45 protein-coding genes and 1 pseudogene (2 of these 46 only partly in view) are annotated in these 57,671 nt (G+C 67.9%); 33 read left to right on the top strand and 13 right to left on the bottom strand.

Annotated features, from left to right (window positions below):
* Both ACYVDK_RS17470 and ACYVDK_RS17465 read left to right on the top strand, forming a co-directional pair.
* Positions 1-431 carry the 3' end of a dicarboxylate/amino acid:cation symporter gene (locus ACYVDK_RS17470; RefSeq protein WP_460524126.1) on the top strand. Its footprint begins 1,018 nt before the window's first position, so 431 of the gene's 1,449 nt are visible here — the last part of the coding sequence; its start codon lies beyond the left edge, outside the window; the stop codon is at positions 429-431.
* A gap of 267 nt (positions 432-698) precedes the next feature.
* Positions 699-1,913: a glycoside hydrolase family 3 N-terminal domain-containing protein gene (locus ACYVDK_RS17465; RefSeq protein WP_460524124.1), complete on the top strand. Its 1,215-nt coding sequence runs from the start codon at positions 699-701 to the stop codon at positions 1,911-1,913.
* Between the two features lie 176 nt (positions 1,914-2,089).
* On the opposite strand, the gene ACYVDK_RS17460 is transcribed toward ACYVDK_RS17465, so the two are convergent.
* The 3 genes from ACYVDK_RS17460 to ACYVDK_RS17450 form a co-directional block, all read right to left on the bottom strand.
* Complete coding sequence (locus ACYVDK_RS17460; RefSeq protein ID WP_460524354.1) at positions 2,090-3,115, bottom strand: agmatine deiminase family protein; 1,026 nt, start codon at positions 3,113-3,115, stop codon at positions 2,090-2,092.
* Between the two features lie 386 nt (positions 3,116-3,501).
* Entirely contained in the window at positions 3,502-4,536 is a 1,035-nt protein-coding gene (locus ACYVDK_RS17455; protein WP_460524122.1) for a carbon-nitrogen hydrolase family protein, read from the bottom strand.
* A 277-nt stretch (positions 4,537-4,813) separates the two neighbouring features.
* Positions 4,814-6,082: a helix-turn-helix domain-containing protein gene (locus ACYVDK_RS17450; protein WP_460524120.1), complete on the bottom strand. Its 1,269-nt coding sequence runs from the start codon at positions 6,080-6,082 to the stop codon at positions 4,814-4,816.
* Positions 6,083-6,669: 587 nt separating this feature from the next.
* On the opposite strand from ACYVDK_RS17450, the gene gabT reads away from it, so the two are divergent.
* From gabT to ACYVDK_RS17435, 3 genes are all read left to right on the top strand, one after another.
* Entirely contained in the window at positions 6,670-8,040 is a 1,371-nt protein-coding gene (gene gabT, locus ACYVDK_RS17445; RefSeq protein WP_460524118.1) for an aspartate aminotransferase family protein, read from the top strand.
* Positions 8,034-9,548, top strand: coding sequence for an NAD-dependent succinate-semialdehyde dehydrogenase (locus ACYVDK_RS17440; RefSeq protein WP_460524116.1), 1,515 nt, complete (start codon positions 8,034-8,036; stop codon positions 9,546-9,548). The genes gabT and ACYVDK_RS17440 overlap by 7 nt, the downstream gene beginning before the upstream one ends.
* 312 nt (positions 9,549-9,860) lie before the next feature.
* Positions 9,861-11,213 carry a flavin monoamine oxidase family protein gene (locus ACYVDK_RS17435; RefSeq protein ID WP_460524114.1) on the top strand — a complete coding sequence of 451 codons (1,353 nt, stop codon included), beginning with the start codon at positions 9,861-9,863 and terminating at the stop codon, positions 11,211-11,213.
* 222 nt (positions 11,214-11,435) lie between these two features.
* On the opposite strand, the gene ACYVDK_RS17430 is transcribed toward ACYVDK_RS17435, so the two are convergent.
* On the bottom strand, positions 11,436-11,816 hold the full coding sequence (locus ACYVDK_RS17430) for a nuclear transport factor 2 family protein (RefSeq protein WP_460524112.1): 381 nt from the start codon (positions 11,814-11,816) through the stop codon (positions 11,436-11,438).
* A gap of 65 nt (positions 11,817-11,881) precedes the next feature.
* On the opposite strand from ACYVDK_RS17430, the gene ACYVDK_RS17425 reads away from it, so the two are divergent.
* From ACYVDK_RS17425 to ACYVDK_RS17415, 3 genes are all read left to right on the top strand, one after another.
* The gene (locus ACYVDK_RS17425; RefSeq protein ID WP_460524110.1) at positions 11,882-12,370 is read left to right on the top strand and encodes an ArsR/SmtB family transcription factor; all 489 of its coding nucleotides are present in this window, start codon (positions 11,882-11,884) and stop codon (positions 12,368-12,370) included.
* Positions 12,367-12,798 carry an SRPBCC family protein gene (locus tag ACYVDK_RS17420; RefSeq protein WP_460524108.1) on the top strand — a complete coding sequence of 144 codons (432 nt, stop codon included), beginning with the start codon at positions 12,367-12,369 and terminating at the stop codon, positions 12,796-12,798. The genes ACYVDK_RS17425 and ACYVDK_RS17420 overlap by 4 nt, the downstream gene beginning before the upstream one ends.
* A gap of 161 nt (positions 12,799-12,959) precedes the next feature.
* Positions 12,960-13,943, top strand: coding sequence for an alpha/beta hydrolase (locus ACYVDK_RS17415; protein ID WP_460524106.1), 984 nt, complete (start codon positions 12,960-12,962; stop codon positions 13,941-13,943).
* Positions 13,944-14,089: 146 nt separating this feature from the next.
* Here ACYVDK_RS17415 and ACYVDK_RS17410 read toward each other — a convergent pair whose 3' ends face one another.
* From ACYVDK_RS17410 to ACYVDK_RS17400, 3 genes are all read right to left on the bottom strand, one after another.
* Positions 14,090-15,559: an NAD(P)/FAD-dependent oxidoreductase gene (locus ACYVDK_RS17410; protein WP_460524104.1), complete on the bottom strand. Its 1,470-nt coding sequence runs from the start codon at positions 15,557-15,559 to the stop codon at positions 14,090-14,092.
* Positions 15,560-15,842: 283 nt separating this feature from the next.
* Positions 15,843-17,348 (bottom strand): MFS transporter, encoded by a 1,506-nt coding sequence (locus ACYVDK_RS17405; protein ID WP_460524102.1) that lies wholly within the window; start codon positions 17,346-17,348, stop codon positions 15,843-15,845.
* The gene (locus ACYVDK_RS17400) at positions 17,345-18,001 is read right to left on the bottom strand and encodes a TetR/AcrR family transcriptional regulator (RefSeq protein WP_460524100.1); all 657 of its coding nucleotides are present in this window, start codon (positions 17,999-18,001) and stop codon (positions 17,345-17,347) included. The genes ACYVDK_RS17405 and ACYVDK_RS17400 overlap by 4 nt, the downstream gene beginning before the upstream one ends.
* 110 nt (positions 18,002-18,111) lie before the next feature.
* On the opposite strand from ACYVDK_RS17400, the gene ACYVDK_RS17395 reads away from it, so the two are divergent.
* From ACYVDK_RS17395 to ACYVDK_RS17380, 4 genes are all read left to right on the top strand, one after another.
* Entirely contained in the window at positions 18,112-18,972 is an 861-nt protein-coding gene (locus ACYVDK_RS17395) for an isocitrate lyase/PEP mutase family protein (protein WP_460524098.1), read from the top strand.
* Between the two features lie 183 nt (positions 18,973-19,155).
* The gene (locus tag ACYVDK_RS17390) at positions 19,156-20,019 is read left to right on the top strand and encodes a MurR/RpiR family transcriptional regulator (RefSeq protein ID WP_460524096.1); all 864 of its coding nucleotides are present in this window, start codon (positions 19,156-19,158) and stop codon (positions 20,017-20,019) included.
* A gap of 36 nt (positions 20,020-20,055) precedes the next feature.
* Entirely contained in the window at positions 20,056-21,183 is a 1,128-nt protein-coding gene (locus ACYVDK_RS17385; RefSeq protein ID WP_460524094.1) for a serine hydrolase, read from the top strand.
* Positions 21,184-21,323: 140 nt separating this feature from the next.
* On the top strand, positions 21,324-24,038 hold the full coding sequence (locus ACYVDK_RS17380; protein WP_460524092.1) for a PKD domain-containing protein: 2,715 nt from the start codon (positions 21,324-21,326) through the stop codon (positions 24,036-24,038).
* Positions 24,039-24,137: 99 nt separating this feature from the next.
* Here the strand turns inward: ACYVDK_RS17380 and ACYVDK_RS17375 are convergent, their stop codons facing one another.
* Both ACYVDK_RS17375 and ACYVDK_RS17370 read right to left on the bottom strand, forming a co-directional pair.
* Complete coding sequence (locus ACYVDK_RS17375) at positions 24,138-24,572, bottom strand: hypothetical protein (RefSeq protein WP_460524090.1); 435 nt, start codon at positions 24,570-24,572, stop codon at positions 24,138-24,140.
* Positions 24,573-24,579: 7 nt separating this feature from the next.
* Positions 24,580-25,815, bottom strand: coding sequence for an NAD(P)/FAD-dependent oxidoreductase (locus ACYVDK_RS17370; protein ID WP_460524088.1), 1,236 nt, complete (start codon positions 25,813-25,815; stop codon positions 24,580-24,582).
* Between the two features lie 243 nt (positions 25,816-26,058).
* On the opposite strand from ACYVDK_RS17370, the gene sigJ reads away from it, so the two are divergent.
* A complete protein-coding gene (gene sigJ / locus ACYVDK_RS17365; protein WP_460524086.1) occupies positions 26,059-26,997 on the top strand; it encodes a sigma-70 family RNA polymerase sigma factor family protein in 939 nt (312 codons plus the stop codon).
* 36 nt (positions 26,998-27,033) lie between these two features.
* On the opposite strand, the gene ACYVDK_RS17360 is transcribed toward sigJ, so the two are convergent.
* Entirely contained in the window at positions 27,034-28,407 is a 1,374-nt protein-coding gene (locus ACYVDK_RS17360; protein WP_460524084.1) for an enolase C-terminal domain-like protein, read from the bottom strand.
* A gap of 527 nt (positions 28,408-28,934) precedes the next feature.
* Here ACYVDK_RS17360 and ACYVDK_RS17355 point away from each other — a divergent pair.
* Positions 28,935-30,740, top strand: a complete 1,806-nt coding sequence (locus ACYVDK_RS17355; RefSeq protein WP_460524082.1) for a molybdopterin-dependent oxidoreductase — start codon at positions 28,935-28,937, stop codon at positions 30,738-30,740.
* A gap of 133 nt (positions 30,741-30,873) precedes the next feature.
* Here ACYVDK_RS17355 and ACYVDK_RS17350 read toward each other — a convergent pair whose 3' ends face one another.
* The gene (locus ACYVDK_RS17350; RefSeq protein WP_460524080.1) at positions 30,874-31,518 is read right to left on the bottom strand and encodes a TetR family transcriptional regulator; all 645 of its coding nucleotides are present in this window, start codon (positions 31,516-31,518) and stop codon (positions 30,874-30,876) included.
* An 83-nt stretch (positions 31,519-31,601) separates the two neighbouring features.
* Here ACYVDK_RS17350 and ACYVDK_RS17345 point away from each other — a divergent pair, with 83 nt between their 5' ends.
* Together ACYVDK_RS17345 and ACYVDK_RS17340 are read left to right on the top strand one after the other, a co-directional pair.
* Positions 31,602-32,753, top strand: a complete 1,152-nt coding sequence (locus ACYVDK_RS17345) for a Rossmann-fold NAD(P)-binding domain-containing protein (protein ID WP_460524078.1) — start codon at positions 31,602-31,604, stop codon at positions 32,751-32,753.
* 132 nt (positions 32,754-32,885) lie between these two features.
* Complete coding sequence (locus ACYVDK_RS17340; RefSeq protein WP_460524076.1) at positions 32,886-34,298, top strand: aspartate aminotransferase family protein; 1,413 nt, start codon at positions 32,886-32,888, stop codon at positions 34,296-34,298.
* 282 nt (positions 34,299-34,580) lie between these two features.
* On the opposite strand, the gene ACYVDK_RS17335 is transcribed toward ACYVDK_RS17340, so the two are convergent.
* The gene (locus ACYVDK_RS17335) at positions 34,581-35,216 is read right to left on the bottom strand and encodes a TetR/AcrR family transcriptional regulator (protein WP_460524074.1); all 636 of its coding nucleotides are present in this window, start codon (positions 35,214-35,216) and stop codon (positions 34,581-34,583) included.
* Between the two features lie 163 nt (positions 35,217-35,379).
* On the opposite strand from ACYVDK_RS17335, the gene ACYVDK_RS17330 reads away from it, so the two are divergent.
* The 10 genes and pseudogenes from ACYVDK_RS17330 to ACYVDK_RS17285 all read left to right on the top strand — a co-directional run.
* Positions 35,380-36,912, top strand: a complete 1,533-nt coding sequence (locus ACYVDK_RS17330; RefSeq protein WP_460524071.1) for a periplasmic substrate-binding domain-containing protein — start codon at positions 35,380-35,382, stop codon at positions 36,910-36,912.
* Between the two features lie 68 nt (positions 36,913-36,980).
* Complete coding sequence (locus tag ACYVDK_RS17325) at positions 36,981-37,922, top strand: ABC transporter permease (protein WP_460524069.1); 942 nt, start codon at positions 36,981-36,983, stop codon at positions 37,920-37,922.
* Positions 37,919-39,766, top strand: coding sequence for a dipeptide/oligopeptide/nickel ABC transporter permease/ATP-binding protein (locus ACYVDK_RS17320; RefSeq protein WP_460524067.1), 1,848 nt, complete (start codon positions 37,919-37,921; stop codon positions 39,764-39,766). The genes ACYVDK_RS17325 and ACYVDK_RS17320 overlap by 4 nt, the downstream gene beginning before the upstream one ends.
* Complete coding sequence (locus ACYVDK_RS17315; RefSeq protein ID WP_460524065.1) at positions 39,763-40,623, top strand: ABC transporter ATP-binding protein; 861 nt, start codon at positions 39,763-39,765, stop codon at positions 40,621-40,623. Before ACYVDK_RS17320 ends, ACYVDK_RS17315 begins: the two co-directional genes overlap by 4 nt.
* A gap of 83 nt (positions 40,624-40,706) precedes the next feature.
* Positions 40,707-43,271 (top strand): beta-glucosidase family protein, encoded by a 2,565-nt coding sequence (locus ACYVDK_RS17310; RefSeq protein ID WP_460524063.1) that lies wholly within the window; start codon positions 40,707-40,709, stop codon positions 43,269-43,271.
* The gene (locus tag ACYVDK_RS17305; protein ID WP_460524061.1) at positions 43,268-45,769 is read left to right on the top strand and encodes a glycoside hydrolase family 3 protein; all 2,502 of its coding nucleotides are present in this window, start codon (positions 43,268-43,270) and stop codon (positions 45,767-45,769) included. The genes ACYVDK_RS17310 and ACYVDK_RS17305 overlap by 4 nt, the downstream gene beginning before the upstream one ends.
* Positions 45,766-47,271 (top strand): glycoside hydrolase family 43 protein, encoded by a 1,506-nt coding sequence (locus ACYVDK_RS17300; protein ID WP_460524059.1) that lies wholly within the window; start codon positions 45,766-45,768, stop codon positions 47,269-47,271. Before ACYVDK_RS17305 ends, ACYVDK_RS17300 begins: the two co-directional genes overlap by 4 nt.
* A gap of 72 nt (positions 47,272-47,343) precedes the next feature.
* The gene (locus tag ACYVDK_RS17295) at positions 47,344-49,092 is read left to right on the top strand and encodes a sulfatase (RefSeq protein WP_460524057.1); all 1,749 of its coding nucleotides are present in this window, start codon (positions 47,344-47,346) and stop codon (positions 49,090-49,092) included.
* 20 nt (positions 49,093-49,112) lie between these two features.
* Complete coding sequence (locus tag ACYVDK_RS17290; protein ID WP_460524352.1) at positions 49,113-50,093, top strand: formylglycine-generating enzyme family protein; 981 nt, start codon at positions 49,113-49,115, stop codon at positions 50,091-50,093.
* A 3-nt stretch (positions 50,094-50,096) separates the two neighbouring features.
* Positions 50,097-50,260: pseudogene (locus tag ACYVDK_RS17285) on the top strand (aspartate aminotransferase family protein); the annotation flags it as partial.
* Between the two features lie 3 nt (positions 50,261-50,263).
* Here ACYVDK_RS17285 and ACYVDK_RS17280 read toward each other — a convergent pair.
* A complete protein-coding gene (locus ACYVDK_RS17280) occupies positions 50,264-50,932 on the bottom strand; it encodes a transmembrane-type terpene cyclase (RefSeq protein ID WP_460524055.1) in 669 nt (222 codons plus the stop codon).
* Positions 50,933-51,030: 98 nt separating this feature from the next.
* Between ACYVDK_RS17280 and ACYVDK_RS17275 the strand changes: the two genes are divergently transcribed.
* From ACYVDK_RS17275 to ACYVDK_RS17245, 7 genes are all read left to right on the top strand, one after another.
* The gene (locus ACYVDK_RS17275; protein WP_460524053.1) at positions 51,031-52,023 is read left to right on the top strand and encodes a magnesium transporter CorA family protein; all 993 of its coding nucleotides are present in this window, start codon (positions 51,031-51,033) and stop codon (positions 52,021-52,023) included.
* A 64-nt stretch (positions 52,024-52,087) separates the two neighbouring features.
* Positions 52,088-52,483 carry a VOC family protein gene (locus tag ACYVDK_RS17270; protein ID WP_460524051.1) on the top strand — a complete coding sequence of 132 codons (396 nt, stop codon included), beginning with the start codon at positions 52,088-52,090 and terminating at the stop codon, positions 52,481-52,483.
* A gap of 181 nt (positions 52,484-52,664) precedes the next feature.
* Complete coding sequence (locus ACYVDK_RS17265) at positions 52,665-53,684, top strand: LacI family DNA-binding transcriptional regulator (protein ID WP_460524049.1); 1,020 nt, start codon at positions 52,665-52,667, stop codon at positions 53,682-53,684.
* A gap of 55 nt (positions 53,685-53,739) precedes the next feature.
* Complete coding sequence (locus ACYVDK_RS17260) at positions 53,740-55,065, top strand: ABC transporter substrate-binding protein (protein WP_460524047.1); 1,326 nt, start codon at positions 53,740-53,742, stop codon at positions 55,063-55,065.
* A 6-nt stretch (positions 55,066-55,071) separates the two neighbouring features.
* Positions 55,072-56,010, top strand: coding sequence for a carbohydrate ABC transporter permease (locus tag ACYVDK_RS17255; protein WP_460524045.1), 939 nt, complete (start codon positions 55,072-55,074; stop codon positions 56,008-56,010).
* Entirely contained in the window at positions 56,007-56,879 is an 873-nt protein-coding gene (locus ACYVDK_RS17250) for a carbohydrate ABC transporter permease (RefSeq protein WP_460524043.1), read from the top strand. Before ACYVDK_RS17255 ends, ACYVDK_RS17250 begins: the two co-directional genes overlap by 4 nt.
* A gap of 29 nt (positions 56,880-56,908) precedes the next feature.
* Positions 56,909-57,671, top strand: the 5' portion of a protein-coding gene (locus tag ACYVDK_RS17245) for an alkaline phosphatase family protein (protein WP_460524041.1). The gene runs 638 nt beyond the window's last position; 763 of the gene's 1,401 nt are visible here — the first part of the coding sequence; it begins with the start codon at positions 56,909-56,911; the stop codon falls past the right edge of the window.

The raw sequence follows: 57,671 nt of genomic DNA, 5'->3' as shown, positions 1-57,671 counted from the left end.
GTGCGACCACCAAGATGGATGGATGCGCCGCCCTCTACCCGGCGCTCGCCTCGATCTTCGTCGCGCAGTTCTACGGCATCCATCTCTCGCTGGGGCAGTACCTGCTGATCGTGGTCGTCGCCGTCATCGGATCCGCTGCGACGGCCGGCACCACCGGCGCGACAGTGATGCTCACGCTGACGCTCTCCACCCTGGGCCTGCCGCTCGCCGGTGTGGGCCTGCTGCTGGCGATCGACCCCATCATCGACATGGGCCGCACCGCGATCAACGTCGCCGGGCAGGCACTCGTGCCGACCATCGTCGCCAAGCGCAACGGCATCCTGGACCTCGGTCTCTACAACGCGCGCCGGAACGGCAGCGACCCGTTCAACGACGATGACGTGGATGGAAGCGACGCCGACGAGAAGGAGCTGGAGCCGGCCGCCGCCTGAACCGAGCGCCGATGCCGTCTCACTGACAGAAAATGCTCTTCGCCCGCCGGCGGAGAGCATTTTCTGCAGGTGAGACGGCATCGCGGCACCGCCGAGGGTGTGTCTCTCAATTCGGGATCGGGTGAGGATGTGCTCGGTGCGGTCGATCGCAAGGACGAGGAGGAGAGCGTCACTGGTGGTGACGCCGACGACGAGGACGCAGGGAGCGGCCGTACCGGGCGCACCGCAGCCCAGCCCGAATTGAGAGACACACCCTAGCCTTGTCAGGTGCGCAGGCCGACGACACGGATGCTCCGCGCGGCCGCCATGGTCGCGCTGGCCGGGCTGCTCGGGTCGGGTCTGCTGACCGGGTGCGCGGCATCCGCGCCGAAGCCGCACCGCACGGCATCCGTCTCGCCGAGCCGTCGACCGACGCCGACGCCCACCCCGACTCCGACGGATCCGATCGCCGGCATGACGCTTCAGCAGAAGGTCGGCCAGCTGTTCATGGTCGGCACGCAGGCGACCGCCGCGGATTCGACCACGCTCGACGCAGTGAAGTCCCTGCACGTCGGCAACGTATTCCTCGCCGGCCGGTCGCACGGCGGCGTGGCCGCGACGAAGGCCGTCGTGTCGCAGTTCACCTCGCTGGTCGGTGCCGACACGACCGCCGGACTGCCGCTCCTCGTCGCCACGGATCAGGAGGGCGGCGAGGTTCAGGTGCTGAACGGCCCCGGGTTCGACGCCATGCCCTCGGGGCTGCAGCAGGGCGCCATGGATCCGGCGCAACTGAAGGATGCCGCACAGGCGTGGGGTGGCGAGCTGAAGGCATCCGGTGTGAACATGAACCTCGCGCCGGTGGTCGACCTCATCGCGTCGCCGCAGGTCGCGGCGAACAACCCGCCGATCGGTGGATTCGACAGGCAGTACGGCTACGACCCGGCCACCATCACGACGCATGCGGATGCGTTCCGCGCCGGGATGGACGCCGCCGGCGTCGTTCCCGTGATCAAGCACTTCCCGGGACTGGGCGCGGTGACCGAGAACACCGACACCGACTCCGGTGTCACCGACAGCACCACGACCGCGACGAGCCCGAGCATCGGCGTGTTCGGCGCCGAGATTGAGCACGGAGCCCGGGTCGTGATGATGTCCACCGCGATCTACACCCAGCTCGATGCCGGAGGCCCTGCGGTGTTCTCGTCGGCCATCGTCACCGGCCTGCTGCGGCAGAAGCTCGGATTCGACGGTGTGATCATGAGCGACGACATGTCCGCGGCGAAACAGACCTCCGCCTGGGCACCCGGCGACCGGGCGGTGCTCGCACTCGAGGCGGGCGTCGACATCGTGCTCATCTCGGCGGAACCGTCGCTCGCGGCCCCCATGGTGACCGCAGTGGTCGCGAAGGCACAGGCAGACCCCGCGTTCGCGGAGGTGGTGGACGCGGCCGCCCGTCGCGTCGTGCAACTCAAGCGCGACCAGTTCGGCGGTCCCGCTGCTTGAGCTTCTCGTACTCCCGCTGGTTGGGCTCGTCGTGCTCCCGCTAGTACTTCCCGCTGGTTGGGTGTGCTCCACTCCCGCTGGTTGAGCTTGTCGAAACCAGACCCAACGGGTTTCGACAAGCTCAACCAGCGGGTGGGGGCCAACCCGTGGGTGGGGGCTCAATCCGCGGGTGGGGCTCAACCTGCGGTGGGGGCGGACGCGCGCGGCTGCTGCTGCGTGATGCAGTGGATGCCGCCGCCGCGCTCGAAGATGGCGCGGGCATCCACTCCGACGACCTCGCGACCGTCGTATGCCGCTGCGAGCATATTCAGCGCCTGCTCGTCGTTCGGATCGTCGAACGTGCACGCGATGACACCGCCGTTGACCACCAGATGGTTGATGTAGCTGTAGTCCACGAAATCCTCGTCGTCGCGCAGCACCTGCGGCGCAGGCACCTCGACGATGTCCCATTCCGCGCCGTCGGCGGTGCGTGAAGCACGAAGCGTGTCGAGGATGCCGTGGGTGATCGCGTGGTCTGGGTGCGAGGCATCCTGCTGGCTGTGCACGAGCATTCGTCCAGGCGACGGGATCGTGGCGACGATGTCCACATGGCCGCGCGTGCCGAAGCGCTTGGCGTCGCGGTACAGCCCGCGCTTCAGCCAGATCGGGTTCGTGGTGCCGATCGTGCGTGCGAGCTCGGCCTCGACGTTCTCTTTCGTGCGTTCCGGATTGCGGCCCGGGTCGAGTTGCACCGTCTCGGTGAGCAGCACAGTGCCGAGCCCGTCGACGTGGATGGCGCCGCCCTCGTTCACGAGGTCGCTCGGCACGCGCGTGACCCCGGCTCGGGCGGCCACGAGGGAACCGATCACGGAATCGCTGCCCCACCGCGCCCAGTCCTGTGCGCCCCAACCGTTGAACCGCCAGGTCACGGCGCCGAGGCGGCCGTTCTCGCCGAGCACGAATGTGGGGCCGATGTCGCGCATCCACGCGTCGTCGAGCGGTGCGATCACGAGCTCCACCTCACTCGAGAGGTATCGCCTGGCCGCTGCGAGATCGTGCGGGTCCACCACCATCGTCACCGGCTCGAACCGGAGGATGCTGTGGGCCACCTCGCGCCAGGCGGTGCGCGCCTCGTCGAGTTCGCCGGCCGTGTCGCCGAGGTAGCCGCCGTCGGGAGGGAACGCCATCCAGACGCGGTCCTGGCGTTCGGTCTCGGCGGGCATGCGCCAGGCCGTGCGCTCGTCGTGGTCGTCGGATGCTCCGCCCGCTTCGGCCGCCTCGCCCGGCTCGCTCACCTCGACGGTGGCGACGACGTCGACGGTCTCGACGGTCTCGACGGTCTCGACGACCCCGACGGTCTCGACCGTCTCGACGGTCGCGACGGTCTCGACGACCTCGCCGTCGGCGCTCGCGGAGAGGGTCTCGGTCTCGGTCTCGACCATCCTCACTTCGACGGCGTCGACGACCTCCCCCGAACGATCGACGGCGAAGAGCTCCGCTTCGACGCCCGAACCGTTGCCGTTCTCCGGTGTTCTCTTGCGGTCATCCTTGGTCATGGCATCCCCCTCGGCCCATCGTCCCATCCCGTGCGCCGGCGCGAACCGCCTGCTCAGGGAGTATCACTGCCACCCAATGGGTGGTCGGCATCCACCGGCCTGGTCAGCAGCCCATACGTGTCGGGGCGCCGCGTCGCCAGGAACGGGAACAGCGTGAGCCAGTGCGACCGCTGGTCGAGGTCGAGGTCGGTGACGAGCACGGCCTCCTCGTCGCGCGGTGCCTCCACGAGAACCCGGCCATAGGGGTCGGAGATGAACGACGACCCGTAGAACGTCAGCTCGCCCTCGTCGCCGGTGCGGTTCGGCACGATCATGAACGTGCCGGCGGTGATGCCGTTGCCGACGATGACGTGCCGCCACACCGGTGCGGTGTCGAACGCCGGATAGTCCGGCTCCGAGCCGATGGCCGTCGGGTACACGATGATCTCGGCCCCCGCCAGCGAGTAGAGGCGGGCCACCTCGGGGAACCACTCGTCCCAGCACGTGGGCATGCCCAGCGCCGCGCCGTGGAGTTCGGCCGGCCGGTGCACCGGGTACGGGTCAGCCGCCGGACCGGGCCTGAAGTACGTGTGCTCGTAGTATCCGGCGGTCACCGGGATGTGCAGCTTGTTCGTCGAGCCGACCAGCTCGCCGTCGCGTCCGACGAAGATCGCCGTGTTCAGGCCGAGCCCGTCGCTCGGCGCATCGCTGCGATCGTCGCGCTGGTAGAGGGATGCGTGCACTGCGACACTGTGCTTCCTGGCCGCTCGAGACGCGAAGGCGAGCGTCGGCCCGGTGAGCAGGTCCTCGGCGGAATCGGATGCCCGACTCCCGCCGCGCACATACGCCGGATACTTCGACAGCGTCAGCTCCGGCAGAAAGACCGCGGAGGCGCCGGATGCCGCCGCCTGGCCGATCGCGGCATCCAGCACGGATTCGAGTTCGTCACGATCCTCCCGCCAGCGGTGCTGCACCAGCGCGACGCGTACCGGAGCGCGGCGGGGCGAGGCATGCGACGCCGGGTTGCCCTCGTTCGTCAGGAGACCAGGGGCCAGGGACTCCGGTCCCGCGAGGGAGGGGAACGGACCATCGGCGGTGATCAGGCGCATCGTCGAGCCTTTCGTGAGTTGTGCGGGGAGCTGTGTCGGACTGCAGGGACCGGTGTCGGACTGCAGAGGGCGGTGTCGAACTGCAGAGAGCGGTGTCGGACTGCGGAGGGCGGGTGGTGCCGGAAAGCCTGTCGTATCAGACGAGCCAGTCGTATCAGACCAGGATGCGCCGACTCTGAACGAACACGTCCTGCTCGAAGCCACGTTGCGGCGTCGAGCCGCCCCGGCTCGATCGCTTAGTGGGCGCCGACCCGCCCTCGCGGTTCCTGGCACCCGGCTACAGTCCGTTCCGCGCTCTCAGCGCAGCCCACATCTCCGCCCGTTCGGCGAACGAGTCGAAGTCCCGTCCCAGTATCTGCTCGGCCGTGCGGATGCGAGCCGTCAGGGTGTGCCTGTGCACCCCGAGGGTGCGAGCGGCCGCGTCGTACACGCCGTTGTGCTCCAGCCACGTGAGCAGCGAGTCGGCGAGCACGCCGTCGCCATCGTGCGCGTGCAGCGGCGCGAGCATCGCGGATGCCCGAGCACGCGCATCAGGGCCGTCCAGCGCGACGAGCAGCTCGTTGCGGGCATCCGCCCGATCGTTGTCGGAGGCGGATGCCCGAGCAGCGGCCTCCGCCGACCCCGCAGCAGCCGACGAGCGCTGCTTGGCCTCGACACGCGACACGGAGCGCTCGAGCGCGGCCAGGTCGGCGCCGGCCAGCCCGCCCGGATCACCCAGTTCACGGCCGAGGGAGTGCGCATCCTCCAGCGCGCGCAGAAGCACGTCGCGCATCGCGGAGTGTGCCGCCTCGAGTGCACGACCTTGTTCGAGGGCGAGTCCGGCGAGTGCGACGACGCCGGTCACGACCTGCTGTGCGGCCTGGTCGACCTCGTCATCGCCGCCGTGTGCGAGCACGCCGAGCAGCCGGTCGCTGGCGCCGATCGTCTGCAGCGACACGACCGTCGCGGACTCGACGATCGTGGATGCCGCCCGCCGGCGGGCATGCAGCATCCGTGCCGCCTCGGTCTCGACATTCGCACGTGCGGATGCCGTCAGCGCCGCGGACGGGAACACGCGATCGACCGCTCCCGACGAATCCACGAGCGCAACCCAACGACCAAGCTGCCGGGAGAGCTCGGCGAGGGTTGCGGAGAGCCCGTCCGTTCGCAGGGCGGCAAGCGAGACGGCTCGCTGCGCCGAGAGTGCCCACGTGTTGCGCGCGTAAGCCTGTTCGGCGACGAGGTCGGCCGCGTACCGCGCCACGGCGATGAACGGCGTACGGTACGGAACCTCGAACAGCGGGAGTCCGACGCGAAGGCAGGAGTCGGCGAGGCCGTCCGGGGTCTCGCGCACGACATCCGTGCCGAACCCGAGCCCGGCCACACCCGCCGCCGCGAGCCGCTCGACGTAACCGTCGTAGTCAGAATCCGGACCCTCCGCGGTTGGGGCGGCGTCCCCCGTGGGTGGGGTGGCGTCTCCCGTGGGTGGGGTGGAGTCTCCCGTGGGTGGGGTGGCATCTCCCGTGGGTGGGGTGGAGTCTCCCGTGGGTGGGGCGACGTCTCCCATGGGCGGGGCGGCGTCTCCCGTGGGTGGGGTGGCGTCTCCCGTGGGTGGGGTCGCATCTCCCGTGGGTTGAGCTTGTCGAAACCCAGCCGAATCGGGTTTCGACAAGCTCAACCCACGGAGAGGGGGGCTCGACTCGCGGGAATGTGTGCTCAACCCACGGGAATGTGCGCTCAACCCACGGGAATGTGCGCTCAACCCACGGGAATGTGTGCTCGACCCACGGGAATGGGGACGCGCAGGGGTGCCGAACTGCGTCCCCGTCGTCAAGAGCACCTGGCCCGGGATGACGAACGGCGTCGGGTCCGTCAGGTCGGTGCTGTGCACCCAGGACACCTCGGCGTCCAGGGCGCCGGAGGGCAGGCCGTCTGCGGGAGTGAGGAGGCGCAGTCCCAGTTCGTGGTGGGCGAGCAGAACGCCGACCGTGGGTGAGGGCATCCAATCATTGTACAGAGTGGCCAGCTGGCGGCATCCAATTCGACAAGATGTACAGGTGTGCTCGATGCTCGTCGTCTTAGCCTGGGCGAGAGGCAGCCCACACCGATGCGTGGGCGTGCGCAGCAGCAACTTCGCAACGAATCGAGACAAAGATGACCATCGTCGACATGCAGCCAGGCGCTGCGCCCGTCGCACCGATCGGGGGCCCGGAGCTGCCGCAGGAGCGCCGCCTCGTCACCGAGATTCCGGGACCACAGTCCCGTCGACTGCTGGAACGCAAAGCCGAGGCTGTCGCCAAGGGCGTCGGCCACACGGTTCCCGTCGCAACCGTCGCCGCGGGCGGCGGTGTGCTGGTGGATGCCGACGGCAACTCGTTCATCGACCTCGGCAGCGGCATCGCCGTCACAGGCGTCGGCAACGCGGCGCCGCGGGTGGTCGAGGCCGTGCAGCGACAGGTCGCACAGTTCACGCACACCTGCTTCACGATCTCGCCGTACGACTCATATGTCGATGTCGCCGAGGCCCTGAACCGGCTCACGCCCGGCGACTTCCCGAAGCGCAGCGCCTTGTTCAACTCCGGTGCGGAGGCCGTCGAGAACGCGGTGAAGATCGCCAGGCACTACACGAAGAAGCAGGGCGTCGTCGTCTTCGACCACGCGTACCACGGGCGCACGAACCTCACCATGGCGCTGACCGCGAAGAGCATGCCTTACAAGAGCGGCTTCGGCCCGTTCGCCCCCGAGGTGTACCGCGTGCCGATGTCGTATCCCTACCGGGACGGCCTGAGCGGAGCGGATGCCGCCGCTCGCGCGATCGCGCAGATCGAGGTGCAGGTGCGCGCCGAGAACCTCGCGGCCATTCTGATCGAACCGATCCAGGGCGAGGGCGGTTTCGTCGTTCCGGCCGAGGGCTTCCTCCCGGCGCTGCAGAAGTGGGCGAACGACAACGACGTGGTGTTCATCGCCGACGAGGTGCAGACCGGGTTCGCCCGCACCGGCACCATGTTCGCCAGCGAGCAGTTCGGCATCGTGCCCGATCTCGTCACGACCGCGAAGGGCATCGCAGGGGGGCTCCCGCTCTCGGCCGTCACCGGACGCGCCGAGATCATGGACTCCTCGCAGGTCGGCGGACTGGGCGGCACGTACGGCGGCAACCCCATCGCCTGTGCTGCGGCGCTCGCCACCATCGAGACGTACGAGCAGGACGGCCTGGCCGCCCGCGCCCGCGCCCTGGGAGACATTCTGCAGCGCAGGCTGACGGAACTGAAGGCATCCGACCCGCGAATCGGAGACGTGCGCGGACGCGGCGCGATGATGGCGATCGAGCTCGTGAACCCCGAGACCGGGGCACCGGATGCCGCACTCACCTCGCGCGCGGCCGCCGCGGTGATCAAGCAGGGTGTTCTCGTGCTCACGTGCGGCACGTGGGGAAATGTGATCCGATTCCTGCCGCCGCTGGCGATCTCGGATGAGCTTGTGAACGAAGGACTGGACATCGTCGGAAAGGCGTTGAAGGAATGCTGAACACGAAGAATGCGCTCGCCGGAGTGCGTGGCGCTCTCGAGAAGGTCACCGAGAAGGCGGTTCTGGCCCTCGTGCCGGATGAGCTGTACATCGGCGGCGAGTGGGTGGCCGGCGAACGCCCGAGCGAGCTGAAGGTCTACGACCCCGCGACCGGCGCCGTGCTGAAGACCATCGCGGATGCTTCGCCTGCCGACGGCATCCGTGCGCTCGACGCCGCCGTGGCGGCGGCCGACGACTGGGCTGCGACACCGCCGCGCGTGCGGGGCGAGGTTCTTCGCCGGGCGTTCGACCTGCTTCAGGAGCGCGCCGACGAGTTCGCGTTGCTCATGACGCTCGAGATGGGCAAGCCCCTCGCCGAGGCACGCGGCGAGGTGACCTACGGTGGCGAGTTCCTGCGCTGGTTCAGCGAGGAGGCCGTGCGCATCACGGGCCGCTACGGCACGAACCCCGAGGGCACCGGACGCATGATCGTGTCGCAGCATCCGGTCGGCCCGTGCTTCTTGATCACCCCGTGGAACTTCCCGCTGGCGATGGCCACCCGCAAGATCGCTCCTGCGGTCGCCGCCGGCTGCACGGTGGTCGTCAAGCCGGCGGCGCTGACACCGCTCACGACCCTCTACTTCGCGAAGCTGATGGAAGACGCCGGCCTGCCGGCCGGTGTGCTGAACGTCGTGACCACGACGACGTCCGGTGCGGTGTCGTCGCCGATCATCGCCGACCCCCGGCTGCGCAAGCTGTCGTTCACCGGTTCGACGCCGGTGGGTGTCACGCTGCTGAAGGAGGCATCCGAGAATGTGCTGCGCACGTCGATGGAGCTCGGCGGCAACGCGCCGTTCGTGGTGTTCGAAGACGCCGACCTCGACAAGGCCGTCGACGGAGCCATGGCGGCCAAGTTCCGCAATATCGGAGAGGCGTGCACCGCGGCTAACCGGTTCATCGTGCACGAGTCCGTCGCCGAGGAGTTCGCCGTGAGGGTGACCGAACGGGTGCGGGCGCTGAAGATCGGCCGCGGAACCGACGACGGCGTCACCATCGGACCCCTCATCGACGGCAAGGGCGTGGCCAAGGCGACCGAGCTGGTGAAGGACGCGGTCGACCGCGGCGCCACGCTGCGCATCGGCGGCTCGGCGATCGAGGGCGACGGCACGTTCTTCGAGCCGACGGTCGTCACGGATGTCGTGGCGGGCAGCGACATTCTGCGCGAGGAGATCTTCGGCCCGGTGCTGGCGGTCGTGCCGTTCCATGACGAGGACGAGGCCGTGCGCATCGCGAACGACACGGAATACGGGCTGATCGGCTACGTCTTCACGAAGGATCTCGCGCGCGGGCAGCGGATGATCGAGCGCCTGCAGACCGGCATGATGGGCCTCAACCTGGGCGTCGTGTCGAACGCGGCAGCACCGTTCGGCGGTGTCAAGCAGTCCGGCCTCGGTCGCGAGGGCGGGTTCGAGGGCATCCACGAGTACTTGTCGACGAAGTACACGCTCACCCCCAACCCGTTCGCGTAGACCGGGCTCGGCCGGTCGGCGCGCGCGCCGCCGGTCCAGCTCCTTGACCGGCGACAAGCCCGGCAGCCGGAGCCGCTCGATGCTGCCGCGGCCAGACTACGGTTCCGCGGCCGAGACTACGGTCGTCGGCCGTAGTCTCGGCGTGAGGATCGTAGTCTCGGCGTGAGGATCGTAGTCTCGGCGTGAGGATCGTAGTCCGGGCGCGGCACCGTGGTTTCGGCCCGGGCTTGGCCCCTCCAGGCGGGTGGCTTCAGGACTCTTCGAACAGCAGCTTGAAAACGCTTGGACCAGTTGAACCAGAAGGACCACAAGATGAGCGCAATCGAGCGCGACGTCGTCGTCATCGGGGCCGGAGCATCCGGCCTGACCGCGGCGTACGAACTGCAGAAGGCCGGCCACAGCGTCGTCGTGCTGGAGGCGCGGGACCGGGTCGGTGGCCGACTGTGGACCGACGAGATCGACGGCGCCATGCTCGAGCTCGGCGGGCAGTGGGTGTCTCCTGAGCAGGATGCCCTGAAAGACACACTCGCCGAGCTCGGCCTCGAACGATACGAGCGCTACCGCGACGGAGACAGCGTCTACGTCGGACGCGACGGCGAGCTGAAACGCTTCCAGGGCGAGATCTTCCCGGTGGCGCCGCCGACCGAGCGCGAGCTGGTGCGGCTGATCGAGACGCTGGACGCGCTCGTCGCGCAGATGGACCCGGAGCGTCCCTGGGAGCATCCGGATGCCGTCGCCCTCGATCGCGTCTCGTTCGAACGCTGGCTGGAGAACCAGACCGACGACCAGGAGGCGCGCGACAACATCGCCCTCTTCATCGCCGGCGCGATGCTCACGAAGCCGGCGCACGCGTTCTCGGCGCTGCAGGCGTTGCTGATGGCGGCATCCGCCGGGAGCTTCTCGAACCTTGTGGATGCCGACATCATTCTGAACGAACGCGTCATCGGCGGCCTGCAACAGGTGCCGCTGCGCCTGGCCGAACGGCTCGGCGACGACGTGCTGCTGAACAACCCCGTGCGTACCCTGCGCTGGGGGCCGGACGGCGTGACCGCGATCGCCGACTCCGCAGAGGTGGATGCCCGCATCGCCGTGCTGGCCGTGCCGCCGCACCTGATCAGCCGGGTGAGCTTTCAGCCGCCGCTCCCGCGCAGGCAGCAGCAACTGCACCAGCACCTCTCGATGGGATTCGTCATCAAGGTGCATGCCGTGTACGAGAGGCCGTTCTGGCGCGAGCACGGTTTGAGCGGCACCGCCTTCAGCCCGTACGAGCTGGTGCACGAGGCGTACGACAACACGAACCACGGGGATGCCCGCGGCACGCTCGTCGGCTTCGTCTCGGACCTGGGCGCCGACGACGTGTTCCGGCTGAGCGCCGACGAGCGCAGGCGGCGCATCCTGGAGTCCCTGTCGCACTACTACGGCGACCAGGCGCTGTCGCCGGTCGTGTACTACGAAAGCGACTGGGGCAGCGAGGAGTGGACGCGCGGCGCCTACGCCGCCAGCTTCGACCTCGGCGGCCTACAGCGGTACGGAGCAGACCTGCGCGAACCGGTCGGCCCTATCTGGTTCTCGTGCAGCGACCTCGCCGGTGCCGGCTACCAGCACGTCGACGGCGCGATCCGCATGGGCCGCCGCACCGCGGCCGCGCTCGCCGAGCTGTTGTAGCGTCCCCGCCGCGGGTTCGCGGCCCTTGGTGCAGAGTCGCGGGCTCACGGCCCCTGGTGCACGGTCGCCCGGTTTACAGGGCCCCCCGGTTTGCATGGTCACCCTGTTCACGTAGCGAAGCCGGCCCCTTCCGGCGTCTCAAAGGGGCCGACTTCGCGACGGGAACCGGGGGAGAGGCCGGAGCGGAGGTCGGGGGAGGGACCGGGCAGCCGGGGCCGTTGGTCAGGCCAGGGCGCGGGCCCGGAGTGCCTCGTTCACGGGTGCGAAGGCGACCTTGTCGAAGACGAGCTCGATGTCGGTGATGCGTCCGTCGGCCACGTGCACGTTCTCGACGCATATCACTGCGCCGGCCGGGGTGTCGGTGACGAAGTCGTAGACGACGCAGGCGTGGTCGCCGTTCTCGTAGACGTCACGGATGTCGTTGCGCACGAGGGCGGGGAGCAGTCGCTCCAGCGCGGACATCCACTGCTGTTTGTCGGAGATCCCTGGTGCGACGCGGGCTTCGAGAGTGTCGGCCAGGAGGCCGTCGACGGTCTCGAGGTCGTGCGACCCCACCGCCTCGATGTAGGCGCGGGCCGTCCCCGCGGGAGTTGTCGTGTTCATATCCGCAGCTTAAACACAAAGCAACATGAGTACAAGAGCGCGTTGGTAGATGCTAGCCTCTTGCCATGGCACGTGAAGCGGCGGCGCGCAGCGACGACTCGGGTGAGACGGATGTTCCCCCTCGCGTGGCCGCCACACCGCAAGCCGCGCGTCGGAACCGGCTACGAGGGCCCGGCGAACCCGCCGCCGACATCGACCGCGGTCTGCGTGCGCTCGCCGACGGCAACCGTCGGGCGATCCTGGCGGCGGTGCGCGATCATCCGCAGTCCGTCGGCGACGTCGCCGCGCGGCTCGAGCTCTCACAGCAGATCACCTCGCATCACCTGCGCGTGCTGCGCGACGCCGGACTCGTCGAGGAGTCCCGCGACGGCACGCGGCACCTCTTCATCGTGCGAACCGACGGCCTCGCGGCCGTGCGCGACTACCTCGACGGCTTCTGGCCGGCTCAGCTCGCCCGGCTGAAGGCGGCGGTGGAGGGGCGTGTGGGCGACGAGGTCAGGGCCGACCGAGCAGAGAGCGCCGGAGTCCCCAGAGTCGCCGGAGCCGGCGGATGACCGTCTTCCGCACCTCGATCGACATCGCGGCCGAGCCCGAGGCGGTGTTCGAGTACCTCGTGACGAACGACGGCATGACCGCCTGGATGGGTCAGCACGCCTCGCTGGTCCCGCAGCCGGGCGGACGATTCGAGGTCGACGTCGCAGGCTATCCCGTGCGCGGCCGCTACCTCGAGGTCGATCCGCCCAAACGCGTCGTGGTGTCATGGGGCTTCGCGGGCAGCGACGACCTTCCGCCCGGCGCGTCGCGGGTGACGTTCGAGCTCACTCCGACGAGGGAGGGCACGCGGGTCGACCTGGAACACTCCGGGCTTCCGGATGCCCGCCTTGCCGGACATCGCGCCGGCTGGGCGCACTTTCTGCCGCGGCTTCGTGAAGCCGGCGCGGGGCATCCGCTCGGCACGGACGACTGGCGGCCGGCGATCTGAGTTCCCCGGCAGACGCGCTCTCCGCCGATAGTGTCGTGGGCGTGGGGGAGCGACAGTTCGACTCTGCAGTGCCGACCGACCGCCGAGACGGCGGTCGGCGCTGGCGTCGCGGCGGAGGCCGGAAATGGCCTCCGCTTTTAGCTCCAGCGCACGCACACGCCGTGGTCGCGTGGGGATCCGTCGTCATCGTGCTCGGCATCGGCACGGTGTTCGCTTTCGTCAATCCGTGGCCGACCGCGCTGCTGATCCGCACGGTCTTCGAGATCAACGCACACCAGACCGTGCAGACGATGCAGAAATATGCGCCGACGAGCGGGCTTCGCGAACGGATGAACGTGCCGTACGCATCCGGCGGATCGTCCGACACCACCTTCGACCTGTATGCACCTGCCGGGGCGGTGCAGCCGCGCACCACCGTGGTGTGGATCCACGGCGGCGCCTGGATCTCCGGCAGCAAGGAGAACGTCGATCCGTACGTCGAGATGATCGCCTCGCACGGCTACACCGGCATCAGCCTCAACTACACGGTGGCGCCGGAAGCGCAGTATCCGACCGCTCTCAAGCAGCTCAACTCGGCGCTCGCGTACATCGTCGAACACGCCTCGGAACTGGGCGTCGATCCGTCGCACATCGTGCTCGCCGGCGACTCGGCGGGCGCTCAGTACGCGGCACAGCTGGCGACGCTGGTGACGAACGAGGCGTATGCGAAGGGGTTGGGCATCCGTCCGGCGCTGGACTCCGATCAGCTGGCCGCCGTCATCCTGAACTGCGGCATCTACGACGTGCGCGGCATCCCGAAGGCGCCCGGCATCGGCGGGTGGGGGTTCCGGGTGGCGCTCTGGGCGTACCTGGGCACGAAGGACTGGCTGCACACGCCGGGCGGTGAGGCCATGACGACGATCGACCACGTCACGAAGGACTTTCCGCGCACGTGGATCTCCGGAGGCAACGCGGATCCGCTCACCGCGTCGCAGTCGAAGCCGATGGCGGCGAAGCTGGAGAGCCTGGGCGTGCCGGTGACGAGCGTCTTCTACCCGGCCGACGAGAATCCGCCGCTCGAACACGAGTACCAGTTCCATCTGAACCTCGCGGCGGCGCGGTCGGCGCTGGCATCCACACTGCAATTCCTGAGCACGATCGGCTGACGCGCGCGCTCGGCTGCGGCAGCCCGCGACCGCCGTGACCGGCGCGGCCGAGCGCCGTGGCCAATTGCGCCAGTTGTACGTGTCTGCGCCCGAATACCTGGCGCGGACACGTACAACTGGCGCGATTGCGTGCCGAGTCGCGCCGCTCAGGAGTCGAAGCCGAGCCCTACGGCATCCATCGTGCGAAGAAACAGGTTGCGACGGCCCTCGTTGTGGTCGGCGCGGTCGAGAGCCCACCTCATCAAGTTGACGCCGACGGATGCCACGGGCTCCGGCGGGAACGGAATCGGCTTCGAGCGCACCAGCTTCAGGCTCGTTCGCTCGGTCTCGGCGCCGGAGAGGAGGTCGAGCATGACCTCGGCGCCGAAATGCGTCGCGGCGACGCCGAGCCCCGTGAAGCCCGTCGCGTACGCGATGCGGCCGCCGCGCGCGGTGCCGAAGAACGCGCAGAACCGGCTGCAGGTGTCGATCGCACCCGCCCACTTGTGGGTGAATCGCAGCCCGTCGAGCTGCGGGAACGTCGTGAAGAAGTGCTCGGCGAGCTTTCGGTGCGTCGCCTCACGCTGCTCGTACGGCGCGCGTACGCGGCCGCCGAAATGGTAGACGGCGTCGTATCCGCCGAACAGGATGCGGTTGTCGGCGCTCAGGCGGTAGTAGTGGAACTGGTTCGCGCTGTCACCGAGACCCTGGCGGCCCTGCCAGCCGATCGCATCCAGCTGCTCGGTCGAGAGCGGTTCCGTCATCAGCACGTAGTCGTAGACCGGCACGGTGTACAGGCGGTTGCGCTTCAGCAGCGACGGGAACACGTTCGTGCCCAGGGCCACCTTCTTCGCACGCACGACGGCGGCCGAGGGGCGACCTGTCAGGTCGCGCGCCGCGGTATGCACGTCGACGCCCTCCGCCTTGCCGGGTGTGCTTGCCCGGCGGCCGGTGGTGACCAGCTCGGTGGCGGGCGTGTTCTCGAAGATCCGCACACCGGCATCCGCGCATGCCCGTGCGAGCGCTCTGGCGAGTTTCGCCGGATGCACGAGAGCGCTGTCGCGCTTGTGGAACAGGCCGGCCAGGTAGGTCGGCGAGTGCACGGATGCCTGCATCTCGGCCTCGTCGAGGAACACGTCGTCTGCACCGGTCGCGCCCTCGTGCAGCCACGGAACCTGGTGCGGCTCGATCGCGACGTCGATGGCGCCGTTGCGCTCCCAGTCCGCATCGAGGTTCAGCCCGCGGATGATCGCCTCGATCGCGTCGAGATTCTCGCGCCCCATGCGCGCCAGCTGGTCGTACTCGTCGGCGAACCGGGTTCGGCCGTTCTCTTCGCCGTGCGTGAGGCTCGACTCGGCGAAGCCGCCGTTGCGTCCGGATGCGGCCCAGCCGATCGTCTTGGCCTCCAGCAGCACGACCTCGATCGACGGGTCGCGCCGCTTGGCGCTGAGTGCGGTCCACAACCCGGAGTAGCCGCCGCCGACGACGACGAGGTCGGCCGTGGTGCTCGCTGTGAGCGACGGGTACGTGTCGCCAGGAGCATCCTCGAGCCAGAACACCGCCTGCCTGGTGCCGGTGAGGGCGTGGTCGACAGTGAGGGCGTTCGGGCGCCGGCGCTCGAACACTGTTGTGCCCATGGGGTGCCTCGCTTCTCGTGAGCTGCGGCGCGGATCGGCCGGGACCGGATGCCTGCAGCCCGCCTTCATCCTCGCAGGCGGCCGGCGTCGGAGGCGGGGTGGATTCAGTCGTGAATCGGCGCCGAACCGGGCGATTCGTCCGTCGCGCGCGGGCGTCGCGGACGCGGCGGCGTCATCACCCGCACGGAGCGGATGAGCCCGCACGGTGCGGACGAGCCCGCACGGAACGTACGCCCACTGCGTGGTGGCTCGTCCCTACCGTGCTCGCCCGTCCGCTCTGTGCTCACTCGTCGACATCGTGGTGGTGTGGCGCCACCGCGATCAGTGCGGTGCTGAGCACGAGCAACGGCAGTACGAAGAGGGCCGCGACCGAGTATCCCTGCTCTTTCGGCAGCAGTGCCCCTGCCGGGGTCGCGGTGGCGAGCAGCAGGCCGGCGACGGCGCTGCCGATGCTGAAGCCGACACTGCGCACGATCTGGTTGATCGAGAGAACGCTCGACGTCTCCCTCTGCGGCACGCCCTGCAGCACGAGTCTCGGCATGATGGCCGAGACCCCGCCGACTCCGAAGCCGAGCACGCCCATGGCCGCGAGCGTTGCGACGAGCGATCCGGGCGTGATCGCGAACACGACGGCGGCGACGATGACGAAGGTCGCGTAGATCACGAACGTCCAGCGCGCCGACACGTGCGCGGTGAACCACGGCGTGAGTCGGCCGGCGAGGAACCCGAGCACGGAGAACGGGATGAGCGCCGCTCCCGCCAGCACACCCGAGAGGCCGAACCCGTATCCCGCGCCGCTCGGTGTCTGAACGTAGCGGGTGAGAAGTGCGAACAGCAGATACATGCCGACGCCCGCGGTGAGCATCGCGGCGTTCGCGCGCAGCAGCCCGCCGCGGCTGAAGAGGCCGAGGTCGACCAGCGGCGCCGCCGTGCGACGTTCGACGGCGACCCAGCCGGCGAGAGCGATGGCCGCCGCAGCCAGGATGCATGCCCCGACCCACGGCACGCCCCACACGGAAGGCTGCGCGACCGCCAGCAGCACCCCCAGGGTTCCGATGCCGAGGAGTATCGCGCCGGGATAGTCGATTCTGCTGCCCCGGCGCGGGACGCCGATCGGGCGGGCAGCATCGCGCCGGAGCGGCGCATCCCTCGGGCGGGGCGCATCGCTTTCGCTCGGCGCATCCCTCGGGATCGTGTGCCACGCGATGAGAGCTGCCACGAGTGAGATCAGAAAGCCGGCGCCATAGGCGAAGCGCAACCCCACCAGCTGGTCGATGAGGCCCATCAGCGGATAGGCGACGCCGATGCCGACCGTGCCTGCAACGGAAATGGTCGCGATCGTGGAGTGCGCGCGCTCTGCGGGCAGGCGGTCGCGGGCGACACTCATCAGCAGGGCGATGAGGCCGAGGCCGAGGCCCTGGAGCGCGCGCCCGACCAGCAGTATCGCGAACGGCAGCACGCCAAGCGCCTTCGGGGAGAGGGCCAGTGCTCCCGACGAGAGTGGGAGTGCAGTGAGCAGTCCACCGAGGGCGACCAGGCAGCTGGTGACGAGGATGCCCGCACGCCGATGGGATCCGGCGCCGAGTCGGCCCAGAACGGGCGCCGTGATCGCCCCGGCGAACAGGGTCACCGTGAGCGTCCATTGCGCGGCATCCAGCGGCACGTCGAGCTGCAGCGCCACTGACGTGATCAGTGGCGCACCGACACCGCCGATGACGGCACCGAGGAACGCGATGCCGACCAGCGCCGCGCCGAGGTGTCTCGCTGTCGGACGGAGGACCGCGCTCACCGATTCGTCTCGGCGGTGATGTGCTCGAAGAGGCCCGGCTGTATGCGCGTTCGGATGCCGTCGGCCCAGGGTTCGTGCACCTCGTCGACGTCCATCGCGGCGCCGGCGTTCAGCAACATCCCGAACGCCAGGAACGACTTGACGGTCACGGCATCCAGCCCTGTCGTGTCGGCGACGACCTGCCACATGCGCCCGAGCCGTGCGCGGACCGCCGCCCGCACCTCGGGATCCCCGCAGGCGGCGAAGCCCTGCAACTGCAGCAGCAGCGACGTGCGGTTCTCGAGCTGGTCGTAGTACTGCGCGCCCATGCGGCTCAGCGCCTCGAGGCCGGTGGCGTGCGCGGTATCCACGGGCGCGCCGGCCTCCGCACCGCCCGTGGATGTGTCGGCGGTGTTCGAGTCCGGGCCCCAGACGGCCGTGCGAGCACTGGCCGCGAGCAACCCTTCGCTCAGCCCGTCGAACGCCGCTGTCACCAGCTCCAGGAACAGCGCCTTCTTCGTGCCGAACATGCGGAACACATACGCCTGGGTGATGCCCGCCTCGCGGGCGATCGCCTCGGTGGATGCCCCGTGCAGGCCGTGCTGCGCGAACTCCCGCGCCGCGATCTCCAGTACCTGTGCGCGCCGGTCGGCCCCGCGCATCCGTTCTGCCATGGGAATTATGTTACTGAATAGTAACTAGTAACTAAACGGCGAGTCGTAGTCGGGTCGCGATGAAGGCCTGCCCGCGATGACGGCCCGCCGGCCATGACGGCGTGCCCGTGATGTCGTTCGCACGAGCGCTGGCATCCGCCACCGGAGAGCGCGAGAATCGCCCCATGATCGCCGACACCCACGCGCAGCCCCCGAGCTTCGCCGACCTGCATGCCGGCCCGCAACCGTTGCTCTTGCCGAATGCGTGGGACGTCGCGTCGGCGCTCGGCTTCGTCGCGGCGGGTTTCGCCGCAGTCGGTACGACGAGCTTCGGCGTGAATGCCGCGCGGGGGACTCCGGATGGCGATGGGTCGGGTCGGGACGCGACGCAAGAGCTGGTGCACCGACTGCGTGCGCTTCCGGCATACATCTCCTCAGACATCGAGGACGGCTACAGCGACGATCCCGCCGAGGTCGCCGACTTCGTCGAGCAACTCGGCGTCGCGGGCGTCAACATCGAGGACTCGCAGCACAGCCGTCTCGTCGATCCGGCAGTGGTGGTCGGCAAGATCACGGCGATCAAACGCGCCGCGCCCGCCGTCTTCGTCAACGCCCGCGTCGACACGTACTGGTTGCACATCGATGACACACCGCAGACCACGATCGATCGCGCGAAAAGCTACCTCGATGCCGGGGCGGACGGCGTCTTCGTGCCGGGAGCAGCAGAACCGGTGCTGCTGGAAACTCTTGCCGCGGGCATCCCCGCACCGGTCAACGTTCTCGCCACGCCTCACCTGACGCTCACGCAGCTGGGCGACCTGGGCATCCGTCGTGTCAGTACCGGGTCGCTTCCGATCCGTGCCGCGATCGATGCCGCCGTGGCCGTCGCCGAGACCATTCGCGATGGCGGGCTCGCACCCGCTGCCACATCGTACGCGGAGGCGCAGCGCCGGCTCGAGGAATACGCGCGGCGCACCGCCCGATCGACGTGAGCGGAGCGGCCATCAGGGGAGACGGAAAGCGGGTGCGGACGGGAATCCGCTGAACCGCCTGCCCGACAGGGGTCGACTCGCGAGCCGCGGATGGATATCATCGCCATCGGTGAGCCCGAACATGAAAACCATTGACATACGCTGCGCGTGCCCGCGAAAGCCTGCTCTCAGGAGTGCGCGCCCGTGAGCATCCAGTCGAGTATTCAAGCCTTGACGGATGGCTACCCGCCGTCGATGAAGCGCATCGCCGAGGTGATCGTCGCTCGGCCGCAGGCCGTACTCGAGCTCACCATCACGGAGCTCGCCCGGCTCTGCGAGACGTCGGAGACCACGCTCGTGCGGTTCGCCAGGACGCTCGGATTCGCCGGATACGCCGCACTCAAGCTTCAGATGGCGGCCGAGCTCGCCGCCGAGACCGCACAGCTCGGGGCGGAAAGCAGCTACGGATCCGACATCGCACCCACCGACACCCTCGCCGAGACGGTGGCGAAGATCAGCGGGTCGGAGCTGTTCGGCATCCGCGAGACCGCAGCCGGCCTCGATCTCGACACACTGCAGAAGGTGATCGACGCGGTCGCCGCGGCGCAGCGCACCGTCGCGTTCGGCGTCGCCGCCAGCAACATGGGTGCCCGCGACCTCAAGGAGAAGCTGCTGCGCATCGGACGGGTGGCCCTCGGCTTCACGGATGCGCACGACGCGGTCAGCTCCGCATCGCTGCTCGGGCCGCGCGACGTCGTGATCGGCCTCTCGCACGGCGGCCAGACGCGCGAGGTGGGCGAACTGCTCCGCGTCGCGCACGCCGGCGGCGCGACGACGGTGGCGATCACCAACGTGCCGGGCTCGCCGGTCACGCGCGACGCCGACCTCGTGCTGCGAACGTCGGTACGCGAGACCACGTTCCGCTCTGGCGCCATGGCCAGCCGCATCGCGCAGCTGACCATCGTGGACTACATCTTCGTCGGCGTCGCCCGCACCACCTACGAGGCAAGCGTTCAGGCGCTCAAGACCAGCCGCGAGAGCCTTACGCGCCTGCGCGGAGAGCGGTAGGCGAGCGGTGCCAGAGGTATGCAGCCGGAGGATGTCGTGAGTCCCTACGCGACGCGGGCGAGCGACGGCACCGTGCTCGAGGGCGGCGCAGTCGTCGCGTACGCACTGCTCGACGAGCAGGGCCGGATGCTCGCATCCCGCAACCCGCACACCGTCTTCTATGCGGCATCCACCGTGAAGCTCGGGGTGATGCTCGCCGCGGTCATCGCGTCGGAGCGCGGCGAGCTGAGCCTGGATGACACGCTCGAGTGCCGCAGCGAGTTCGACTGCTCACCGCACGTTGCGCCAGTACCGCTGGTTCAGCCTGCTTCGCCGGATGGGCTGGTCCCGCTGGTTGGGCCCGTACCGCTGGTTGAGCCTGTCCCGCTGGTTGAGCCTGTCCCGCTGGTTGAGCCCGTACCGCTGGCTGGGCCTGTCCCGCTGGTTGAGCCCGTACCGCTGGCTGGGCCTGTCCCGCTGGTTGAGCCCGTACCGCTGGTTGAGCCTGTCCCGCTGGTTGAGCCTGTCGAAACCAGTACCGCGACCGGGTTTCGACAGGCTCAACCAGCGGTTGGTGGGTTTCGACAAGCTCAACCCGCGGTGCGTCAACCCGCGGCTGCTCAACCCGCGGTGGCGGAGAGCACCTTCCGCCTCGATCCGGAGGACCGCGACGCGGAGTTCCCTGCCGACGGCGAACGGGCAACCATCCGCGACCTGGTCGCGATGATGATCACCCGGTCGTCCAATGAGGCGACGAACGTGTTGTTCGACTGGCTCGGTCCTGCGTCGATCGCCGAGGCGTTCCGGCTCTGCCGCGCGACCGACACGCGCATGGAGCGCAGGATCGGCGATCCGTGCGCCATTCGCTCCGGTCTCACCAACGAGTCGACTCCGGCCGACCTCGCGGCCGTCATGCGCTGCATCGTCGGCAGTGGCCTGACCACCCGTACGAATGCGGACTGGATGCGCGGCGTGCTGGAGGCGCAGGAGCATGCGCGCATCGGATCCGTGGTTCCGAGCGGAACGCCGTGGGGTTCCAAATCGGGAAATGTGCCCGGCATCGAGCACGACGTCGCGTTCGTCGGACCGGCGGGATCCCGGCGTTTCATCGCGATCTGCACCAGCGGTTTCGAGCCGGAGCAGGGACGCGAAGTCATCAGAGCGGTCGCGGACGCGCTGCTCTAGTCGAAGGATTTCCGGCCCATCGGGAGGCCGGATTCGCCCAAAGGAGGGACCGAAAAGTGGCACACGCACCACGGAGAAGCGTCGAATCGGGATCGGATGGCGCACCACCGCCACGGCGGGTCGGCCGGCGAGGGAGATGGGTGGCGCTGGCGCTTCCCGCCGCACTGATCGCCACGTTCGCCCTTGCGCAGCCGGCGTTCGCCGACACAGCGGCGACGGGCACAGCCGCGACGGACACAGCGGCGACGGGCACCGCGGCTCCGGCACCATCGGCGGCGCCCGCGGCTCCGGCCACGGACCAGCCGACAGCGACGCCGACGACGACACCGAAGAGCGAGCCGGCTCCGAGCACGACACCGCAGAGCACGACACCGCAGAGCACGACACCACAGAGCACGGCGCCGCAGAACACCAAGCCGCAGAGCACGACGCCGCAGAGTGCGACAGCCGCGCCGCAGGCATCCGCCGACAACAGCGCCCTGCGCGCCAAGATCGCCAGCGTCGCGCTCAGCCAGGTCGGCAGGGGTGACAACCCGGTCGTGACCGGCTTCGGCGGCCTCAACTGCAATCCGTACACCACGATGGTCGGGGGCTTCTCGGCGAACTCCGACGACTGCGGCTACGACACGACGTTCAACGTGCGCAACTCCAACGAGAACTGGTGCTCCGACTTCGCCAAGTGGGTGTGGCAGCAGGCCGGTGTGACGCAGGACATGAACACGATCAACGCCGCGGCATCCAGCTTCTATCAGTGGGCGCTCGACGACGGGCAGAGCCCGAAGGCCGACACCGGCACACCCCAGGTGGGCGACGCCGTGGTGTTCTTCGGCGCGGGAGCGATCAGCGCATCCCGCTATGCCGACCACGTGGGCCTCGTCGTCGCCGTGAACGCCGACGGCACGGTCGACATGGTCAATGGAGACTTCGCCAGCTCGGTCAACGTCAAGGTCGAACACGACACGAACCTCACCCTGTCGACCTTCGCCCCGAACACCTGGGGCGCAGGCGAGCAGTGGGTGCTCGTCTCCCCGCCGACCGCGGCGCAGCACCCGGTGCCGAACGCGCGCATCGACGCCCCGAAGGTCGCGGTGACCGGAACGGATGCCACGTTCCACGCGCACGCCACGCAGCAGGGTGGCTCGGTCACCGGGTACTACTGGATGTTCGGCGACGGCCGCACCGAGAACGCGACGGGCGCCGACGTGACGCACGTCTTCTCCACCCCGGGCACGTACACCGTCTCGGTGACAGCCACGTCGAGCTTCGGAACCATCAGCACGGTCACCAAGAACGTGACGGTGCTGGCTGCCTCCGCCAGCGTGGCCCCGGTGGCGTCGAGCCAGGTCTGGTACTCCTCGTATCCGGTGTCGTACTACCGGTTCGTCCGCTCCGCCTCGGGTCTCGCGGCCGACATCTGGAGCGGCGCGAGCTGGCTGCAGGTGCCGACTTCAGGCACACCGTCGTCTTCCGGATCGATCGCAGCTCTCTCCTACCAGGACGCCGCCGCCGATTCCGCGATGACTCCGCACGCGTTCTACCGCGCAGCCGACGGTTCGCTGGCCGAGACATCCCTCATCTCGGGGGCGTGGACCAGCACGACACTGCCCGGAAGCCCCGCAGACGGAAGCGACGTCGTGGCAGCGGTGACGGCATCCGGTCCTGCGGTGTTCTGGGTGGATGCCAGCAGGCACCTGAACGAGACAACCCTCGACTCGGGCGCCTGGTCGACGCAGCAGCTGACCTCGTTCCCGGTCTCCGCGTCGCCTCTGGCGCTGGCCCAGACCACGAGCGGGCCGCGGATCATCGCGGAGGGCCCGGCCGGTCTGCTCACCGCGACGTCCGCGTTCGGCAGCCATTGGCTGACCCTCCCGCTGCCCGCCCGTGCCAAGCATGGCGCCACCATGACCGCGTACACCGCGCCTTCGGGTGAGGCGACCGTGGTCGTCAACGGGGCATCCGCGCTCGGTGCGCACGGCTCGTTCGTGAAGCTCACCGAGCGCGCCTGGGGCTGGTGGTCGGCGTCCGCGCTGACCGGGAGCCCGGCCAAGGGCAGCGCTGTGGCGGCGGCGAATTACATGCTGCCGTCCGCCGTGACCGGTGGGCTCGGCGCGTTCGTGCAACCGCCGGGAACGCTGACGCCGTCGAGCGCCAAGCAGCCGCTGGGCACCGCCGTGGCGTACCTGACAGCTGGGGGCAAGCCGGCCGTCACCTACGACGACGGCGACGGATGGCACACCGCAGCTCTGCCGGGAACCGCGACGTCTCTCGACGGGATCAGCGCGCATCCGATCGCACACCAGCCGATCCAGGTGTACCTGACCACGTCGCAAGGTCCGGTTGCGGACACCACGGGCGACACGGCCCCGCCGAGCGGTCCGTGGACCACTCAGGCGCTGCCGAGCGCGCCTGCGACGTTCGCCGACCGCGTTCTCGTGTACGGTGCGACGCCGGGCGACACGGCGGCGGCAGAGGCCGCAGCCGTCGCCGCCGGGCTCGCCGCATCGCAGGTCACGTCGTCGTTCGCGGTCGCATGGGCAGCCGTGCTCTCGGGGAACTACCTGGTGATCACGTCGGGAACGGCAGCGACCAGTGCGCTCGAGTTCAACGTGTGCGGCTGGGAGAACCCGTCGGCCGAGATCGCCGGAAGCACACCGTACGACTACGTCACGGCAGCCCGCACCACGCTGCCAGGGGCCGACCTGTTCCTGAACGGTTCCGCTGCGACCTCGGCCAGCGGTCCGCAGCGCGTAGCCGACCTGACGTACTTCGCCGCGCACGGCGTGCTGCCGCCGGGACAGACCTCGGTGCCGACGCCCGCCAGAGCGGTGTACGCCTGCGCCGGCTCGGCGAGCTGACGCTGCCTTAGCCATACCCGCCGGTTGAGTAGCCGACGAAGCCCGGCGTATCGAAACCAATCCTCTCGAGGCACTTGGTTTCGATACGCGCCTTCGGCGCTACTCAACCGGCGGCAACGGCGGCGGCGGTGCATTCCGCCTGGTGATCGGCAGCATCCAGGCTGCCACAACCTGCACCACCACTGCCGCCACGATGAACACCCCAAGCGGAATGTGCACCCAGATCGGGCCGTGCATCCCGACGTAGTACTGCAGAGTCTCCGAGACCGCGATCGCCACAGAGGTGGCCAGCGGCCACAGCACGCGCAACCGTCGCCACACCACGACGGCGACGATCACCTGCGCATAGCCGATGCCGGTCACGACGTCGGCGCCGATCCTGTGCAGCGACAGCGCTTCGTGGTCACCCGCCAGCAGCATCCCGGCGAACACCGGCTGCCCGATGATCGCCACCAGATGCAGACCGACGATCGCCCGCAGCACCCAGCCGGCCGGTCTTGTGCCTGGCACGAGTTCACGGGTCACTGTGCTCACTCCTCTTCTATTTCCATGGCCACGGATGTTCCATGGGCACGGATGCCGCAAGAGATGTCGCGGCACCCGTCACCAGTGCGGCAGTCGGCGATTCCGTCGGCCGTGGGGCGCCCTTCGGCCACGGCACGGAGCCCGGCTTGCGCGCTTCGCGGCGGATCTTCCACACCCCGAGCCGGCCGGTGAACTCCTTGTAAGCGGCGGTGAGCGGACCGGTCGTATAGAGATGCATCGGGCTGTCGTCCTTGTGGTCGAACTGCCGCACCGCCGCACAGCGGCCAAGGCTGATGCACGACCCGGTGAGCGCGAGGTCGATCGACTTCGGAGTCTCGCCTGCGATGCGGCTCAGCACCGTATCGGCGGCCTGCTGCCCGAGCGGCCCCGCGGCCTGGCAGCTCATGCGGTACGGCATGCCCGAGGGGGACGCCGCGTCGCCGGTCGCGATGATGCGCTGGTCGCCGACGCTTGTCAGTGTCTCGTCCGTGAGAATTCGGCCGAGAGCATCGGTGCTCAGACCACTGTTAGTCGCCAAGTGAGGGGCGGTGAACCCGGCCGCCCAGACGGTCACGGCGGCCGCGCGCACCGTGCCGTCCGAGTACGACACAGTGTCGGTGCTTACGGCGGTCACGTGCTGCTCTTGACGCACAGTGACACCGTGGCGGCGCAGCCACTTGGCGATGTAGCGGCGAGGTCCGTTGGCGAGCGCGGGCGCGAGTATCCCGCCGCAGGCCAGCGTGACCGTGTGGCCACCATCGGCGAGTTCGGCGGCTGTCTCGATGCCGGTGAGGCCCGCGCCGACGACGGTGATCGGGGCAGCTTGTGGCAGTCGGTCGATCCTCGCGCGCAGTGCTCGGGCGGAGTCGAAGTCGCCGATCGGCATGGCGAACTCTCGCGCGCCGGGAACGGATGACGGAATCGTCGTCAGACTCCCCACGGCGTAGATCGCGTAGTCGTAAGCGAGGTCGCGTCCCGAGGCGAGCCGAAGGGCGCGGGCGTCGGTGTCGATCCGCGTCACCGAGTCGACGATCAGGCGGATGCCGTGGGCCAGGAGCGTGGATAGCGGCAGCGTCGCATCCGCAGTGCCCGAGGCGAGCTGGTGCAGCCGAACGCGCTCGACGAAGTCGGCGCGCGGGTTGACGACGATGATGTCGACGTCGTCGCGAAGGCGGAGGTGGTTGGCGGCGACGGCGCCCGCGTAGCCGGCCCCGATGACGACGACCCTGGTGCGGGATGCCGGCGTGCTCATGGTGTTCCCTTTCTCGAAAGCGGGACACGGGCATCCGACCGATGCCTCATTCAGAGGAGTGCTGATGGTGTCTCACTAGAGCGACAGCGCGCGGCGCCGGAACGTCAGGCGGAGTAGCCGAGTCGCGCCATCCGACCCGAAATGACGGCCGCGCCTGACGTTCGCGCCAACTGGGTTGTCAGGTTTTCGAGGGGCCGGCCCGAGGAGTCTCCGGCAGAATGCGTTCGAGAAGGGGCCGAGATCATGAGCAACGAGTCAGGGCCCGATGCCGGCCGCGCTGACGCGACGGTCGAGGTCATCGAGCACTCGCGGCGGCGCTTGATCAACCTCGCGTACAGGATGCTCGGTTCGCGCTCCGACGCAGAAGACGTCGTGCAGGAGACCTACGTGCGCTGGTACACGATGTCGTACGCCGAGCAGCAGATGATCGAGACTCCGGATGCCTGGCTCACCACGGTCGCGAGTCGGCTCTGCTTGAACGTGCTCACGTCGGCACGTGTGCGACGCGAGACCTACGTGGGGGAGTGGATCCCAGAGCCCCTGCCGGACCCCGCGTTCTGGTCCGATTCGCACACGGACGGCATCGGCGCGGATCCCGCCGACAGGATCACCCTCGACGAGTCGATCAACATGGCCTTCCTCGTTGTGCTCGAGTCGATGACGCCCGCCGAAAGGGTGGCGTTCATTCTGCACGACGTGTTCTGCTACTCGTTCGCCGAGGTCGGTGAGATCGTGGGACGCAGCCCCGGTGCGTGTCGCCAGCTGGCCTGGTCGGCGCGGCGTCGCATCCGTGAATCGCGCACGAATGCTGCACCATCGGCCGAGCAGGCGATCGTCATCCGGAGATTCAAGCTGGCGTGGGAGGCCGGCGACATCGACTCGCTTGTCGGCCTGCTCGCGCCCGATGTGACGGCGACGAGCGACGGCGGCGGCCGAGTGAACACCGTGCTGCGCCCGATCGTGGGCGTGGACAAGATAGCGGATGCCTTCGTACGGCTGAAGAGCGTGTTCGGTGATCTGACGATACTGGAGCACACGGTCAACGGGCAGCCAGGGCTGATCGCCCTGCGTGACGGCGTGACCGTCTCGGTGTACGCCTTCGAGTTCGAGGGTGCGCTGATCAAACACATCTGGACGATCCGCAACCCGGAGAAGCTCCGCTCCTGGACCATCGCTCCCTGAGAGGAGCGCCGAGCGCGGCGTCGGAGGGTCAGTGCGTCAGTCGCGCAGCCCGCGGATGCCCAGCCCTGCGCGAAGGGACATCATCACGATCTCGCCGTCGTACTCGATGCCGCCGAGCACAGGCGCTTCACTCAGCCACAGGCCGGCGTCGAGGTCGTGCGCCGTCGCGGACCCCGACCGGGCGTCGATCGTCGCAGCCACGGCGCTCGCGGCCGCGATGCCGACGTGGCTCTCCATCATGCAGCCGACGATCGCCGACATCCCGGCACGCTCCGCGAGGTCGAGCACGGCCAGCGCCTCCCGGATGCCGCCGGTCTTGGCCAGCTTGATGTTCACCATGTCGGCGGCCCTCCGTGCGATCACCTCACGGGCGTCGCGCGTGGTCCACACGCTCTCGTCTGCAAGAACCGGTGTGTCGACGTGCGCGGTCACGAACGCGAGACCCTCAAGATCGTCCCGGTGTACGGGCTGTTCGACGAGCTCGACCGCGAGTCCCGCATCCTCCCACGCCTGGATCACGCTGACCGCTCGCTCGGGAGACCAGCCCTGGTTCGCGTCGGCGCGCAGCGTGACGTCGGGGCCCACGGCATCCCGTACCGCACGCATCGCCGCCACGTCGTCTGCGCCGGCGCCGACCTTGAGCTTGAGTGTTCCGAAGCCCGCGTCGCGATGCCGCAGCGCCGTCTCGGCCATCGAGCGGATGCCGTCGGCGTTCGATGCCGCCGAGAGCGTCATGTCCGTGCGCACGCTGGAGGCGGCGCGGCCCGGTGCGCTCGGTGCGGTGTGGCCCGGTGCGGTCGGCGTGGTGGGGCCGGGTGCGCTCGGCACGGTGCGACCCGGCGTAGCCGACGTGGTGTGGCCGGGAGCCGTCGAGGTGGTGTGGCCGGGAGCGGCCGAGGTGGTGGGGCCGGGTGCGGTCGACGCGGTGTGGCCGGGAGCCGTCGAGGTGGTGTGGCCGGGAGCGGCCGAGGTGGTGGGGCCGGGTGCGGTCGACGCGGTGCGGCCGGGTACGGCCGACGCGGATGCCGTCAGCAGCATGTGCAGCGGAAGCCCCGCAGCCTGCGCAGCCAAGTCGTAGATCGCGCAGTCCACGGCCATCCGGGCTGCAGAGTTGCGCACGACCGCCCTATCAAGGGCGAGGCTCGCGTCGGCGGCGGCAGCCGCACTGTCGGCGAGCATCCCGAGCACGGCATCGCGCAGCGGACCTTCGATCGCTGCCGTCACGCTCGCCGGACTCTCACCCGTCACGCGCCAACTCGTCGGGGCCTCGCCCCACCCGCTGCGTCCGTCGCTGTCGATGACCTCGACCAGCAGCGCCTCGATCTCGGTGGCGGTGCGCACGGCCGTCACGAAAGGACGGACCAGCGGGACGGTGGTGCGGTGCAGCCGGAGGTCGACGATGGATGTCACTCGTGAAACGATACGGCGGAGAATCGCACGATGCGGCCGATGTCGCACGATGCGCCGGGGAACGCACGCCACGCCGGATGTCGCGCGATGCGCCGGCGATCGCACCATGCGCCGGAGAACGCACGATGCGCCGGAGTTCGCACGATGCGCCGGCGATCGCACGATGCGCCGGACGAGAACGGCGGATTCAACCGGCGCATCGTGCGTTTGCCGGCCGATCGTGCGCAGGCAGTCGCTACCCGTGGCAGAACATGTGCGTGGCATGCCGTTCGGGCCTGGCGGGGGGCGGGGGAGTGCCACGCCGCCTTCCGCTCACTCGCGTACCGCGGCGCGAGCTGCTCCAGCTGGTCCATGACGAGTTTGATGGCGCCGGGCCACCACCTGCCCCCATTCTCAGACCTGCCGAACCGCACAGTGAATGAGCTTCGAGCCGGGCGCGTTCAGTTGACCGCTCACCGTTTAAAGGAAGATCATCGGTTTAACGGGATCACCTGACCCCGCGCCACTCGCACCTGGAGGCGCGATCGATGCCCACCCCCGACGGCCCCACACCCGCGGACCTGCCTGCACCCGCCACCGATGAGCTGCCCGTCTTCGACCGCAGCTTCCGTCACGAGCTCAGTCGCAAAGAGCACGACGTCATCGATGAGGAGTGGGCGGGCGGCATGCCCGACCAGTTCGGGGTCGTGCCGCGTGTGCGCATCGGCAAGGTCGGGCACAGCAAGTGGTTCAACCTGCTGTGGCTGCTGCCGATCGGGTTCGTTCTGCTGATCATCGCCGTTGCGGTCGCGAAGGGACTGCGCGAGATTCCGGCGGTGCAGGACTTCATGCACACCTACCCCGGCTTCTCCGCACTACCGGCCGGCGCCCCGGTCGGTTTTCCGGCGTGGCTGGGCTGGCAGCACTTTCTGAACGCGTTCCTGATGATCTTCATCATCCGATCGGGATGGCAGATTCTGGCCGACCACCCGCGCCTGTACTGGACGCGCCACTCCGGGCCGGGCCGCAACTGGTTCCGCATGAACCACAAGATGCCCGACGACCCGCTGTACACGGCCAAGGCCGACTCGATCTCACTGCCAGGAGGCGTCGGGCTTCCCGGCCGCCGGCACACGATCGGCCTGGCCAGGTGGTGGCACTTCGGCGTCGACATGATCTGGCTGGCCAATGGCATCGTCTTCTTCGTGCTGCTGTTCGTCACCGGGCAGTGGATGCGCGTGGTGCCGGTGCACTGGGACGTCATCCCGAACGCCATCTCCGTGGCGATCCAGTACGCGTCGCTGAACTGGCCGCTGGAGATGGGTTGGACCAACTACAACGCGCTGCAGCTGATCGCCTACTTCCTCACGGTGTTCGTCGCGGCGCCGCTCGCACTGATCACCGGGCTCGGGATGTCACCGGCCCTGTCGACGAAGTTCCACTGGATCAGCAAGTACTTCAGCATCCAGGTCGCCAGGTCGTTGCACTTTCTGGTGATGGTGTACTTCGTGGTCTTCATCGTCATCCACGTCACCCTCGTCATGACGACCGGGGCGCTGCAGAACCTGAACCACATGTTCGCCATCCCGCAGAACGACGGAGAGGGATGGGGCGGGTTCTGGATGTTCGTGCTGGCCCTGGCGGTGTGGACCGCCGGCTGGGTGGCCGCGACGCCGGTGACCTACAAGTACCCGCGTGTCATCCAGCGCGTCAGCTATGCGCTGATCGGTCCGTTCCAGCGCTTTCTCGAGCACATCGACTCGCACCCGACGTACTACACGGAGAAGGACATCTCGCCGTACTTCTGGCACAACGGCCGCCTGCCGGAGAGCGAGACGTACATGGCGATGCGCGACGGCAACTTCGCCGACTACCGGCTGCGCATCAACGGGCTCGTGGAGAACCCGGTCGAGCTCGACCTGCTCCAGTTGCGCGCCATGGAGCATCACGAGCAGATCACCCAGCACTACTGCATTCAGGGCTGGTCGGGGGTGGCCAAATGGGGCGGGGTGTCGATGCAGACGATCCTCGACCTGGTGAAGCCGACGTCGGAAGCCAAGTGGGTCATCTTCTACTCGTTCGGCGAGGGATCCGACGGCGGTACGTATTACGACGCTCAGCCGATCGAGCAGATGAGCTACGACACCACCATGCTGGCCTTCGACATGAACGGGCAGGCGCTCTCGTTCGGTCACGGGGCCCCGCTGCGGCTGCGCAACGAGGTGCAGCTGGGATTCAAGATGGTCAAGTGGATCAAGGGCATCGAGTTCGTCCACCACTTCTCCGAGGTCGGTGGCGGCGAGGGCGGCTACAACAACGACCACGAGTTCTTCGGCTACAGCCAGTCGATCTGACGACCCTCGCGCGTTTCAGCCACGCTCGACCCGGCGACCCGGCGACCCGGCGACCCGCGACGCGGCGACCCGGCGACCCGGCGACCCGGCGACGCGGCGACGCGGCGACCCGTCGGGTGAGACGGTAGCCCCGTCAGTCGTCGATTCCGAGACCGGCCGCGACGGCGGAGCGGATGCGTCGCCCGAGTTGCATGGGTGAGGCGGAACCCGGATTCTGCAGCACCGCTTGGATGACGGCCGCGCTCGCCCCGACGAACGCACCGGCGATGCCGGCGGCCTTCGCGGCTCCCAGCTTCGGGAACCTCTCCGTGAGTGCCTCCGAAATGAGCCGGATGGCGTTCAATTGCTCGGCGGCGGCGCGTGCCCGCACCGCGGGCACCGATTCCACCAGCCGGAGCCGGAGCAGCGCCGCCTCGTCGAGGAAGTCGTCGCGGGTGGCGTCGGCGGCGGCATCCAGAGCGCGCAGCAGCACTCGGGCAGGATCGTCGTCGGAAGCGGCGGAGGCGATGGTGGCGACGGCGATGCCCGTGCGGTCGCCGCCCGCACCGAAGAGCAGAGCTTCCTTACTGGGGAAATAGCCGAAGAACGTGCGGGTGCCGATGTCGGCCGCGACGGCGATCTCCGCGACAGTGGTGTCGTCGTAGCCCTTGCTCGCGAACAACTCGATGCCGGCATCGATGATGCGCTGTCGTGTCGTTGCACGCTTGCGCTCGCGCAATGTCAGCGGTGCCGGCAGCAAGGCCGGTGCTGCCGCAGATCGAGACTGTTCCGCACTCACAGTTGCCATTCTAGCAGTAAGTGCTAAATTGCACTCGATGCGAAACCGCAGTGAGTGCAAGAATAGGGAAGGCGAGTGTAGTGATGGCGAAGATGGTTCGAGCACTGGTGTCCGGGGCGGGCATCGCCGGAGCCGCACTCGCCTGGCACCTCGCCGAACGCGGAGCAGACGTGACAGTGGTGGAGAAGTCTGCGGGGCAGCGATCCAGCGGCAACCCGGTCGACGTACGCGGTGACGCCCTCGACATCGTCGAGCGGATGGGCGGTGGCGACCGTCTGAGGGCGGCAGCGACGCAGGTGCGAACGCTCGTGGCGGTGAATCGGCACGGAAGGCCGATAGCGCGAATTCCGGCATCCACTGCAGCCGGTGGCGTGGCCGGCGTCGAGGTGCCGCGGGCGGCTTTGGTGGACATTCTCGTCGGGGCCGCGGCGCGTCGAGCGCGGATCGTCATGAACGAGTCGATCGCAGGCATCCGCGAGCATGAAGCCGGTGTCGAGGTCGCCTTCGAATCGGGTGCGTCGGACGAGTTCGACCTCGTGATCGGCGCCGATGGTCAGCACTCCAGGGTGCGCTCGCTCGTCTTCGGTCCGGAGCGGAGATTCGCCAGCAGGCTCGGTCTGTTCGTGGCCACCGTCGAGGCGACCGGTGAGCAACTGAACCCGCACGAGGTCGAGATGTTGAACGTTCCTGGGCGCTCCTTCACCCTCCATCCCTCCAACGGCACGCCGGTAGGAGCCTTCATCTTCCGTAGCGTGGCGGCGAACGAACTGGATCGCCGTGAATGGGACCGCTCGGTCGTCGCCGACGCGTACGCCGGAGTCGGGTGGCGCATCCCCGAGTTCCTCGACCGCTTCCTGGCGGCCCCCGACGTGTACTTCGACGCCGTGACGCGCCTCTCGCTCGACTCGTGGTCGAGCGGCCGGGTCGTGCTTCTCGGCGACGCTGCGTCGTCGGTGTCGCTCTTCGGTGACGGATCGACGCTCGCGCTCGTCGGCGCACGCACGCTTGCGGATGCCGTGGCCGAGCATCCGGGCGACCCGCGCATCGCCTTCGCGCAGTACGAGGCACGACATCGCGCCCTGGTCATGCCGAAGCAGCGGGCCGTGCGGGCAACGGCAGGCCTGCTCGTGCCGCGCACCGCGTTCGGGCTCGGGGTGAGGAACCTCGCCCTGCGAGCCATCTCCGGGTACTCGATGCTGCGCCGGCGCACCCGTGAACGCGTCGCAAAACCGTGACGAATCGGGCGATTCGTCCGCTCCGAGTGCGCTCGGACATCCATCGTGAACAGAATGGGGAGACGCATCGCCGCCTCTCATGCCTCCGACAACGCAGGTAACCCGCGGCGCGTGGCGGAAAGGCAGAGCACGATGACCAGCACCGAGACACTCACGGTCGGAACGCAATACGACGAGGCGAGCCTGCAGGCGAAGGCCCGCGATCACCTCTGGATGCACTTCGCCAGGCAGTCCGTCATGGAAGACGGCCCGGGAGCGCCGATCATCGTGCGCGGCGAGGGCCACACGGTGTGGGACATCCACGGCAAGGAATACATCGACGGCCTGGCCGGACTGTTCACGGTGAACGCCGGTCATGGCCGCAAGCGTCTCGCGGATGTCGCGGCCAGGCAGGCGGAGCAGCTCGCGTTCTTTCCGATCTGGTCGTACGCGCATCCGTCGGCCATCGAGCTCGCCGACCGCCTGGCCGGCTACGCACCGGGCGACCTCAACCGGGTGTTCTTCACCACGGGTGGCGGCGAAGCGGTGGAGACCGCGTTCAAGCTCGCGAAGTACTACTGGAAGCTGCGCGGCAAGCCCACCAAGCACAAGGTGATCTCGCGTTCGATCGCCTACCACGGCACGACGCAGGGAGCGCTTGCGCTGACCGGCATACCGGAGATGAAGGCGATGTTCGAGCCGCTGACGCCCGGCGGGTTCCGCGTGCCCAACACCAACTTCTACCGCGCAGCAGAGCACGGCGGTCCCGCCGACGACGTCGAGGCGTTCGGCCAGTGGGCGGCGAACCGCATCGCCGAGATGATCGAGTTCGAGGGACCGGACACCGTCGCCGCCGTGTTCCTGGAGCCGGTGCAGAACGCCGGCGGATGCTTCCCGCCGCCCCCCGGATACTTCCAGCGCGTGCGCGAGATCTGCGACGAGTACGACGTGCTGCTGGTCAGCGACGAGGTGATCTGTGCCTTCGGTCGCATCGGTCAGTGGTTCGCGTGCGACGAGTACGGCTTCGTACCCGACATGATCACGTGCGCCAAGGCCATGACCAGTGGATACTCGCCGATCGGCGCCTGCATCGTCAGCGACAAGGTGTACGAGCCGTTCAAGCACGGCGAGGCATCCTTCCCGCACGGGTACACGTTCGGCGGGCATCCGGTCTCGGCAGCCGTGGCGCTGGAGAACCTCGACATCTTCGAGGAGGAGAAGCTCAACGAGCACGTTCGCGAGAACTCACCGTTGTTCCGCGCCGAACTGGAGACTCTGCTCGACCTTCCGATCGTGGGCGACGTGCGCGGCGCCGGCTACTTCTTCGGCATCGAACTCGTCAAAGACAAGGCGACGAAAGAGACGTTCGACGACGAGGAGTCGGAGCGGCTGCTGCGCGGCTTCCTCTCCAAGGCGTTGTTCGATGCCGGACTGTACTGCCGGGCGGATGACCGTGGAGACCCGGTCATCCAGCTGTCCCCGCCGCTGACGATCGGGCCGAGCGAGTTCGCGCAGATCCGCGACATCCTGCGCGGGGTGCTGACGGAGGCCTCAGCGCGGATGTAGGCGCGTGGAGGTAGCGCGGCCGCGGAAGCATGTGGCCTCGGGCGTGTCGTCGCGCGTCGCAAACGACGACGACACGATGTGAGGCGCGGCGACGGGGGGAGTGGCGGCTTCGTTCGACGCGTCGCCATCGAGCGTCAGGGTCAGGCCGGCAGTCGCACGCGCCAGCGTGGTGCACTGCCCGCGACTTCGGCAGGTGGCGCGTCGTCGACACTCACTTGGCGGCACCGGCGGTGAACGCGGGGCGGGGAATGACGTTCGTCGTCGCGGCCGGTTCGCTCGTCGTCACACGTCGAATGTGACGATTCCGGCGAGGTAGGCGCGAATCTGCTGCACCATGTCGATCGATTGACGGTTGAGCAGCCATTGGATCTGCAGGCCGTCCATCAGTGCAAGCACGTTGTTGGCAGCGATTTCAGGCTGTACTCCCTCTCGCAACTCACCTGTTGCGTGCAGGTCGGTGAAGGCGGCCGTGATCGCGGCGCGGCTCCACTCGTAGCGATGCAGAAAGTATGCGTGCGCAGGATGATCGGTGCTCGTCGCCTCGGCCGCGATCGTCGCGTAGAGCTCGACGACGCCCGGACGCGCGGCGTTGTACTCAACGATCGCGATCAGGTTCTCGATGGTGTGCCTGGCGTCGCCGGGCGTGATGATGCGTTCCTCCCCGACGGACTGCGCATCGCGCCGTTCGAGCACGGCGGCCAGCAGTGCCCGCTTCGACGGGAAGTGGTGCAGCATTCCCGCCTCGCTCATGCCGACGCGGTCGGCGATCTCGCGGATCGATCCCGCGCGGTAGCCGGATTCGGCGAAGACCTCGAGGGCGGCATCCAGAATCGCGTTGCGCTTGGCCTCGGTCTTCGCGTATGACCCGCGTGGGCCTCGTGCCCGTTGCGTCGGCGGGGGTGCGTCGAGTGTCGTCATGGTCGCTCTCTGATTTCGGCTGCGTGGGCTGCGCCACGTCGTGATGACGATAGCCGAGTAAGGGCATAATTGAAAGACGAGTGATCACTCGGTTTTTGTGTTAGTGTTCCCCGCAGCGAGCGACTCAAGAGGCGAGCCGCTCACCAAGCGAAAGGGACCAAAGATGTTCCGATGGAAGGGTGCGGCAGCGGTTCTCGCCATCTCCGCGCTTGCACTGACCGGATGCTCCGCAGCCAACAGCGGGGCGTCGGAACACAGTGCAGACACGGGGGGAACGCTCGTTCTCGGCGACGTCGCGGCGCCGACCACGTTCGACGCGCAGGGAGCCGGGTGGGGCAACTACTCGATCTACTACCAAGCGGTCTACGACACCCTGTTGCTCGAGACCTCGGACGGCGCGATCAAGCCTTTCCTCGCCACCAAGTACTCCTACAACGCCGACCGCACGCAACTGACTCTGAGCCTGCGCACGGGTGTGAAGTTCAGCGACGGATCCACGCTGAACGCCGAGGCGGTCAAGGCGAACCTCGACCGCTACATCTCCGGCGACGCCGCCACCGTCAAGTCCAACGACCTCTCGACGGTGAAGTCGGTCACGACGTCGGGGACGTCCACCGTCGTACTGCACCTGGATGCCACCGACCCCGGGCTGCTCCGCGCCCTGACAGAGGTGGCCGGACTCGTGCAGAGCCCGAAGTCCTTCGACAACAAGGACCTGGCGACGAACCCCGACGGAACCGGGCCCTACGTGCTCGACACGAAGGACACCGTCACCGGCACCAGCTACGTGTTCACCAAGAACAAGAACTACTGGAACCCGTCGGTGCAGCACTACTCGAAGCTGACGATCAACGTGCTCTCGGATGCCACCGCGAACCTGAACGCGATCAAGGCAGGGGAGCTGAACGGAACGACCCTCGCGAACAACACGCTGATCGCCCCCACGAAGGCGGCCGGCTGGACCGTGGAGACGAACTCGCTCGACTTCCAGGGACTGCTCCTGTTCGACCGTTCGGGCTCGATGAGCCCCGCGCTCGGCAACGTCAAGGTTCGCCAGGCGATCAACTGCGCGTTCGACCGCAAGGCGCTGCTGAAGGCGGTGCAGCAGGGCGCGGGTGAGGCGACTGATCAGGTCTTCCCCGCGAGCTCCCACGGTTACGACAAGTCGCTCGAGTCGAAGTATCCGTACGACGTCAAGAAGGCGAAGTCGCTTCTCGCCGAGGCCGGGTACGCCAACGGATTCACGATCGAGATGCCCAACTCGGCCGCGCTCGGCTCGGTTTACACGATCGTGCAGCAGCAGTTGTCGGCGATCGGCATCACCGTCAAGCCGGTCGACACGGGCAACAACTTCATCGCCGACATGCTCGCGCCGAAGTATCCGGCCACCTTCATGTCGCTGGGTCAGGTCAACGACTGGAACGTCATCCAGTCGATGATCGCGCCGAAGGCCACCTTCAACCCGTTCCACTCCACCGACCCGACGGTTGCGAAGCTGATCGGCGACTTCCAGAACGGAGACGAGGCGGCGCAGGCGAAGGCGGCACGTTCGCTGAACGCCTACATCGTCGACCAGGCGTGGTTCGCCCCGTGGTACCGCGTTCAGGGCAACTACGCGACGGATGCGCACACCTCCGTCACGATGATGTCCACGAACGCCTACCCCAACCTCTACGACTTCACTCCCAAGTCGTGACCGTGGGGGGACCGCGTCTCACCCGGCGCGGTCCCCCACCCCGTCCCCATCGCTTTCAAGGAACGATCGTGCTCGGTTATGTCGTAAGGCGCCTGGTCTCGGGCGTCGTCCTGCTCTTCGTCGTCACATCGGTGTCGTTCGTACTGCTCTATCTCGGCGGCGGCGACATCGCCAGGAGAATCCTCGGTCAAGACGCATCGCCGGAGGCCGTGCACCTGAAGGCCGAACAGCTCGGGCTCACCTCCCCGCCGCTGACCCAGTACCTCGACTGGTTCACGGGAGCGCTCACCGGCAACCTCGGCCGCTCGTGGTTCACCGGTCAGCTCGTGTCGGTGAGCATCAGCGAACGGTTGACCGTGACCCTCACGATCGTGACGGGCGCCACGATCCTCTCGGCGATCCTCGCCATCGTGCTGGGAGTGTTCGCCGCCGTGCGCGGCGGATGGACCGACCGGCTCGTCCAGTTCCTCTCCATCCTCGGGTTCGCGATCCCCGGGTTCCTGATCGCTGTCGGTCTCGTGCTCGCGTTCGCCGTGGGTCTGCACTGGTTCAAGGCGACCGGCTACATACCGATCACGACCTCGGTCGCCGGATGGCTGGCATCCGTCACACTGCCCGTGATCGCGCTGTCGATCGGCGCCATCGCCTCCGTCGCCCAGCAGGTACGGGGTTCGGTCATCGACGCGCTCGGCCGGGACTACGTGCGCACGCTGCGCAGTCGTGGGCTTCCCTTCAACAGGGTCGTCTACAAGCACGTGCTGAGGAACGCCGGCGGCCCGGCACTTGCCGTTCTCGCACTGCAGTTCATCGGTCTGCTCGGTGGTGCCGTCATCGTCGAGCAGGTGTTCGCGCTTCCCGGCATCGGCCAGCTCGCCGTGCAGTCGACGACGCAGGGAGACATCCCCGTCGTGATGGGCGTGGTCACCGTGACCGCCATCATCGTGGTCGTCGTGAATCTGGTCATCGACCTCGCCCAGGCGGCGCTCAACCCGAAAGCGAGGCTCTCATGAGCAGCTCGACCCCCTCGCTGGCGCGGCGCGTCTTCAGGTCGCCGACCGGCGCCGTCTCCGCCGCGATCCTCATCGTCGTGGCCTTCGTCGCGATCTTCGGCCGCCTGCTGGCGCCGCACGATCCGAACGCCGCCTCGCTGAACACCATCTTCGCGCCGCCGTCGTCGCAGTTCCTGCTCGGCGGCGACAGCGCCGGCCGCGACATCTTCTCCCGGCTCCTGGCCGCTACGCAGACCAGTATCGCGGCAGCCCTCCTCGGTGTGGTGATCGCACTCGTCGTCGGCGTCGTCACCGGCCTGATCGCCGGCTACTACGGCCGCTGGTTCGACGGGGTGGCGTCGTGGGTGACCAGCCTGGTGATGGCGCTGCCCGGCATCATCGTGCTGCTCGCGGCGCGCGCGGTGCTCGGGCCGTCGGTGTGGTCGTCCATGGCCATCCTGGGGCTGCTGATCGCGCCCGCGTACTTCAGGTTGGTGTACGCGTCGGTGCGCGCGGTGCGTGACGAGTTGTATGTGGATGCCGCGCGCGTCTCGGGGCTCGGCGACACCCGGATCATCGGGCGGCACATCCTGTCAGTGGTGAAGGCGCCCGTCATCATCCAGACGGCCATGATCGTCGGCATCGCGATCGGCATCCAGTCGGGCCTCGAGTTCCTCGGCCTGGGCGACATCACCACCGTCACCTGGGGATCCATGCTCAACGAGGGCTTCACGAACATGTATCGCGCGCCCATGATGATCCTCTGGCCGGCGCTGGCGATCGGCATCACGAGCCTGAGCCTTATTCTGCTGGCCAACGTGATCCGCGACGAGACCGCAGGCAATGCCGGGGGAACGACCCGCCGGCCGCGCCGGTCGAAGGGCAGGCCGCGCTCCATGAAACCGGTCGGTGGCGCCTCGACCGCCGGGGTCGGCGAGGCCGCCACAGAGACGGCAGCGGTGGGCGCGTCGGTTTCGACAACGACAATGGTTGCGCCCGTGCTCGCGCACACGTCTTCGGCGAACGGACCCGCGCCGCTCCTTCGCGTCGCGGGTCTTCGCATCGGATACGACCAGGCCGACGGCTCGGTGATCGAGGTGGTGCACGGCGTGGACCTCGCCGTGCGACCGGGGGAGGTGCACGGTCTGATCGGCGAATCCGGATCCGGCAAGACGCAGACCGCGTTCGCCGTGCTCGGGCTGCTGCCCAAGGGCGGGCGGGTGCTCGGCGGCTCACTGCAGTTCGAAGAGGCAGATCTTCGCGCCCTCAACGACCGGCAGCTGGATGCGGTGCGCGGCACGCGGATCGCCTACATTCCGCAGGAACCCCAGCCGAACCTCGACCCGTCGTTCACCATCGGGAGCCAGCTCATGGAGCCGCTGCGCGTCACGGTCGGGCTGAGTCGGGCCGCCGCGAAGGAACGTGCGCTCGGGCTGCTGGAGCGGGTGGGAATCCCCGATCCCAAGCGCACCTTCCAGTCGTATCCGCACGAGATCTCCGGCGGCATGGCGCAGCGGGTGCTGATCGCAGGGGCCATCTCCACCGACCCTCAGCTGGTGATCGCCGACGAGCCGACGACCGCACTCGATGTGACGGTGCAGGCCGAGGTGCTTGATCTGCTGCGCGAGCTGCAAGCCGAGCGCGGCATGGCGATGCTGCTCGTGACGCACAACTTCGGCGTCGTCGCCGACCTGTGCGACCGGGTTTCCGTCATGCAGTCCGGGGTCATCGTGGAGAGCGGCTCGGTCAGGCGCATCCTCGGCGCACCCGAGCACCCGTACACGCAGTCCCTGCTCTCGGCCATCCTCGACGGCGGACCGAGCAGAGGCGAACTCGTCGCTTCAGGCCTGGAGGAGGTCCGATGACCGAGAAGCTGCTCGACATCGTCGACGTCGACGTCACGTATCCGCGCGCCGGATTCCGCGCCGAGCCCTTCAAAGCGCTCGACTCCGTCACGCTCGACGTGCGCGCGGGGGAGACTATGGGGCTCGTCGGCGAGTCGGGATCGGGCAAGACCACTCTCGGTCGAGCCGTGCTCGGCCTGGCCAAGATCACCAGCGGGCGCGTCGAGTTCGACGGCCGAGACATCACGCATCTCGGTCGTCGCGAGCGCCGCGCGCTCGCGGCCGATATCCAAGTGGTGTTCCAAGATCCGTACTCGTCACTGAATCCGGCGATGACCGTCGCGCAGATCCTCACCGAACCGCTCCGGGCGCGCGGGATGTCGCGTGCAGCGGCGCGCGCGAAGGTCGCCGACCTGCTCGACCGCGTCGCGCTCCCCACCGGAGCCGCCGACCGTACGCCGCGCGAGTTCTCCGGAGGACAGCGGCAGCGGATCGCCATCGCTCGCGCGCTCGCCCTCGACCCGCGCCTGATCGTATGCGACGAGCCGGTCTCGGCACTCGACCTGTCGACCCAGGCCAAGGTGCTCGACCTTTTCATCGAGATCCAGGAGCGCACCGGCGTCGCCTATCTGTTCATCTCGCACGACCTGGCCGTGGTGCGGCACATCTCGCACCGGGTGGCCGTGATGTATCGCGGAGGTCTCGTCGAGACCGGCGACGGCGACCAGGTCACTGCCAGGCCGGAGCATCCGTACACCAGGCGGCTCTTCATGGCGGCACCCGTTCCCGACCCCGACCGTCAGGCGGAGCGCCGGGCGGCGCGGCGCGCGCTCCTCGACGTGACATCGACCGACGAACCTGCACTAAGCCTGAACTGAGCTGCCGCCTGCCCGTCACTGCCGCACCCATTGCGCACCGGTAAGCCCGTCGACCTATCGCACGCACCGAACCGAGAGTAGTCATGACCGTTCCTCATCGCACACTGCAGAGCCTGCTCGCTGAGCTCACGCTCGAAGAGAAGGTGGGACTCCTCACCGGACGGGACTTCTGGTCGACGGTGCCGATCGAACGGATCGGACTGCGCTCGATGGTGTTCTCCGACGGGCCGGCCGGTGTGCGCGGGCCGGTGTGGGACGAAAGGGACCCGTCGCTCAGCCTGCCGTCCGCGACCGCGCTGGCCGCATCGTGGGACCCGGAGCTCGCTGAGCGCTATGGCCAGGCAGTGGCGACCGAGGCCGTGCGCAAAGGAGTCGACGTCGTGCTCGGCCCGACCGTCAACCTGCACCGCACGCCGATAGGCGGGCGCACGTTCGAGGCGTTCAGCGAGGACCCGCTTCTGACCGGTGTGCTGGGCGCAGCGTATGTGAGAGGTCTGCAGAGGAACGGGGTCGCCGCGAGCCCCAAGCACTACGTCGCCAACGACTCCGAGACGGAGCGCTTCACTGTCGACGTGAGAGTCGACGAGCGGGCGCTGCGCGAGCTCTATCTGGCTCCGTTCGAGCGCATCGTTGCCGAGGCCGGCGCGTGGACGGTGATGAGCGCCTACAACGGCGTCAACGGCGCGACGATGACCGAGAACGAGTTGCTGGAGAACCCGCTGAAAAGCGAGTGGGGGTTCGACGGTGTCGTGGTCAGCGACTGGACAGGGGTTCGTTCTCTGGATGCCGCGGCCGCGGGGCAAGACCTCGCCATGCCTGGGCCGCGCGGTCCGTGGGGGGCAGCCCTCGTCGAAGCGGTTCGCGACGGGCGCATCGCGGCGCAGGCGATCGACGACAAGGTGTTGCGGATGCTCGCGCTTGCGCAGCGGGTCGGTGCGCTCGCGCCTTCCACGGCATCCGGCATCAAGACGCGGACGACCGCGACGGTCCGTTCGGCCGATGCGGATCGCGCAGACCTCGAGAGCGCAGCCTCCGACAGTGCAGCCTTCGACGGTGCAGTGGTCGACGGTGCGGCCTTCGCTGGTGCAGCATTCGCTCGCGAGGCAGCCGCCGCCGGAATCGTGCTGCTGCGCAACGAGGGCGAGCTGCCGTGGACGCCCGAGCGGGGCATCCGCAGCATCGCCGTGATCGGGCAGAACGCCCGAGACGCGCGCATCCAGGGCGGCGGAAGCACGACAGTGCTGCCCGAGCGGGTCGTCTCGCCGCTCGAGGCGGTCGAGCGGGCGTTCCCCGCCGCGCGCGTCGACTACGCACCGGGGGCCCTCATCAACGAGGGCATCCAACCGCTGCCGCTGGCCGAGATGACCGACCCGGTGACAGGGGAGCCCGGCGTCGTCGTCGAGTTCCTCGACGCGGCCGGCGAGATCACGTACACGGAACACCGCCGCTCGACCGCGCTCGTCTACTTCGGCGGCGCGGCGCCGATCGCGTCGTCGGCCGGGCTGCGGCTGCGGCTGACCTACACGCCACCGACCACCGGATGCCTGCGCTTCGGCTACGCGAGCTCGCGCCCGACCACGATCCGTGTGGCCGGCGAGCTGATCGTCGACGACGTGCCGCCGGTGGTGCCATTCGGCGACCTCGGCGCCTCGTTCGCGGTCTCGGACAGCGCGGTCGGCTCGGTGGCCGTCGTCGCCGGCCGGCCTGTCGAGATCGTCGTCGAGTACGACCTCGCGGCAGGCGGCGGCGTTCCCGGCAACGCCTTGCAGGCGACCTTCGGCCTTGCTCCCATGGCCGACGACCCCGAGCGGTTGATCGCCGAGGCCGTCGAGGCGGCTGCTGCCGCCGACGTCGTGCTCGTGGTGGCCGGAACCAATTCGCGGGTCGAGTCCGAGGGCTTCGACCGCACCGGTCTCGCGCTGCCGGGTCGACAGGACGAGGTCGTCGCGGCGGTGGCCGCCGTCAACCCGCACACCGTCGTCGTGGTCAACTCGGGTGCGCCGGTGGCCATGCCGTGGCGATCGCGCGTCGCGGCGATCGTGCACGGCCACTTCGGCGGGCAGGAGTTCGGTGCGGCAGTCTCCGACGTGCTCTGCGGCGCCGTCGAGCCCGGCGGCAGGCTCGCCACCACCTGGCCCGCACAGCTCGAGGATGCCCCCGTGAGCCACGTGACGCCCGAGGCCGGTCTGCTCGACTACGCCGAAGGCATCGCGATCGGTTACCGGGCGTGGCTCGGGCACGACACCGAGCCGGCGTATCCGTTCGGGCACGGCCTCGGCTACACCACCTGGTCGCTGGATGCCGTCACCACCGCGACCCGTGAGGCGGAGGCATCCGTCGCCGTTCGCCTCACCAACACGGGCGAACGCTCCGGAAAGCAGGTCGTGCAGGTCTACGCGAGCCGCCGAGACTCGGCCGTCGTGCGGCCGGAGCGCTGGCTCGTCGGGTTCGCGACGGTGCACGCGCAGCCGGGCGCCTCCGAAACGGCAGACGTCGTGGTGCGCAAGCGGGATCTGGCGTACTGGTCCGGCGACGGCGGATGGGCATACGAGCCCGGAGCCTACGAGCTCTCGGTCGGAACGTCGGTGATCGAGCTGCCGCTGCGCGCTGCGTTGTACCTCGCGGACGACGGAGAGTTCGCGGCATGAACACCGTCATCGCGGGCGGCGTCGGCGGCGCCGATGACGGAACCAGAGCGGCGACGCATCCCGGGAGTGAAGACATGATCTGGACCGACAAGACACGCTCCGTCGCGGAGCGGGTCGAAGCGCTCCTGGCCGACCTGAGCCTTCACGAGAAGGTCGCTCAGCTGGGCTCCGTCTGGCCCAAGGGACCCAAGCAGACGATCGCGGGCGAGCGTATCGACTACCAGCCCGCACCCGGACTGGAGACCGACCTGGCCAACCGTGCCACCCTTCAGGAGCGCATCGCCCTGGGGGTCGGGCACGTCGCCCGCGGCTACGGCGGCTGGCCGCAGACTGCGGCAGACGGATGCGCGAACACCCGCAACTGGCAGCACCGGGTCAGGGAGAACTCACCCCACGACATCCCCGCGCTCGTGCACGAGGAAGCGCAGACCGGATTCCTCACCTGGGGAGCCACCGCCTACCCGACCTCGCTGGCATGGGGTGCGACCTTCGACCCCGAGCTGGCGGAACAAGTAGCGAGCGCGATCGGCGACGACCTCGCGCGGGCCGGCGTCGACCAGGTGCTCGCACCCGTCATCGATGTGATCGCCGACTACCGCTGGGGCCGTTGCGAGGAGTGCTACGGCGAAGACCCGTACCTGGTCTCCACGATGGGCGCGGCCTACGTGCGCGGCGTGCAGTCGGGGGGAGTGCTGGCGACCCTGAAGCATTTCGCCGGTCATGCCGCATCCCTGAGCGGACGCAACCATGCGTCGGTGTCGATCGGGCGCCGCGAGCTCGAAGACGTGCACATGCCGCCGTTCGAGATGGCGATCCGCGAGGCCGGTGCGGCATCCGTGATGAACTCCTACGCGGCTCTCGACGGCGAGATGCCCGCCGCCTCGAAATGGCTCCTCACCGATGTGCTGCGCGGGCGCTGGGGCTTCGAGGGCACAGTCAGCGCGGACTACAACGCCGTCGCCAACCTCGTCTTCGACAACTTCATCGCCGCGGACGCCGACGAGGCGGGGATGCTCGCACTCGCCGCGGGCATGGACGTCGAACTCCCCGACACCTCCTGCTATTACGGCCTCGCCGAGCTGGTCGCTGACGGACGTCTCGACGAGGCGCTCGTCGACCGTGCCGTGCGCCGGGTGCTCACCCACAAGGTGCAGCGCGGTCTGCTCGACGCGGACTACGACCCGGATGCCACAGGCGACCCGACCCTCGACGTCGACAGCCCCCGCAACCGCGACCTCGCCCGGCGTCTCGCCGAGGAGTCCATCGTGCTGCTGTCGAACCCGGTATCGGATGCCGCGGCTCCCCTTCTCCCGTTGGCGCCGGGCATCCGCGTCGCGGTCATCGGACCCACCGCCGACTTCGGCCGTGCTCATCTGGGCTGCTACGCCTTCCCCAACCACGCCGGCCCCGGCTTTCGCGGTGACGGCGATCGGGTCGGAATGCCGATCACCACGATCCGCGAAGCGCTCGCCGCGGTCTTCGACGTCAGCTACGCTCCCGGCGTGCCCTTCGAAGCGCTCCGTCCGCCGCAGCCCCTGGCACTGCGCCCGCACGAGATCGTCGACCCGGGAGCCGAGGGGATTGTGCAAGCAGCGGCTGCGGCATCCGACGCCGACGTCGCCGTGGTGTGCGTCGGCGACATCGCCGGCATGTTCGGCGGCGGCACCTCCGGAGAGGGTTGCGATGTGGAGTCGTTGCGGCTTCCCGGCCGCCAGCATGCGCTGCTGGAGGCGGTGCTCGCCACGGGCACCCCGGTGGTCGTGATCGTCGTCTCCGGTCGCCCGTATGCATTGGGCGAATACGCTGAGCGCGCCGGCGCGATGATCCAGGCGTTCTTCCCCGGCGTCGAGGGCGGCCCGGCGCTTGCCCGCGTGCTCACCGGTGAGGTGAACCCGTCGGGGCACCTGCCCGTGCAGATTCCGCGCACGCAGCACCAGACCCGCACGTACCTGGGCGGGCGAATGGAGAAGCGGCACTTCGTCTCGACGGCCAACCCGACCCCGCTGTACCCGTTCGGCCACGGCCTGTCGTACACCGGCTTCGAGGTCGGAGAACTCGTTCTCAGTGCCGATGAGGTGCCGACAGACGGCTCGATCACCGCGTCGGTGCGCGTCTCCAACACGGGCGACCGTGCCGGCGCCACCGTCGTGCAGCTCTATCTCACGGATGCCGCGGCCCAGGTGCAGCAGCCGACGCACCGCCTGGTCGGATACGCCCGTGTCGCGCTCGGGGCGGGCGAATCCCGGCAGGTCGCGTTCGAGTTGCACACCGACCGCCTGTCGTTCACCGGCGTCGACTACACCCGCATCGTAGAGCCGGGCCGCATGACGCTCTCGGCCGGACTCAGCGCCGGCGAGCTCGCGTCGACAGCGTCGTTCATGCTCACCGGCGCTGTGCGCGTCGTGCCGGAGGGCCGCGTGCTCGGCACACCCGTTTCCCTCTCGCAGCCCCCCCCCGTTTCCCTCTCGCAGATCAAGGACGAAGAAACCCTCGCATGAACCTTCCCAACCCGCTGATCCCCGGCTTCAACCCCGACCCGAGCGTCGTGAAGGTCGGCGATGACTACTACCTGGCCACCTCCACGTTCGAATACCTGCCGGGCATGCCGATCTACCACTCGCGCGATTTCATCACGTGGACGCAGATCGGCAACGTCGCCGCTCGCCCCGGCCAGGTCGACGTCGAGAACAGCCCGACCGTCACCGGCGTCTACGCGCCGACACTGCGTCACCACGACGGCGAGTTCCACCTCATCGTGACCGACGTGATGGGTCGCGGCATGGTGCACTACACGGCGCAGGATGCTGCCGGTCCGTGGAGCGACGGGGATGTCGTTCTCGACGTCGACGGCATCCCCGTCAACGGCATCGACCCCGACATCGCCTGGGATGAGGCGGGCACCTGCTACATCACCTATTCCGGTCTGCTGACCGACACGACAGGCATGACCGGTCACCAGGGCATCGCACAGTTCCGGGTCGACCTGGCCACCCACCGGGCGGCGGAGCCGGTGCGCTCGATGTGGTCGGGCACCGGCGGCAAGTTCCCCGAGGCGCCGCATCTCTACCAGCACGACGGGCACTGGTACCTGTTGATCGCCGAGGGCGGCACTGAACGCGGGCACTCCGTGAGCATCGCCCGCGGTGACTCGCCGATGGGCCCGTTCGCCTCGGCGCCCGGCAACCCGTTGCTCACGGCTCGCGGAACCGACCTGCCGGTGCAGAACACCGGGCACGGCGACCTCGTCGTGGGCCCCGACGGTCAGTGGCTGATCGTGCTGCTCGGCGTGCGCGCCCGCGGCGCGAGCCAGATGTTCGGTGCGCTGGGGCGTGAGACGTTCGTCACGACGGTGCGGTGGGAGAATGGCTGGCCCGTTTTCGACAAGGTCGAGCTGAACCCGCGCCCCGCCTTCGGGTTCCGCGACGAGTTCGACGCGGCATCCTTCGACGACGCCTGGATCGGGGTGCGACGCTTTACGGGCGACATCGCCTCGCTCTCCGAGCGGGCGGGCTGGGCTGTACTACGAGCCGGCGAGGAGGGCGGCATGTATCGCACGCGGCCCGACTTCATCGGTCGCCGCCAGCTGCACCACACGATGACCACGATGGCGAAGCTCGATGTCTCCGAGGGCGTCGGCGGCTTGGTCGTGCGGTACGCCGAGGGCTTCCACTACGAGGTCGAAGCCGGTGGCGGGCGGATCATCGCACGCGCCGTGATCCCCGGTTTCGTCAACGAGCAGGCCGTGTCGTTCGAGGGCGCCGAGGTGCAATTGCTCCTTCGCTCGGTGCCGGCGAAAGAGGCGGGGCTGAGCATCGCGTCGTGCGATGGCATCCAGCTCGGCTACGTGCTGGGTGGCGAGGAGCACATTCTGGCCACTGTGGATGCGCGGTACCTGTCGATGGAGGTGGCGACGAGCTTCACCGGCCGCGTGATCGGCGTCTACGCCGCGCGCGGCACGATCGCCGTCGACTGGTTCGACTACCAGGGCGACAACAGCTGACAGGAGGCAGGCGCCTCTTCCCTTCCCGCCGTGCCCCTTCCTCATCCCATCGTTCCCATCGAGAGGATGGTCATGAAAGCCATCATCGTCATGTTCGACAGTCTCAATCGGCACATGCTGCCGCCCTACGCCGACACGTTCGTGGATGCCCCGAATTTCGCCAGGCTGGCACAGAAGACGGTGACCTTCGACAACTTCTACGCGGGGTCCATGCCGTGCATGCCCGCACGACGTGAGATGCACACCGGCCGCTACAACTTTCTGCATCGCGGCTGGGGGCCGCTGGAGCCGTTCGACGATTCCATGCCCGAGATGCTGAAGCGGTCGGGTGTTCACACCCACCTCGTGTCCGATCATCCGCACTACTGGGAAGACGGTGGCGCCACCTACCACACGCGCTACAGCACCTGGGAGTTCTTCCGCGGCCAGGAGGGCGACCCGTGGAAGGGCGTCGTCGGCGTCGACGCACAGTCCTCGCGCCTGCAGGACCAGGTGAATCGCAGCTACGTGACGACCGAGGCGGAGCACTCTCAAACCCGCACGGTCGACGCCGGCCTGCACTTTCTTGAGACCAACGTCGACAGCGACCAGTGGCTCCTGCAGATCGAGATGTTCGACCCGCACGAGCCGTTCTTCACGCAGCAGCAGTACAAGGACCTGTACCCGCACGACTACGACGGGCCCGAATTCGACTGGCCGCAATACTCGAAGGTCGTCGAGCCCGAACGGCAGGTCGAGCACGCCCGATACGAGTACGCGGCGTTGGTCTCCATGTGCGATCGGTCGCTGGGACGTGTGCTGGACTTCATGGACGCGCACGACATGTGGGACGACACGATGCTGCTGGTCAACACCGACCACGGATTCCTTCTCGGCGAGCACGGCTGGTGGGCGAAATCCGTGCAGCCATGGTTCAACGAACTCGTTCATCTGCCGATGTTCTTGTGGGACCCGCGCTCCGGAGGGCGGGACGAACGCCGGGGGGACCTGGCCCAGACCATCGACATCGCCCCGACCGTGCTGCGCTTTTTCGGCCTGACGCCCACCGAAGACATGCAAGGTACCGACCTCGCCGCGCAGACGCCCGCCGAGCCGGAGAACGAACGCCCCGGGGTTCTCTTCGGAATCCACGGCGGCCACGTCAACGTCACAGACGGCAGGTACGTCTACATGCGTGCTGCGGTGTCACGCGAGAACGAGCCGCTCGATGAGTTCACGCTCATGCCGACACACATGCGAGGCCGCTTCTCGGTCGCCGAACTGACGGGGTGGGAACCCGCAGCCGCGTTTTCGTTCACGAAGGGGCTGCGCACGATTCAGGTTCGCGTCCAAGGTTTGCGCATGAACCCGTGGCAGCACGGCACACTGCTGTGGGACCTTGAAACCGATCCGCACCAGAGCGACCCGATCATCGACGACGACATCGAGTTGCGGATGCTACGGCTTCTGGCCACTCTGATGCGCGACAATGACGCGCCCGCTAGCCAATTCGAACGGCTCGGCCTACCCAGCGACGGGAGACCCGGCCACAAGCACCTTCGCGCACGACTCGACGCGGATCGTGCACGCGAGATCGCCGAGCCGCTCATCGAACTCGACACGCTGCCGGAACGCGACCTTCTCACGACTCCGGTTGCCCGGCTGTTGATGCTGGAATCTGTACGAGCTGTGCTCGAACGCGAACTCCCGTGGCTCGTCAACACGGAGCAGATCGCATCGCTACCGGGGCTGAGTCTGATCGGGTTGGCCCGTGCAGGCGCGATCAGCATGCATAACCTTCGAACCATCGCCGAAGAACTGGCATCCCGGGCGGAAGATTGAGAGGTGATCGGTAGCCCGTGATGGAGCACGAAGTGAGATGCTGTGCGCCGAGTCGCGAGCAGACCGATGCGCGCGGTCGCGCTGTGTCCGAGCCCATGCGGCACAGACACGCGAACACATACCCACCCGGGCGCCACGAGATCGCGCAGGCGCTGATCCCTTCCGGCGCCTTCCTCATGGGAGACGTCAACGGTGACGAGAATCGAGCCGACGGAGAGACACCCGCGCACCTCGTTGCCATGGATGCGTTCGAAATCGACGTGACGGCGGTCACGAATGCAGACTTCGGCCGGTTCGTCGACGACACCGGCTACCGCACCGAGGCCGAAGAATTCGGCTTCTCGGCCGTGTTCCACCTCGCTGTGCAAGCACACGCGAGCGACATCATCAGCCGGGCGGACTCCACGCCGTGGTGGTGGGGCGTGCGAGGTGCCGACTGGCGCCACCCGGGCGGCTCCCGGTCCGAACTCGGCGGACTCCACGACCACCCCGTCGTGCACATCAGCTGGAACGACGCGAATGCCTACTGCGCCTGGGCCGGCCGCCGACTACCCACGGAAGCCGAGTGGGAGCGAGCCTCCCGCGGAGGGCTTGAAGGTCACCGCTACCCGTGGGGCGACGAGCTCACCGAACACGACGGATCGTGGCGGGCGAACATCTGGCAGGGCCGATTTCCGCTGTCGAACACGCTCGACGACGGGTTCCTCACGACGGCACCCGTTCGCAGCTTCGCCCCGAACGGGTACGGACTCTGGCAGACGGTCGGCAACGTCTGGGAATGGTGCTCCGATCGGTACAGCCCGAACTACTATGCCCACTCGCCAGACGCGAACCCGCGCGGACCGGAAGGCGGCGAGACTCGTGTTCTGCGCGGAGGGTCGTACCTCTGCCATGAGTCGTACTGCAACCGCTACCGCAACTCGGCACGTTCTTCGAACACGCCGGACTCGTCCATGGGCAACGCAGGATTCCGCACCGCCGGAGCCGTGGTGATCGACTAGACAGGCGAATGCGCCAAGGCGTTGATGCACGCCGGACTGTACTGCCGAGCGGATGACCGCGGAGACCGTGTCATCCAGCTGTCACCCCGCTCACGAGCGGGCCGAGCGAGTTCGCGCAGATCCGCGACATCCTGCGCGGGGTGCTCACGGAGGCGTCCGGGCGCATGTCGTCATCCCCGCCGAAGCGCGCGGTCGGGAGCGTGCTGCTGCTCGAAGAGCTGCGGCTTTCGGCGTGCCCAGAGCAGAAGGGCGATGTAGGTCAGGTCGAGCACGCCGCAGACGATGCCGAGCCCCACGACGAACCCGTGTCCGGTGGAGAGTGCGTACTGCACTGTGGGCGCGAGGGTTCCCACCCACTTCGCCACCGCGATCGTGAGACTCTGCCCGCGGGCGCCTCGCCGCGAGGCGAACATCGCGATGAACAGGCCCGACATCAGCACGTTCTGCAGGAACGCGGTGTACCCGCCGCCCAGCCCCAGGCCGAACTTCGCGAAGAACAGCCACTGGCACGCGAAGCCCACCGCGAAGATCAGCACGCCCCAGCCGATGAACAGCGGCCGTGTCACGAACGAGGGCAGCTCGGCGCGGCCGTAACGAAAGAACGTGACGGCGATCACGATGTCGAGGCCGCCCCACACCATGCCGACGACTCCCTGTTCGGGCACCCCGTCGACCACGCTGGCGACCGCGTTGCTGAGCTCCCATGCGAGGTTCAGCGACAGCGCCGCCACGGGCATCGCGTAGGTGCGGAACCGGAACCCGATGCGGATCGCGTCGATGTACACGACCGTCCAGGCGACACCGCTGACGAGCGTCAGAACCATGGCAGTCGGCGACATGCGTCCTCCGTCCTCTTCGCCTCCGATGCTATTGCGCAGGCTCCTCGGTCTGGTCGGGAGGCGGCGTCGTTGCCGGCATCACGCAGCTACGCTGACGGATGCCCACCACCATCTATCAGCGGAGCCCCATGCGCATCCTCGACTCCATCGACGACGCACTGATTCACGAGTCGCGGCAGAAGCAGGAGTTCTTCTGGCTCGACCTCTCCGACCCGAGCAAGGAGCAGGTCGAGCACCTCGGCACACTGCTCGGACTGCATCCGCTCGCCGTCGAAGACAGTGTCAAGTTCGGGCAGCGGGCGAAGCTCGACACGTACGGCGACACGGCGCTGCTGGTGCTGCAGGGCGGCGTCGAGTCGGTACCGGAAGACGAGAATCAGCATCCGCTCGAAGAGGTGCACTGCCACTTGAGCGGCGACTTCATCGTCACCCTGCACCGCAACCCGTACGCCGAGCTGCTCGGGCTCCGCGAGCAGTTCACTCGCAGCAGCTCCCCGAAGACGGAGCGGTACTACGTCTACAAGATCATCGACGTCGTCGTGGACAGCTACTTTCCGATGCTCGGCGACCTCGACGAGGAGATCAACGACCTCGAAGACGCCATCGTCTCCGGGGCCGGCCGTCGCGAGCTCGCGGAGACGTTCCGGTTGAAGCGGTTGCTCCTTCGACTGCGCAAGGCCGTGGTGCCGATGCGGGATGTCTTCGCGCGCGAGATCGAGGTCATCACCGACCTCGCGGGACTCGAGCCCGACAGTCACGACTACTTCCGAGACATCTACGACCACCTGATCCGCATCTGCGACGAACTGGACTCGTACCACGAGATGGTCGCGAGCTGCACCGACCTCTACCTCTCGACGGTGGCGAACAAACAGGGCGAGACATCGAAGCAGCTGGCGATCATCGCCTCGATCTTTCTGCCGTTGAGCTTTCTGACCGGGTTCTTCGGCATGAACTTCAGCTGGGAGGTCGGGCACGTTCTCGTCGGGCCGTTGGCGTTCCTCCTTCTCGGCCTGGGCACGATGGTCGCCTCGGCGTGCCTGATGTGGTGGTGGTTCCATCACAAGGGCTGGACTCGCTCCGACGGATGACCGACGCTGGTATCAACGGCCGGGTACCGTCGGTCGCGTCCTGAGCCGACCGGAGGTGAGCCGGATGCCTTCAGTGAGCGTGCGGTACATCGTCGACGATGTCGACGAGGCGATCGTGTTCTACGTCGACCGACTCGGATTCGAGCTGGTCATGCATCCGGCACCCCCGTTCGCCATGTTGTCGCGTGGCGAGCTCAGGCTGGTGCTGAGTGCACCGAGCGGTGCCGCGGGCGGCGGCGCGGCCATGCCGGACGGCACGGTGCCCCGGCCCGGCGGGTGGAATCGCTTCGCGCTCGAAGTGGATGACCTTGACGCGCTCGTCGCTCGTCTGCGCGATCAGGGCGTGCGGATGCGCAGCGACATCATCGACGGCATCGGCGGCAGGCAGATCCTGATCGATGACCCGTCGGGAAATGCGGTAGAGCTCTTCGAGCCGACGATTCCCGAGGCGCGCCTGTAGCGGGTGTTCCGCGCGACCCCGCCCACTCGACCCGCCGACGCGTCGTTGCCAGCGTGACCCCACCGGCGTGACCCCGGCAGCGTGACCCCACCCGCGTGACCCCACTCAACCGCTCCTCCGCGGAATTGCCGCACGCAAATTCAGTCAAACGATTGACAGATCGATCTGATTAGTCAATCGTATGACTGTGCTCAACACACGAACCCGTCCAACGCAGGCCGATGTCGCTCGCGTGGCTGACGTCTCGATCTCGACGGTGTCCTACCTGCTCAGCGGCAAGGAGTCTCGCAAGAAGTCGTTTCCCGAAGAGACCCGCCGCCGGGTCGAACAGGCTGCGGCAGAGCTCGGCTACGTGATCAACCATCGGGCCCGCGCATTGCGTCGTCAGCGCTCGGAGATCATCGGAGTGGCGTACGTGCCGCCGGTCACACCCTGGTTCGACGCGTTCTCGGCCAGGGCCATGGGGCACTTCGCCGAGCACGACTACAGCCTCGTGCAGATTCCTTTCGCACCGAACGCGACCGAATCGGTGCAGCGCGCCCTGGCTCGCGGCTATCTGGACGCGTTGATCGCGAACTGCGACGACGCGGAGAACGAGAAGCTGATCGGCTACGCCGCGGAGAGCGGTATCCCGATCACGGTCTTCAGCGAGAACATCACCGCCGACCGTGCAGACGTCGTGCAGGAGTTCCAGCGGGAGGCGCTGGCCGATGCAGTGCGCTACCTCGTCGATTCGGGGCGACGTCGCATCGCGTTCCTCGACTTCGAGTACTCGAGCGGCCCATCCATCGACGCCAACCTGCGCAAGCAGGGCTATCTCGACGGAATGCGCGTCGCCGGCCTCGCCCCGCGAGTCGTCACGTGCGCCGACAGCAGACAGGCCGCGTATGCCGAAGTCGTCGCCTTGCTCTCGACCGCGGAAGCGCCCGACGCACTGATCTCGTTCAGCGATCGAGGCGCCGTCTCCGCCATCTGGGCTGCGCAGCACGCCGGCGTACGGGTGCCGGACGATCTTGCGGTGATCGGCTGCGGGAACACGTCCGAGGGCCGAAGCACCGTACCGGAGTTGACGAGCCTCGGCATTCCCGACGGGGACTTCGCCGCGATCTTCGACCACATGCTTCTGCGCATCGATGAGCCCGAGACGCAGTGCGTCAGCCTCTCTCTGCCCTGGACGCGATTCGTTCGAGCATCCGCCTGACCGACCCGAACACCCCCACAAGGCGCACAGCAGCGCCACGATCGAAGGAAGCACAGTGAACCAGTTGAACAATGGTGTCTCGCGCCGTTCGCTCCTGAAAGCCGCAGGGATCGGAGGCGTCTCGCTCGCCTCTGCGACTTTGTTGGCCGGATGCTCCGTAGGGCTGAACAAGCCGGCCGAACCGACGAAGACGAAGGGCGCGGTCACCGGACCCCGCACCGGGAAAGAGCTCGTGATCTACATGAACGCGGGCCACATCTACAAGACCTATACCGATCTCTTCGCCCGCTTCGAGAAGGAGCACAAGATCAAGATCACGGTCAACCCGCAGCAGTGGCCGGATCTCCAGACCAAGCTGACCGCCGATTTCCTCTCGGGCGACGTGCCCGACCTCTGCGAGGAGAACGGCTCCTGGTGGAGCGTGCGCTGGGGCACCGCAGGCAACATCCTGGCCCTGGATGACTACATCGCAAAAGACGGAAAGGCGATCGGGTTTCCCAGCGACTTCGTGAAGTCCGGTGTCGAGGTTCGGCAAGCCGGCGGGCACACGTACGCCGTGCCGCTTCACCTCACCTGCAACGGGCTCATCTTCTACAACAAGGCGATGCTCGACAAGGCGAGCCTGTCTGCCCCGAAGTCATGGGACGAGTTCACCGAAGCGTGCAAGACGCTCACCGGTGGCGGAATCTACGGTGCCGCGCTGAACCAGGACGCGAGCTACTCCTTGCCGTGGCTGCTCCAGTCGGGTGCGAGCTACTACTCGCCGGACTCCAAGAAGTTCCTCACGCCCGCCGCGGCCGCCTCCAAGTCGTTCGGTTTGCAGCAGGACATGGTGTACAAATACAAGTCCTCACCGGCGCCGGTGGCCAGCACGACCTACTCCGGGCCGCAGAAGATGTTCTCTGCGAAGCAGTCCGCGATGATCCTCAGCGGACCGTGGGATCTCAGCCCGATCAAGACGGGCAGCCCAGACATCGAACTGGGACTCTCCGCTCCCCTCACCGGGAAGAACCAGGCGGCGACACTCGCCGGTTCGGGCCTCATGATCCCGGCGAAGTCGCAGAACGCCGACCTCGCCTGGGAGCTGATGAAGGAGATGACGAAGCTGAGCACCGAGCTCGCCGTGACCGAGGAGACCGGCATGACGATGCCGCGCCGTTCGTGGGCGGAGAACCCGAAGGTGAAGAACGATCCGCTGCTGAGTGTCGTCGCGAAGTCCCTGCCGCTGGCGGTAGCAACAGACAAGCCGCTCGCGCAGAACAACAACATCGCGACCATCGGCACCGCCTACACCACGATGTACCAGCAGATCGTGTCTCAGCAGACCGCTGTGAACGATGCGATGGCGACATTCCAGAACACAGTTCAGTCGTACGTGTAGGCCGCCGTGACTCTCGTCGATTCCATCCAGGCGGTGGGCAAGGGCAAGCCGCCCTCGTCTGCCAGAGGCGCGGGCAGGCGCATCACCCCCATCAGGCGCAAGCAGATCATCACCGCGTACCTGTTCCTCATCCCCGCGGTCGTCTTCTTCGCCTGCATGTTTTTCTATCCACTGTTCAACGAGCTCCTGACGAGCTTCACCTCGGGACTCACCAACCCCGTGCCCGTCGGCATGCACAACTACGTCCGGGCGCTCACCGATCCGGTGGTCATCCACTCGTTCTTCGTCACGCTCGAGTACGCGGCGGGAAGCCTTGTCGGCAGCATCATCGTCGGCCTGGCGCTCGCCGTGGTCCTCAACCAGAAGCTTCGCGGCCGGGTGGTTCTGCGCACGATGATCCTCGTGCCCTACATGACCTCGATCGCGATCGTCGGTCTGCTCTGGCGCAACATCCTGGACCCGAGCGTGGGAATCCTGAACACGATCCTGAAGCAGGTAGGGCTCCCCGGTCAGGAGTGGTTGAACACGGCGCCGCTGCAGACACTGATCGGCATCACGGTCTGGCAGGAGAGCGGATACGTGATGATGCTCTTCCTGGCCGGGCTGCAGGCCATCCCGGAGGAGGTCTACGAGGCCGCGAAGATCGACGGCGCGGGGGTGTGGGCCCGATTTCGGCGAATCACGTTGCCGCTTCTCGCGCCCACGACGTTCTTCGTGCTTCTGGTCGGTGTCATCAGTTCGATGCAGCAGTTCGGGCTGCCCTACATCGTCACGAACGGCGGACCCGGAAACGCCACCGCGTTGTTCGTGTTCCAGGTCTATCAGGAGACGTTCACCAACCAAGACATCGGATACGCGTCGGCCATGGCCTTCCTGTTGCTCATCTTCATCCTGATTCTCTCGTTCATCCAGATGCGAATCGGGCGACGGAAGGACCTCGTATGACCGCCGCGATTCCGCAGCGTGCACGGCGTTCCCGTTCTCGCCTCGACGACCGGCTCTTCCCGGGTGCCACGGTGGTCAGCTATGTCGTGGCGATACTGCTCGCCCTGGCGTGCGTCATCCCGCTGCTGTACATGATCTCGCTCGCGTTCCAGTCGGACGCGGAGGTGCAGGGCGGCCAGGCCGTCCTGGTCCCGAGCAGCCCGCAGTGGATCAACATCGTGCGAGTGTTCGATGCGGCGCCGTTCGGACGCTTTCTGCTGAACAGCCTCATCGTGGCCGGACTCATCACGATCGCGCACCTGGTGTTCGACCCGATGGTCGGTTACGTCTTCGCGAAGTTCGACTTTCCGTTCAAGCGAACGATCTTCACCGCGATCCTCGCCACCATGATGATCCCGTTCTTCGTGCGCATGCTCCCGCTCTACGTCATGTTCAGCAACCTGGGCTGGCTGAACACCTATCAGGGGCTCGTCGTCCCCTTTCTGATGGATGCCTTCGGCATCTTCCTCATGCGGCAGTACATGCTCTCCGTGCCCAATGAGCTGGGCGAAGCAGCTCATGTCGACGGGGCATCCGAATGGCGCATCTACTGGAACATCGTGCTTCCGCAGACGAAGCCCGCGCTCGCCGTGCTCGGGCTGTTCTCGTTCGTGTTCCAGATGAACGAGTTCATCTGGCCGCTCATCGCCACCTCGACCGAGCAGATGAGGGTGATCACCATCGCCTTGCCGCTCTTCAACAAGGAGTCGTTCACGCAGTGGAACCTGACGGCGATGGCATCGCTGCTGCTGTTCGTGCCCATCTGCGCACTGTTCCTCTTCACCCAGAAGTATCTCGTTCGAGGCATCGCCCTCTCCGGAATCAAATGACAACGGCTCACGACCAGAAAGGCGGGCCAGTGGCCGGCAAACCGAACGTCCTGGTGTTCCTCACCGACCAGCAGCGATTCGACACGCTAGGGGTGCACGGCAATCCGCTCGGACTGACGCCGAACATCGACAGGATGGCGCAGCACGGCACGCACTTCGAGAACGCCTTCACACCGAATCCGGTGTGCGCGCCCGCTCGGTCGGCCCTGCAGACCGGCCTCATGCCCACTTCTACCGGAGTGCATGTCAACGGCATCCCTCTCGCCGTCGACGCGAAGACCATCGCAGGGGCGTTCAATGACGCGGGGTACCAGACGGGTTACATCGGCAAGTGGCACCTGGCCGACGAGGACCCGGTGACGGCGGAGCACCGAGGTGGATATCGGAGTTGGCTTGCCGCTGACCTGCTGGAGTTCAGCTCGGACGAGTACCGCACGATCGTCTGGGACGAGGACTGCGAGCCGGTCCGGCTTCCCGGGTACCGTGCGGACGCGCTGGCGGATGCCATCATCCGGTTCATCGCGGACAATCACGATCGCCCGTTCATGCTCTTCAGCTCGTTCCTCGAGCCCCATCACCAGAACGAACGAGACGACTATCCGGCGCCCGACGGCTACGCCGAGCAGTACACGGGGCGTTGGATGCCGCCGGACCTCGAGACTCTCGGCGGCACCTCGGCCGCACACCTCGGGGGCTACTACGGACAGGTCAAGCGGCTGGACGAGTGCATCGGGCGCATCAACGACGCGCTCAAGAGCCTCGGCCTGCTCGATGACACGGTCGTCGTCGTCA

It is taken from the genome of Humibacter antri (assembly GCF_054777235.1).
This window is presented reverse-complemented; position numbering and strand designations above follow the sequence as displayed.

Excerpts from the sequence above, each read along its gene's own strand:
- ACYVDK_RS17265 (WP_460524049.1), top strand. The coding sequence starts at position 52,665 with ATGACTGTGCTCAACACACGAACCCGTCCAACGCAGGCCGATGTCGCT.
- ACYVDK_RS17395 (WP_460524098.1), top strand. The coding sequence starts at position 18,112 with ATGTCGTTCGCACGAGCGCTGGCATCCGCCACCGGAGAGCGCGAGAAT.
- ACYVDK_RS17275 (WP_460524053.1), top strand. The coding sequence starts at position 51,031 with ATGCCCACCACCATCTATCAGCGGAGCCCCATGCGCATCCTCGACTCC.
- ACYVDK_RS17440 (WP_460524116.1), top strand. The coding sequence starts at position 8,034 with ATGCTGAACACGAAGAATGCGCTCGCCGGAGTGCGTGGCGCTCTCGAG.
- sigJ (WP_460524086.1), top strand. The coding sequence starts at position 26,059 with ATGAGCAACGAGTCAGGGCCCGATGCCGGCCGCGCTGACGCGACGGTC.
- ACYVDK_RS17335 (WP_460524074.1), bottom strand. The coding sequence starts at position 35,216 with ATGACGACACTCGACGCACCCCCGCCGACGCAACGGGCACGAGGCCCA.
- ACYVDK_RS17400 (WP_460524100.1), bottom strand. The coding sequence starts at position 18,001 with ATGGCAGAACGGATGCGCGGGGCCGACCGGCGCGCACAGGTACTGGAG.
- ACYVDK_RS17305 (WP_460524061.1), top strand. The coding sequence starts at position 43,268 with ATGAACACCGTCATCGCGGGCGGCGTCGGCGGCGCCGATGACGGAACC.
- ACYVDK_RS17370 (WP_460524088.1), bottom strand. The coding sequence starts at position 25,815 with ATGAGCACGCCGGCATCCCGCACCAGGGTCGTCGTCATCGGGGCCGGC.
- ACYVDK_RS17450 (WP_460524120.1), bottom strand. The coding sequence starts at position 6,082 with ATGGGAGACGTCGCCCCACCCACGGGAGACTCCACCCCACCCACGGGA.
- ACYVDK_RS17340 (WP_460524076.1), top strand. The coding sequence starts at position 32,886 with ATGACCAGCACCGAGACACTCACGGTCGGAACGCAATACGACGAGGCG.
- ACYVDK_RS17355 (WP_460524082.1), top strand. The coding sequence starts at position 28,935 with ATGCCCACCCCCGACGGCCCCACACCCGCGGACCTGCCTGCACCCGCC.
- ACYVDK_RS17345 (WP_460524078.1), top strand. The coding sequence starts at position 31,602 with ATGGCGAAGATGGTTCGAGCACTGGTGTCCGGGGCGGGCATCGCCGGA.
- ACYVDK_RS17290 (WP_460524352.1), top strand. The coding sequence starts at position 49,113 with ATGGAGCACGAAGTGAGATGCTGTGCGCCGAGTCGCGAGCAGACCGAT.
- ACYVDK_RS17425 (WP_460524110.1), top strand. The coding sequence starts at position 11,882 with ATGGCACGTGAAGCGGCGGCGCGCAGCGACGACTCGGGTGAGACGGAT.
- ACYVDK_RS17250 (WP_460524043.1), top strand. The coding sequence starts at position 56,007 with ATGACCGCCGCGATTCCGCAGCGTGCACGGCGTTCCCGTTCTCGCCTC.
- ACYVDK_RS17295 (WP_460524057.1), top strand. The coding sequence starts at position 47,344 with ATGAAAGCCATCATCGTCATGTTCGACAGTCTCAATCGGCACATGCTG.
- ACYVDK_RS17320 (WP_460524067.1), top strand. The coding sequence starts at position 37,919 with ATGAGCAGCTCGACCCCCTCGCTGGCGCGGCGCGTCTTCAGGTCGCCG.
- ACYVDK_RS17420 (WP_460524108.1), top strand. The coding sequence starts at position 12,367 with ATGACCGTCTTCCGCACCTCGATCGACATCGCGGCCGAGCCCGAGGCG.
- ACYVDK_RS17310 (WP_460524063.1), top strand. The coding sequence starts at position 40,707 with ATGACCGTTCCTCATCGCACACTGCAGAGCCTGCTCGCTGAGCTCACG.
- ACYVDK_RS17270 (WP_460524051.1), top strand. The coding sequence starts at position 52,088 with ATGCCTTCAGTGAGCGTGCGGTACATCGTCGACGATGTCGACGAGGCG.
- ACYVDK_RS17410 (WP_460524104.1), bottom strand. The coding sequence starts at position 15,559 with ATGGGCACAACAGTGTTCGAGCGCCGGCGCCCGAACGCCCTCACTGTC.
- ACYVDK_RS17435 (WP_460524114.1), top strand. The coding sequence starts at position 9,861 with ATGAGCGCAATCGAGCGCGACGTCGTCGTCATCGGGGCCGGAGCATCC.
- ACYVDK_RS17315 (WP_460524065.1), top strand. The coding sequence starts at position 39,763 with ATGACCGAGAAGCTGCTCGACATCGTCGACGTCGACGTCACGTATCCG.
- ACYVDK_RS17455 (WP_460524122.1), bottom strand. The coding sequence starts at position 4,536 with ATGCGCCTGATCACCGCCGATGGTCCGTTCCCCTCCCTCGCGGGACCG.
- ACYVDK_RS17430 (WP_460524112.1), bottom strand. The coding sequence starts at position 11,816 with ATGAACACGACAACTCCCGCGGGGACGGCCCGCGCCTACATCGAGGCG.
- ACYVDK_RS17330 (WP_460524071.1), top strand. The coding sequence starts at position 35,380 with ATGTTCCGATGGAAGGGTGCGGCAGCGGTTCTCGCCATCTCCGCGCTT.
- ACYVDK_RS17460 (WP_460524354.1), bottom strand. The coding sequence starts at position 3,115 with ATGCCCGCCGAGACCGAACGCCAGGACCGCGTCTGGATGGCGTTCCCT.
- gabT (WP_460524118.1), top strand. The coding sequence starts at position 6,670 with ATGACCATCGTCGACATGCAGCCAGGCGCTGCGCCCGTCGCACCGATC.
- ACYVDK_RS17280 (WP_460524055.1), bottom strand. The coding sequence starts at position 50,932 with ATGTCGCCGACTGCCATGGTTCTGACGCTCGTCAGCGGTGTCGCCTGG.
- ACYVDK_RS17300 (WP_460524059.1), top strand. The coding sequence starts at position 45,766 with ATGAACCTTCCCAACCCGCTGATCCCCGGCTTCAACCCCGACCCGAGC.